General features: G+C 68.7%; 54 protein-coding genes (2 of these 54 running past the window's edge). 16 read left to right on the forward strand and 38 right to left on the reverse strand.

Annotation, left to right across the window (positions count from 1 at the left end):
* On the forward strand, positions 1-1,487 hold the 3' portion of the coding sequence (locus D7223_RS00210; protein WP_272948661.1) for a recombinase family protein. It extends 31 nt beyond the left edge of the window; the window shows 1,487 of its 1,518 coding nt (coding positions 32-1,518); its start codon lies beyond the left edge, outside the window; the stop codon is at positions 1,485-1,487.
* 821 nt (positions 1,488-2,308) lie between these two features.
* On the opposite strand, the gene D7223_RS32385 is transcribed toward D7223_RS00210, so the two are convergent.
* Positions 2,309-3,415, reverse strand: a complete 1,107-nt coding sequence (locus tag D7223_RS32385) for an RNA-binding domain-containing protein (protein WP_147252465.1) — start codon at positions 3,413-3,415, stop codon at positions 2,309-2,311.
* Complete coding sequence (locus D7223_RS00220) at positions 3,412-5,223, reverse strand: hypothetical protein (protein ID WP_147252464.1); 1,812 nt, start codon at positions 5,221-5,223, stop codon at positions 3,412-3,414. The genes D7223_RS32385 and D7223_RS00220 overlap by 4 nt, the downstream gene beginning before the upstream one ends.
* Before the next feature lie 717 nt (positions 5,224-5,940).
* Between D7223_RS00220 and D7223_RS32640 the strand changes: the two genes are divergently transcribed.
* Positions 5,941-6,078 carry a hypothetical protein gene (locus D7223_RS32640; protein WP_158610800.1) on the forward strand — a complete coding sequence of 46 codons (138 nt, stop codon included), beginning with the start codon at positions 5,941-5,943 and terminating at the stop codon, positions 6,076-6,078.
* Between the two features lie 226 nt (positions 6,079-6,304).
* Here D7223_RS32640 and D7223_RS00225 read toward each other — a convergent pair whose 3' ends face one another.
* From D7223_RS00225 to D7223_RS00265, 9 genes are all read right to left on the reverse strand, one after another.
* Positions 6,305-8,185: a UvrD-helicase domain-containing protein gene (locus D7223_RS00225; protein ID WP_120723540.1), complete on the reverse strand. Its 1,881-nt coding sequence runs from the start codon at positions 8,183-8,185 to the stop codon at positions 6,305-6,307.
* Complete coding sequence (locus D7223_RS00230) at positions 8,161-9,990, reverse strand: ATP-dependent nuclease (protein ID WP_120723542.1); 1,830 nt, start codon at positions 9,988-9,990, stop codon at positions 8,161-8,163. Before D7223_RS00230 ends, D7223_RS00225 begins: the two co-directional genes overlap by 25 nt.
* A 579-nt stretch (positions 9,991-10,569) precedes the next feature.
* The gene (locus tag D7223_RS00235; protein WP_120723544.1) at positions 10,570-11,349 is read right to left on the reverse strand and encodes a transposase family protein; all 780 of its coding nucleotides are present in this window, start codon (positions 11,347-11,349) and stop codon (positions 10,570-10,572) included.
* Positions 11,350-11,372: 23 nt separating this feature from the next.
* Complete coding sequence (locus D7223_RS00240) at positions 11,373-12,176, reverse strand: MFS transporter (RefSeq protein ID WP_120723546.1); 804 nt, start codon at positions 12,174-12,176, stop codon at positions 11,373-11,375.
* A 59-nt stretch (positions 12,177-12,235) separates the two neighbouring features.
* Positions 12,236-12,493: an SHOCT domain-containing protein gene (locus D7223_RS00245; protein WP_186832195.1), complete on the reverse strand. Its 258-nt coding sequence runs from the start codon at positions 12,491-12,493 to the stop codon at positions 12,236-12,238.
* A gap of 140 nt (positions 12,494-12,633) precedes the next feature.
* Positions 12,634-14,937, reverse strand: coding sequence for a heavy metal translocating P-type ATPase (locus D7223_RS00250; RefSeq protein ID WP_120723548.1), 2,304 nt, complete (start codon positions 14,935-14,937; stop codon positions 12,634-12,636).
* 152 nt (positions 14,938-15,089) lie between these two features.
* Positions 15,090-15,566, reverse strand: a complete 477-nt coding sequence (locus D7223_RS00255; protein WP_238161379.1) for a DUF2752 domain-containing protein — start codon at positions 15,564-15,566, stop codon at positions 15,090-15,092.
* Complete coding sequence (locus D7223_RS00260) at positions 15,563-15,790, reverse strand: heavy-metal-associated domain-containing protein (protein WP_120723552.1); 228 nt, start codon at positions 15,788-15,790, stop codon at positions 15,563-15,565. Before D7223_RS00260 ends, D7223_RS00255 begins: the two co-directional genes overlap by 4 nt.
* Before the next feature lie 22 nt (positions 15,791-15,812).
* Positions 15,813-17,009 carry a sulfite exporter TauE/SafE family protein gene (locus D7223_RS00265; protein ID WP_120723554.1) on the reverse strand — a complete coding sequence of 399 codons (1,197 nt, stop codon included), beginning with the start codon at positions 17,007-17,009 and terminating at the stop codon, positions 15,813-15,815.
* 207 nt (positions 17,010-17,216) lie between these two features.
* Between D7223_RS00265 and D7223_RS00270 the strand changes: the two genes are divergently transcribed.
* The 4 genes from D7223_RS00270 (at position 17,217) to D7223_RS00285 (ending at position 19,162) form a co-directional block, all read left to right on the forward strand.
* A complete protein-coding gene (locus tag D7223_RS00270) occupies positions 17,217-17,423 on the forward strand; it encodes a hypothetical protein (RefSeq protein WP_147252463.1) in 207 nt (68 codons plus the stop codon).
* A gap of 6 nt (positions 17,424-17,429) precedes the next feature.
* Entirely contained in the window at positions 17,430-17,630 is a 201-nt protein-coding gene (locus tag D7223_RS00275) for a hypothetical protein (protein WP_120723558.1), read from the forward strand.
* Positions 17,631-17,769: 139 nt separating this feature from the next.
* Positions 17,770-18,438, forward strand: coding sequence for a DUF3105 domain-containing protein (locus tag D7223_RS00280; RefSeq protein WP_238161381.1), 669 nt, complete (start codon positions 17,770-17,772; stop codon positions 18,436-18,438).
* Positions 18,439-18,526: 88 nt separating this feature from the next.
* Entirely contained in the window at positions 18,527-19,162 is a 636-nt protein-coding gene (locus D7223_RS00285) for a DUF305 domain-containing protein (RefSeq protein WP_120723562.1), read from the forward strand.
* Positions 19,163-19,283: 121 nt separating this feature from the next.
* Here D7223_RS00285 and D7223_RS00290 read toward each other — a convergent pair whose 3' ends face one another.
* From D7223_RS00290 to D7223_RS00315, 6 genes are all read right to left on the reverse strand, one after another.
* Positions 19,284-20,246: a M56 family metallopeptidase gene (locus tag D7223_RS00290; RefSeq protein WP_120723564.1), complete on the reverse strand. Its 963-nt coding sequence runs from the start codon at positions 20,244-20,246 to the stop codon at positions 19,284-19,286.
* A gap of 5 nt (positions 20,247-20,251) precedes the next feature.
* On the reverse strand, positions 20,252-20,620 hold the full coding sequence (locus D7223_RS00295) for a BlaI/MecI/CopY family transcriptional regulator (protein ID WP_238161382.1): 369 nt from the start codon (positions 20,618-20,620) through the stop codon (positions 20,252-20,254).
* Between the two features lie 318 nt (positions 20,621-20,938).
* The gene (locus D7223_RS00300) at positions 20,939-21,808 is read right to left on the reverse strand and encodes a sulfite exporter TauE/SafE family protein (RefSeq protein WP_120725529.1); all 870 of its coding nucleotides are present in this window, start codon (positions 21,806-21,808) and stop codon (positions 20,939-20,941) included.
* Between the two features lie 8 nt (positions 21,809-21,816).
* A complete protein-coding gene (locus tag D7223_RS00305) occupies positions 21,817-22,413 on the reverse strand; it encodes a rhodanese-like domain-containing protein (RefSeq protein ID WP_120723566.1) in 597 nt (198 codons plus the stop codon).
* A gap of 125 nt (positions 22,414-22,538) precedes the next feature.
* A complete protein-coding gene (locus D7223_RS00310; protein WP_120723568.1) occupies positions 22,539-23,939 on the reverse strand; it encodes an MBL fold metallo-hydrolase in 1,401 nt (466 codons plus the stop codon).
* Between the two features lie 129 nt (positions 23,940-24,068).
* Positions 24,069-24,338 carry a metal-sensitive transcriptional regulator gene (locus tag D7223_RS00315; protein ID WP_120723570.1) on the reverse strand — a complete coding sequence of 90 codons (270 nt, stop codon included), beginning with the start codon at positions 24,336-24,338 and terminating at the stop codon, positions 24,069-24,071.
* Between the two features lie 553 nt (positions 24,339-24,891).
* Here D7223_RS00315 and D7223_RS00320 point away from each other — a divergent pair.
* A complete protein-coding gene (locus D7223_RS00320) occupies positions 24,892-26,250 on the forward strand; it encodes a phenylacetate--CoA ligase family protein (protein ID WP_120723572.1) in 1,359 nt (452 codons plus the stop codon).
* Between the two features lie 241 nt (positions 26,251-26,491).
* Here D7223_RS00320 and D7223_RS00325 read toward each other — a convergent pair whose 3' ends face one another.
* The 5 genes from D7223_RS00325 to D7223_RS00345 all read right to left on the reverse strand — a co-directional run bounded on the left by D7223_RS00325 (position 26,492) and on the right by D7223_RS00345 (position 31,277).
* Positions 26,492-27,103, reverse strand: coding sequence for a cation efflux transmembrane domain-containing protein (locus D7223_RS00325; protein ID WP_120723574.1), 612 nt, complete (start codon positions 27,101-27,103; stop codon positions 26,492-26,494).
* Entirely contained in the window at positions 27,100-29,070 is a 1,971-nt protein-coding gene (locus D7223_RS00330) for a heavy metal translocating P-type ATPase (RefSeq protein WP_120723576.1), read from the reverse strand. Before D7223_RS00330 ends, D7223_RS00325 begins: the two co-directional genes overlap by 4 nt.
* Positions 29,071-29,168: 98 nt before the next feature.
* A complete protein-coding gene (locus D7223_RS00335; protein ID WP_120723579.1) occupies positions 29,169-30,380 on the reverse strand; it encodes a sodium:proton exchanger in 1,212 nt (403 codons plus the stop codon).
* The gene (locus tag D7223_RS00340; RefSeq protein WP_158610801.1) at positions 30,370-30,906 is read right to left on the reverse strand and encodes a signal peptidase II; all 537 of its coding nucleotides are present in this window, start codon (positions 30,904-30,906) and stop codon (positions 30,370-30,372) included. The genes D7223_RS00335 and D7223_RS00340 overlap by 11 nt, the downstream gene beginning before the upstream one ends.
* A 23-nt stretch (positions 30,907-30,929) precedes the next feature.
* Positions 30,930-31,277, reverse strand: a complete 348-nt coding sequence (locus D7223_RS00345) for an ArsR/SmtB family transcription factor (protein WP_120723583.1) — start codon at positions 31,275-31,277, stop codon at positions 30,930-30,932.
* Between the two features lie 193 nt (positions 31,278-31,470).
* On the opposite strand from D7223_RS00345, the gene D7223_RS00350 reads away from it, so the two are divergent.
* Genes D7223_RS00350 through D7223_RS00360 form a run of 3 tightly spaced genes read left to right on the forward strand, consistent with a single transcriptional unit; the run spans position 31,471 to position 34,904 of the window.
* Positions 31,471-33,051, forward strand: a complete 1,581-nt coding sequence (locus D7223_RS00350) for an MFS transporter (RefSeq protein WP_120723585.1) — start codon at positions 31,471-31,473, stop codon at positions 33,049-33,051.
* A 38-nt stretch (positions 33,052-33,089) separates the two neighbouring features.
* Positions 33,090-33,902, forward strand: a complete 813-nt coding sequence (locus D7223_RS00355) for an AraC family transcriptional regulator (protein WP_120723587.1) — start codon at positions 33,090-33,092, stop codon at positions 33,900-33,902.
* Between the two features lie 48 nt (positions 33,903-33,950).
* On the forward strand, positions 33,951-34,904 hold the full coding sequence (locus tag D7223_RS00360; protein WP_120723590.1) for a sterol desaturase family protein: 954 nt from the start codon (positions 33,951-33,953) through the stop codon (positions 34,902-34,904).
* Positions 34,905-34,978: 74 nt separating this feature from the next.
* On the opposite strand, the gene D7223_RS00365 is transcribed toward D7223_RS00360, so the two are convergent.
* From D7223_RS00365 to D7223_RS00405, 9 genes are all read right to left on the reverse strand, one after another.
* Entirely contained in the window at positions 34,979-35,758 is a 780-nt protein-coding gene (locus D7223_RS00365) for a hypothetical protein (RefSeq protein ID WP_147252462.1), read from the reverse strand.
* 127 nt (positions 35,759-35,885) lie between these two features.
* A complete protein-coding gene (ccsB, locus tag D7223_RS00370) occupies positions 35,886-36,881 on the reverse strand; it encodes a c-type cytochrome biogenesis protein CcsB (RefSeq protein ID WP_120723595.1) in 996 nt (331 codons plus the stop codon).
* Between the two features lie 92 nt (positions 36,882-36,973).
* Entirely contained in the window at positions 36,974-37,438 is a 465-nt protein-coding gene (locus D7223_RS00375; protein ID WP_120723598.1) for a DUF2752 domain-containing protein, read from the reverse strand.
* Positions 37,439-37,551: 113 nt separating this feature from the next.
* On the reverse strand, positions 37,552-38,343 hold the full coding sequence (locus tag D7223_RS00380; protein WP_120723599.1) for a cytochrome c biogenesis CcdA family protein: 792 nt from the start codon (positions 38,341-38,343) through the stop codon (positions 37,552-37,554).
* Entirely contained in the window at positions 38,336-38,920 is a 585-nt protein-coding gene (locus D7223_RS00385; RefSeq protein ID WP_120723602.1) for a TlpA family protein disulfide reductase, read from the reverse strand. The genes D7223_RS00380 and D7223_RS00385 overlap by 8 nt, the downstream gene beginning before the upstream one ends.
* 26 nt (positions 38,921-38,946) lie before the next feature.
* Positions 38,947-39,297, reverse strand: a complete 351-nt coding sequence (locus D7223_RS00390) for an ArsR/SmtB family transcription factor (protein ID WP_120723604.1) — start codon at positions 39,295-39,297, stop codon at positions 38,947-38,949.
* Positions 39,294-40,955 (reverse strand): cytochrome c biogenesis protein ResB, encoded by a 1,662-nt coding sequence (locus D7223_RS00395; RefSeq protein WP_120723606.1) that lies wholly within the window; start codon positions 40,953-40,955, stop codon positions 39,294-39,296. Before D7223_RS00395 ends, D7223_RS00390 begins: the two co-directional genes overlap by 4 nt.
* 205 nt (positions 40,956-41,160) lie before the next feature.
* A complete protein-coding gene (locus D7223_RS00400) occupies positions 41,161-42,693 on the reverse strand; it encodes a DHA2 family efflux MFS transporter permease subunit (protein ID WP_120723608.1) in 1,533 nt (510 codons plus the stop codon).
* A gap of 86 nt (positions 42,694-42,779) precedes the next feature.
* On the reverse strand, positions 42,780-43,700 hold the full coding sequence (locus D7223_RS00405; RefSeq protein WP_120723612.1) for a cation diffusion facilitator family transporter: 921 nt from the start codon (positions 43,698-43,700) through the stop codon (positions 42,780-42,782).
* A gap of 155 nt (positions 43,701-43,855) precedes the next feature.
* On the opposite strand from D7223_RS00405, the gene D7223_RS00410 reads away from it, so the two are divergent.
* Together D7223_RS00410 and D7223_RS00415 are read left to right on the forward strand one after the other, a co-directional pair.
* Positions 43,856-44,200 carry an ArsR/SmtB family transcription factor gene (locus D7223_RS00410; RefSeq protein ID WP_120723614.1) on the forward strand — a complete coding sequence of 115 codons (345 nt, stop codon included), beginning with the start codon at positions 43,856-43,858 and terminating at the stop codon, positions 44,198-44,200.
* Complete coding sequence (locus D7223_RS00415) at positions 44,200-44,916, forward strand: cation efflux transmembrane domain-containing protein (protein ID WP_120725531.1); 717 nt, start codon at positions 44,200-44,202, stop codon at positions 44,914-44,916. Before D7223_RS00410 ends, D7223_RS00415 begins: the two co-directional genes overlap by 1 nt.
* Positions 44,917-45,067: 151 nt before the next feature.
* Here the strand turns inward: D7223_RS00415 and D7223_RS00420 are convergent, their stop codons facing one another.
* Together D7223_RS00420 and D7223_RS00425 are read right to left on the reverse strand one after the other, a co-directional pair.
* On the reverse strand, positions 45,068-45,646 hold the full coding sequence (locus D7223_RS00420) for a hypothetical protein (protein WP_238161384.1): 579 nt from the start codon (positions 45,644-45,646) through the stop codon (positions 45,068-45,070).
* 343 nt (positions 45,647-45,989) lie between these two features.
* A complete protein-coding gene (locus D7223_RS00425) occupies positions 45,990-46,526 on the reverse strand; it encodes a TetR/AcrR family transcriptional regulator (RefSeq protein WP_238161386.1) in 537 nt (178 codons plus the stop codon).
* A gap of 145 nt (positions 46,527-46,671) precedes the next feature.
* Between D7223_RS00425 and D7223_RS00430 the strand changes: the two genes are divergently transcribed.
* Positions 46,672-48,063: an MFS transporter gene (locus tag D7223_RS00430; protein ID WP_120723618.1), complete on the forward strand. Its 1,392-nt coding sequence runs from the start codon at positions 46,672-46,674 to the stop codon at positions 48,061-48,063.
* Positions 48,064-48,385: 322 nt separating this feature from the next.
* On the forward strand, positions 48,386-48,595 hold the full coding sequence (locus tag D7223_RS00440; protein ID WP_120725533.1) for a heavy-metal-associated domain-containing protein: 210 nt from the start codon (positions 48,386-48,388) through the stop codon (positions 48,593-48,595).
* A gap of 616 nt (positions 48,596-49,211) precedes the next feature.
* Here D7223_RS00440 and D7223_RS00445 read toward each other — a convergent pair.
* Positions 49,212-49,775, reverse strand: coding sequence for a TetR/AcrR family transcriptional regulator (locus D7223_RS00445; protein WP_120723623.1), 564 nt, complete (start codon positions 49,773-49,775; stop codon positions 49,212-49,214).
* 203 nt (positions 49,776-49,978) lie between these two features.
* Positions 49,979-50,926 carry a hypothetical protein gene (locus tag D7223_RS32390; RefSeq protein WP_147252461.1) on the reverse strand — a complete coding sequence of 316 codons (948 nt, stop codon included), beginning with the start codon at positions 50,924-50,926 and terminating at the stop codon, positions 49,979-49,981.
* 293 nt (positions 50,927-51,219) lie between these two features.
* Between D7223_RS32390 and D7223_RS00455 the strand changes: the two genes are divergently transcribed.
* Both D7223_RS00455 and D7223_RS00460 read left to right on the forward strand, forming a co-directional pair.
* A complete protein-coding gene (locus D7223_RS00455; protein WP_120723627.1) occupies positions 51,220-51,495 on the forward strand; it encodes a hypothetical protein in 276 nt (91 codons plus the stop codon).
* A complete protein-coding gene (locus D7223_RS00460) occupies positions 51,492-51,839 on the forward strand; it encodes a hypothetical protein (protein WP_120723629.1) in 348 nt (115 codons plus the stop codon). The genes D7223_RS00455 and D7223_RS00460 overlap by 4 nt, the downstream gene beginning before the upstream one ends.
* 520 nt (positions 51,840-52,359) lie before the next feature.
* On the opposite strand, the gene D7223_RS00465 is transcribed toward D7223_RS00460, so the two are convergent.
* From D7223_RS00465 to D7223_RS00475, 3 genes are all read right to left on the reverse strand, one after another.
* On the reverse strand, positions 52,360-53,526 hold the full coding sequence (locus D7223_RS00465) for a hypothetical protein (RefSeq protein WP_202864557.1): 1,167 nt from the start codon (positions 53,524-53,526) through the stop codon (positions 52,360-52,362).
* Positions 53,527-54,126: 600 nt separating this feature from the next.
* Positions 54,127-56,556: a hypothetical protein gene (locus tag D7223_RS00470; protein ID WP_202864558.1), complete on the reverse strand. Its 2,430-nt coding sequence runs from the start codon at positions 56,554-56,556 to the stop codon at positions 54,127-54,129.
* A gap of 164 nt (positions 56,557-56,720) precedes the next feature.
* Positions 56,721-57,093, reverse strand: partial view of a DUF2510 domain-containing protein gene (locus D7223_RS00475; RefSeq protein WP_120723631.1) — the 3' portion only. It continues 2,225 nt past the right edge of the window; the window shows 373 of its 2,598 coding nt (coding positions 2,226-2,598); its start codon lies beyond the right edge, outside the window — the gene reads right to left on this strand; it ends in the stop codon at positions 56,721-56,723.

Genomic DNA, 57,093 nt, shown 5'->3' on the forward strand with positions numbered 1-57,093 from the left:
GGAGCACTCTTTCGTCCTGGGCCGCCGCGCAACGGAAGCTACGGCCAAAACGGTTCACTCCGGCTGCGGATGGGCTGCGGTTCGCGTTCTATGGACGGATGTCCACCGTCGGCTTTCAGGATCGGGCGTCGTCGTGCCGGTGGCAGCGCGACTACGCCCGCGACCTGGTCGCCGGTCATGGCCGAATCGTGGTGGAGTTCTTCGACGAGGGCGTCTCCCGCCGGGTGCCCTGGCCGGACCGGCCGCAGGCGTCACGGCTGCTCGACGCCGTGATGGACTCGGCACGTGGGTTCGACGCAGTCGTCGTCGGGGAATACGAACGCGCCTTCCACGGCCAACAGCTTGAACAGTTGACTCCCACCTTGCTCAGGCATGGCGTGCAGTTGTGGCTGCCGGAAACCTACGGGCCGGTGGACTTCGACAACCCCCGACAGCTGGCGCTGCTGGACCTGCTGGGTGTGCACTCCCAGCGGGAGGTGTCCTGGGCCCGGCATCGCACCACCGCGGCCATGCGCGCTCAGGCAGAGTTGCAGGGCCGACACCTTGGCGGCCGGCCACCCTACGGCTACCGGCTCGCCGACGCCGGGCCTCATCCGAACCGCGCCCACGCCGCCTGGGGACGACGCCTGCACCGCTTGGAGCCCGATTCTGCCACCGCACCCCACGTCCGCTGGATCTTCGAGCAGCGGCTCGCTGGCCGGAGCGTGGCCAGCATCGCTCGCGCCCTCAACGACAACGGCGTCCTGTGCCCGTCCGGCGCCGACCCAGCGCGTAACCCCCACCGCAGCGGCCGCCAATGGATGCTCACCACTGTCGCGGCGATCCTGGCCAACCCCCGTTACACCGGGCGGCAGGTCTGGAACCGTCAACGCACCGACCGTGATGCCCTCCCTGACGAGGGAACCTTCGATCGACACCACGAGATTCAACGGTGGAGCGCCTCCACCGACTGGGTCATCTCCCGCGAGATCGCGCATACTCCGCTGGTCAGCGAAGAACACTTCGTCGCCGTCCAGGCAATCCATACCGCGCCGACCCCAGCCGACGGCATCCCCCGCTGCTACGTGTTGGCCGGAGTGATCTGCTGCGGCGTGTGCAGCCGGATCATGGACTCCCACTGGGTCCACGACCGCGCCGGCTACCGATGCCGACACGCCAACACCAGCACCAGCCCCTCCTCATCGAGACGACAGAAGACCCTCTACGTCCGAGAGGACCATCTCCTGGACAGGATTCAACACGACAGCTGCCTGCGTAGGCATCACCCGGCGATGCGCGACCAGGATCCAGACAGCGTCGCCGGCTACCTGCGGCTCAACAACATGATCATCGTGTGTGACCACGAAGCCTGGACCATCGAAACCGACACGGCGGTCTTCCCGCTCACCGCCCCGACGAGCGTCCTGACCCGCACAGCAAAGATCCCCGCCCAACGGGACGGGGATCGCTCGAAACGCGAAGAGGAATCACGCTTCGGGGGGAAATAATGTGTCCGAGGGGGGAGCTGAACACATATTTAGAGCATCCACGCTTAGCGTGGGTGTTCATGCATTTAACTTACCAGCTCACGAGCCTGGACGCATAGGGCCAAAGCTTTCAGCCGGCTCGCTCCGTCATCGACTGAGCGAGCTGAACGTGCAGCCGAGTTGATCGCGCCCCTTATGGCCTGCTGAAATCTCACTCAGTTGCCGTTGACTACAAGCCGCATCTTTCGCGTTCTTCAGCGCTGACCGCACAGGTTCACCGCGTCCGACCGAAGCCTGCGCAGGGTAACCGCATACGTCCCAAATCATTATCGTGCCATCGTCGTAGGCAACGATGAGGGCGTCTTGCCATGACAGGCTGCGCACTATCCGGTCAGGTGTGGCGAGCACGCCGAGCGACTGTCCGTCTCAAGTGCGCCATATGTAGAGCAGGTGGTCGTCGCTGATGGTTGCCAGCTGGTGTCCGTCGGTTGCCCAGCTGAGGCGATGCACCTCGCCTTGATCGAACTTTCCCGCAAAGCGGACATCGTTTTACCACGAGAATGAACCAAGCTTTGTAAGCCCCCCTCCGGGTGCCCAAGTTGCGGCCGTCCGCGACGCGCCACAGTGCTGCCCCCCGTTCGTGCTCGGTGAAGGCGAGCGCTGCTCGCATTCAGCAGGGCATCTCCGCACACTTCCATGTCAGCGAGCACTAGTGGCAGGTTCGGGCACCCGAATCCGAACGCCTAAGGCGCGCACCAGCCCACACAACCTCGCTCGCTTACGAGAAAGGCCGTCGCCCCGACTTCGCGGAGAGCAATTGTCCCGCAATGCCGCTAAATGCATTAAGGGGAGGTTGGAGGAATCCAACCTCGACGCAGAAGCGCGCGCCCTGCGGCGAGAGTTCCGTGGATTTGCTGTGCGGTGATGGGTATGGAGTCCTCGCCGCTACGACGCACGATACTGATGTAGGCGCCCTCGATGCGGCCTTCGACTATAGCCCCGTGAACCAAAAAGGGTTTCAATTCCTCATGTTGAGGTGGAATCGAAATGACGACTAGTCCGCACCCATTACTTGTTTCCACGGTGTGGATGTTGAGGGCGACGGGGAACGGGAAGATGCGGTTCTCGATAGTTTGACGATAGCGTCGTGCCGTTGCTGTATCGATGGGCACGGGCTTAACGGACTTGACGATCTCGCCGCCTGGGATCCGTTTAGTGTCCATTCCTACGACGACAATTCCGCCGTCTTCGGCGTTTGCGAACCGGCTGACCGCTTCGGCTAGCGAAATCTTCCCCCGATCCGTTGTCAAGTCGTAGTGCTGTGACTTGACGTCAAGCCATGCCCCTTCAGGAAGACCAATCAGTAGGTCGGCTCGGCCACCGGTTATCAGGTCGACGATGGTTTCGCGAGTTACGCGCCCAGAGGTAGCTGCATCGAAAAGCCGCGTGACGCTTTCGGCAATTTTGTAAAGCTGATACAGAGTCTTGCCGCGGGTAGAGGTTGTGATAACAACTTCATGGCAGTAGGGGGCGGTGGACCGGTAGGCGTCCGCCCGTGTCTCGACCAGTTGGGCTCTCAGGCGTTGCATCAGTGGGGTGATCAGCGGCGCGACGATGTCGTGGAGCTGCCTGTCGTCATCGATGTATCTCTCGTCGAGGAGTGTGCACCTGACCGCGAGGCGGCTGTCGTCGAGCAGAGAGAAGGAGATCGCGTCGACGACAGCCTCTTTGGGGGAGTACTCGTCGTCGGGAGCAAGGTCGATGAGCACAGCATCGGGTTCGTCGCCGCGTTGGCGGGCCTTGCGCAGGGCCCGGGCAAGGTCTGTTGCGGTCGCCGCCCTGAGATCATGGCCCTTGATGATGAGGGAGTCGGCACCATTGAATGAACGACGGTGGTCGCCGAAGTACCACGTGTATCCCCGAGGATCACGTCGGACAGTGGGAGTCACGCGGGCAGGGTCGCACGAAAGCGCGTATCGCGGGAGTCGGGGCCGGCTATCGTGCGGTCGGGGTTGAGGCCGAAGCGTCGCAGTTGGTTTGCCTGTTCGACTTGCCCGTGGTCAGTCAGCAGGTTGGCTAGCCACTTGCCTGCACAGCGGTTGCCCGCGCAAAGCTCGTCCTTGAGTTCATCGAGGAGGCCGTGTGTGGCCAGTAATTCGGCGAGCTGCTCGGCAGGATCGATGTCTCCGCCGTTATCGTAGTTTTCTTCAATGTGTCGTTGCAGCTCGGCTAATGCGTCGTCAACGTGGCCGAGGTCGAGCAGCGCCGTAAGGATAATTCCCTCGTACGCCTCGCCGGCGGCAACGCGCACGCGAAGCTCATCTAGGTGGCCGCGCCGGGCGAGCAGTCGAAGCTCGGCATACTCATCCCCAGCGTCCGCTCGTCTTTGGAGTTCGTCTAGACGGTCGAGCAGTGCGAGGCACTCGACTACCCAGGCAGCGGCCCATGCGTTGGGTGGGGTGGCATCAGCCTGGGGGCGTACCAGGGCAAGGGCTTCTTCGGGGCGGCCGCGGCGTGCGAGCTGGAAGGCGAGCCTTCGGGCCGCGTACTCGTCGCCTGCCTCCGCCAGCTCCTTCAGCTCGTCAAGTCTGTCGTTGTTCGATAGCAGGGCAACGATTTCGAACCTGGAGCCCCAGTGGTTTCGGGTTCGCAATTCGGAGGCGGCGGCGTCGATATAGCCTCGGTTTTTCAGGGCCCAGATCAGGAAATCCGAAGCGTCCGGTTCGCCTTCGAGGTCCCATTCCCGCGCCTCAGCGATCGCGCCTTCGAGGTCGCCTCGATCTATTCGTATCTGGATCTCGGCACCACGGTTGCCGGCGTCCGCCAGCCGTTGAAGGATGGGCCGGGTGTAGCGGTACAGCATCCGGCCGTCGGCGTTGGCCTCTAGCTGTGCCAGCACATCGTGGTCATCGATGTGGTCCACCAGGGCCTGCCATGCAGAGGCGGGTGGGCAAAGGGTCCGTCGGGTGCGGCGACCGCGGTGCAGCAGGTAGTCGGCCGCGATGTATCCGCTGATCCCACCCATGGTGCCGTCGTCGACCGGCCTGAGGGCGGACGCGGCACCACGCAGCACTGTGGTGGCGTAGTCCAGGGCGTGATCCAGCCAATCATTCGCGGCGGTGGCCCGCTGGGCGGAGGTTAGATACCCCGGGACAGCATCAGCGAGAAGCTCACGCGTCAGCGGAGCGCCCACGCCCAGGCGCCGCGCATCCACTGCAGCTGAGATAACAGCCTGGCCGTAGGGATTCGCGGCTTGTTCCCACCAGCGAAGCAGCTCTGGTCCCGCAGCCAACACCTGGGTTACGCCGGCGTCAGTGTTGTCGAGAGCCTCCCCGATGCGCCCATCGATGTCAGCTAACTCCTGCGCCCGCCGGCGCTCCGCACCGCTGAACGCAGGTGCGACGTCAATGACATGAGCAAGATCAAGAAGTTCCCGACCGGAAGCGTGGTAGTCATCATCTCCAGGCCGGCACGGGGCGATGCGGGTGGCGTACTCATCGGGCCACATGGTGCCGACCACCACCGCTCCGGCTTGGAGCAGGGCGCGTGCCGTGCCGGCGGTTAGGCCAGTGTCGCGGGCAAGGTACCTCTGCATTTCGTCCAGCCAGACCACGGTACGGGCGGTGGGCGCCGCAGCAAGGGCCCGGATCTCCTCCGAGTCAGCCGGATGGACGAGCCACCACTCCGGAACGGTATTCCGGACGGCTTCATAGAGGGTCCGCGTCTTTCCCACCGATGATCCACCCACCAGCAGCACGAAACACCCCTGTTGGACGCCCGCGGCCAACGCCGCTCTCAGCTGGGGGTCGACATCGCGAGGGATATACATGGGTAGCTCGTCGGGAGCGACCTCGGCCCGGATCGCGGCGTGAACGCCGAGCCGCCGGGGTAACGCTTCCCGTGCCCGTATCGCACCGGCGGGTTGGGCGAGATCAGCGGTGCGCGCACGCTCCCACGCCGCCAGCCATTGAGCGAGGTCAGCCGGCGCGACTCGGCAGACTGCCAGGTAGGTCCGCAGCTTGTCCTTACTGGGCAAACGTTTGCCGTTGACGATCTCTCCAACGGTGCTTTTGCCCAGGACTTCCCAAAGCGATTCACCTGGGCGCGACCGCAGTTTCCTCGACTCGCGCTCGATGGCCTCGTACGACAGGTCCCTGCGGCGACGGAGCCCATCCAAGCAAGTAGCCAACTCGGCCAGGGTGTTTACCCGGGACGGATCAACTCCTGGTACGGAGCTTGATCGATCCACCCTAGTTTCCACCAATCCGCTTACTGTCCGACAGTTGGCACCGGCCTCCGACGGACAGAGTAGTAGCCGGTCGCTTACCGCTATGGCCGCCCAGGTCATCCGCCCGCGCCCGGCGGCGCCACCTCCGGGATCCTCCGACGCCATCGCCGGAGGGCTCACACCCCGGCTGCACTGGGACTCGTCCGCCAAGGAGCCGACTGGCCCTCACCACGTAAGGAGTTCCCCATGCAGCAGTGGCTCGACGTCATCCAGGCCACCAGCAATTTTCTCGCCTTCGCTGCCGCCCTCACGAACCTCACCATCGCGATCACTAGCCGCCGCACACCTTCCGGTCGACGGTCACCGAGCGGCGTCGAGAACTAGCTCCCTGTTGGCGCTGGTCCTGGCACCGCCTCGGGCGTCAGGGCCAGTCCGGGGCCTCTTATCAGCATGCTTGAAGCGTGCGGGCGCTCACCGGCAGGGGCAGTTTACCCTCGGCTGCCCACCTGATGCCGGCCGCTGTCACTGGGGGTAACAATGATCATCGCCTGGCGCGACTGAGCGTCGAGGACGAAATGATCTTGCGCCTGCGTACCCAAGCGGTGAGCCATCAGATGTCCAACGCGGTCACGACGACGGGCACGTTGCGGCTCGTTAGGTGTCGGGCGACCTCCGGAATGTGGGCGGCGGGAAGTCCGAGCGCAACAAGCCGTCGGGCGCGGGTGACGGCGACATAGAGGACCCGGAGCGCTTCTGCCGTATCAGGTGAAGTGCTGTTGGCAAGCGGTGGTAGCGCTCTGCCCTCGATCCACAAGGCGAGCATCCGGGTCGTCCGGTCCTCGTCAGGTACCAGCATGAGAACGGCGTCAGCTTCCTCGCCCTTGACCTGGTGCACGGTATCGGCCCGTGTTGCGGGAAGACCGCCGGGGGTCGCGGGAAGTTTGGCGACCGCGCTCGCGGGCCTGGTGCCTCTGCCCCGAGGAGAGGTGATGGCGATGCCGGCAGGCGTCGTTCGTCCAGGAGCCGGCGACAGTGTGTCGAAGGTGCGGCGGGCTGCGGCACACCAATCAGCGGCGGACAGGGACAGCTCGGGCAGTTCGTGTAGTGCGGTGGCGGCCAGGCGACGGAGATGGTGCGGGTCGATGCCATAGACAGCGTGTCGGTCGCTTGCTGCGGTGCTATCGGCGTCGGGCATCCAGTACCGCACCAGTGTGGCTTGGAGAGTCTGCTCGGCGAGGGTCCGGGTGCGTTGGTCTGAGGATGGTTGACGCAGAACGCCGACGGCCCAGATGAGTGATTCGACTGGGCTGGACGGTGGCCGCCGAGCACGACCGCCGAGCCCGGGAAGGGTCGCCGCACCGTGGGCCAGGATGAGCCGGTCGGCTGGGGCGATGTCGGCGTTGGTCGCGATGGTGTCGAACACTGCGAGCTCTTTGCCCTTGTCCAGCGCGATGAGGTGGACCGGCAGGTCGCTGTCGTGGTGGTCGGCCAGTGCGTTATCAGGCACGTGTCTGCGCGGGTCGGTGCGCATGGTTGCGGCGAGTTGGCAGATGGTGGTTGATGAGCGCCAGTTGCCGGTTAGCTCGATGGTTTCGGCGTGGTGGAGCAGTCGGGTGATCGCTGGCGTGCCCGGGTTGCGGAAGCCGTAGATGGCTTGGTCCGGGTCGCCGATGATGAGTGTGGGCAGTCCGAGCAGTTGGATGCCCCGCAAGATGTCGACGTCGACGTCGGAGCAGTCCTGCGCCTCGTCGATGATCAGCTCGGTAAACCGGGTGGGAAGGGTGTGCGCCAGAAGCTCTTTCCGCATTGCGAGATTGACGCCGGCCTGGCGGCGGACCTCCTCGCCGGTGAAGAGCCGGTGGGTGTTGGCTAGTTCGGTTCGCCGCTGCTCAGCTAATCGACAGACGGCGGCGATTTGGTCGTCGCTGAGGTGTCGGCGCCCACCCTCGAAGCGAGGAGCACCGCTCAGGGTTGCGATCGGTGCTGAGTTCCCGCCGGGATAGCGGAACTGGAAGTCGGCGAGGTCGAACTGCTGGCGGGTCTTGTCGGACCAGTATTCGATCTGCCGCAGTTGGCGGGGTGCGTCTCGCCAACTTTCGAGCCGTCGGAACGGGCGCTGGTTGGTCATGTCAGGTGGGGGTAGGAAGGGGCGGACGAGGAATCGCCAGAAGAACCCGTCCAGAGTCATGATGGCGTTCGGGTGTTGCAGCAGGTCGGGACGGTTGAGTTCGTGAGCCCGGGCACGGATCTGCGCTGCCGCCACCTTAGTGAAGGAGGTGATGGCTCGGCCGGTCGGTTGGTTGCGGGGCGTGGTGCAGTGTCGCTCCACGATGGTGCGGGTCTTACCGGCGCCCGGACAGGCGAGGACCGCGCGGGGTGCGGCAGTGGCCACGACGGTGTCCTGTTGGGCGATAGCTGACGCTCGACGCTGGTGCAAGTCGTCCGCGATGGCGGTGGCCGATGCGGTCATGACGGTATTGCCACCAGCCATGTCAGCGCCTCCCGGATGTAGGGCGGCACCTGCAACGGATGGTTGCCGCTCATGGTGCGGTCGAGGAAGTCCTGCGCGAAGTCGCCTTTGCGCAGCTTGGTCTTCTTCATGGCGGCGATCAGGATGCGGGCTCGTTCGTCGGCATCGGCAGCGGCGTCGACCTTGGCTTTGACCTTCCGGCCGGCTGTCGGGCGCTGCGCGGCCCAGGCGGGCCAGAAACCAGCGTTGCCCGCTTCGAGAAGTTCTGGTTCCAGCGTGCTGGGCGCGGCGAAAACGGTGGCGACGTCGGTGGCGTTGAGGCTTCCGATCAGGCGGTGGAGCTTTCCGAGGGGGTCATGGCGCTTGCCGGGGTCAGTGTCGGTGAGCACAACCACGCGCTCGGCGATGCGGCCCGACGGTGTCATGGTGAGCAGCATCCGCAGGTAGGGAGCGAAGTCCACACCGTCGATCGCGACGATTGTGGAGCCGACGAAGCGCGTCCAATCTCGTCCGCTGAACAGTGTTCTCGCCATCGCGGGCAGCAGGATAGCCTCGGCGATCCCTTCGACCAGGATGGTGCGGGGGCCGAACAGCATGCTGCTGCGGGTGGCGTCGAGATAGCGGTTCACGCGCGCTTCGTCGCTGGGCGGCAGGCCGAGCTCGGCGACGGCGACCGCCGACGCGGTGAACCTGACCGGCATGTTCCGGGCAGAGAGGTCGACGGGGCTAGACTCACCCGGGCTGACCGGGCGCCTTTGCAGCACCACGATGTCCGCCACGTCAGTGTGTGCCGCCAAGAGCGGCGCGTGGGTGGTGACCACAACCTGGATGCGGCCCAGCCAACCGTTGCCGGGCGCCTGCTGAGAGTTATGTGCGGTACGGGAGAGGTAGTCCAGCAGGACCGCCTGCAGCTGTGGATGCAGGTGTGCCTCTGGTTCCTCGAGGAGCAGCAGCGTCAGGTCCGCCTGGGCCGCCGCATGCAGGTGGGTCAGTACGGTCGCGATGTAGGCGAGGTTCGCATAGCCCATCCCGGACTCGGCCAGCTCACGAGGCACCACCCCCGCGTCCGCCATGCGTATCCGCAGCCCTTTCACCAGACTGGCAAGGTCCGCCCGCCCGTAGCCAAGATCGGTGACCTGCTCATGTGCGCCACTGGTTAGCTCAGCAAGGGGTTCATTAACCATCTGCGCCGCCCTCTGAAGGACCGGATTAGCCTCAATGTTCCGCAATTGGTCACCGACCGCGGTCTGGAAACGCTCACGATCGTGGCGATCTCCACGCTCATCAACGAAGGTTTCGTCGTCTAACAGGCGCGCTATGATCGCCCGGATTCGGGACGTGCCGGCCGATCCCAGTTCGCGGATGGCGTCGCGCAACGGTGGCAGGTAGACGTGGCGTAGCCGGTTTCGCGCGCCGGGATCAGGGTCGTCGGCCACCGCGCCGCTGCCGGCCGTCCAACTCGTCCTGCCCCGCGCCTCTGCGGCACCGGGTGGCTCGTAGGTGAGCGCGTAGCACGCTTCGGCCTCACCAGACATGGCCGCCGATGACGTGAACGCGTCGCTATAGGGGGCGAGTTCCGCCAGGGTGCCTCGCAGCTTCATTCGGAGCGTGAAGCCGGCGTGTTCCCCGGTACGGCACACATCGTCAGGGTCAGCCCAGAGCGAACGCCGGCCATCAAGAGGGTCCGTCACCAGCCGCAGTGCGTCCATTCCGCCCGACTTCCCCGCGCTGTTCTCCCCCAGCAACACGGTCACGCCGCGTCGTAATGGAACTCGGGCCTTGGTAAACGCACGGAATCCGACTAGCTCCAACTCCGCGAGGTACATCGCTTTCCCCTCCCATCACACCTGCAGGCCGGGAGGATAGCCGTGACAGCGGGGTGGTTTCGACGTACTCGCCCGTGACCATTGGCCAAGATGTTCTGGCGGTCTCGCAATTGACGGCGGAGGACGGCCGACTGGGACTCACCGGAGTAGCCATGGACTGCGGCGAGTTGTTCATCAGGCGAGGCCTGTTGGTCACGGTGCTCAAAAATCGAGGCAGGCACGGTGGTCGTTTGGCGAGAAGACCCGATTGCTCCCGATCGTTGGAGCGGCCGGGAGTGCGGGGAGCGGTGGCCGGTGTCGTATCGCTCTGGCGGCTTGTCGGTTTCCGTCGATGACGGGTGCGACGTGGTGGGCCGGTCGACGGCCACCTGCACGGTGGCGGAGGTCGGTGTGGCTGCGAACGGTTTTGGTGTCTCAGGTCTGGACGGTGAAAGGTCGTGGTGCGACGGTGTTCACTCGGGTGGTCATGCCGATGGCGGCGAGCGCGCAGCAGGTGGCGACCGCGGCGAGCAGCGGTGTGTATCCACTAAATGACGTCTCGTAACTCACTGAAGGCGTTGCCTCGCCCGGGCTGACGGCTCAGCCGGCGAGGATGATGTTGTGGAGATGGGCGATGCCGGAAGCAGCGTCGGTCAATGTGTGGGCGGCGCGACGGTAATCGCGCAGAATCTTGAAGCACTTCATCCTGGCCAGGGCGTGTTCCACCTGCGCTCGCACAGTGCGGTGTTGTTTGTTCAGGTCTGCCTTCCACTCGGGTAGCTCGCTGCCGTCGGCTGGCTTGCGGTACGGGATGATCACTTCAGGGTTGCCGCGGTAGGCGCCGTCGGCCATGACCGGCCGTCCGGCCAACTTCTGGTCGATGCCGCTGGTCCGGTAGACGATCGTGTCGTTGCGGTTGCCCGGTTGCGGGTCACCGAGGGCCACCACAAGGCGGGTGTGGGCGTCGATGGCGACCTGTAGGTTCGTTGAGTAGCGGTAGTTCTTGCTCGGGGCGGCCAGGCGGTGGTCCCGGGTCGGGATGAGGGTGCCGTCGACGATCGCGATCTGGTCGACCCGGCGCCGGCGAACCGGGGCCAAGGCCAGCAGCGGGCCGAGGGTGTCGATGACCCGGTGAGCGGCGGAGTGCGACACCCCGAACAACAGGCCGATCTGGCGCATCGTCAGGTTCGTCCGCCAGTACGCGGCCACCAGCAACACCCGGTCGGCCAAGTCGAGAGCCCACTGCCGGCCCGGCCGACCATCAGCGATCACGTCACCACCACGCTCGGCGACTAGCCGGACCAGCCGACGGAACTGGGCGGGCTGCAGCCCAGTGAACGGGAAGATCCACTCCGAGTGCCTCGCGGTGATCACCTGCACCCAGACATCCTCGATGATCGTCCTCAGCAGACAAACGCTGGGGTTACGAGACGTCCCTTAGTGGTGTGCAGGAGAACGGCGCCTGCAAGGGGTGCGGTGGCTTTGGCGATGGTGACGGGGGCGGCAAGGCGTCCGGCGACGCTCGCGTAGGCGGTGGTGCCGTAACGGTCCGCGAGCAGGGCTGGGGTGGCGAGGCTGGTGACGCCAAAGCCGAGCCTAAAGCCACCGTCGGTGATGACAGCGCCGGTGCGGCTGCCGGCGAGTAGGGGCATCGTGAGGATGGCGGCGGCTTGGGTGGCGAAGACGGCGGCCACGATCGTGGTGACGCGCAGCTGTCGGCGGGCGGCGGTGAGGACGAGCCGGCCGGTGACCGACAGGACGCCGAGCAGGCCTGTGGCGGTGGCGGGGTGGCTGCGGCTGATCAGGTAGCCGACGAGGTGGACGGTCATGGTGCTGGTTGCGGTGCCATGCGCGATGAACGTTGCGGTCAGGATCCAGAATCGGGCATTGCGCATCGCGGAATTGACGATCGCGCGACGCTGGGCGTGGGCCGGCGGGTTGGAGTCAGTAGGTGCTGGTGCCGCTGATGTGCGCGGTCGGCGGATGGTGAGTGCCTGCAGCGGCACGGTGACCAGACCATGGATGACGGCGAGGGCGAGGAGCGCGCCGCGCCAGCCGAGGTGCGCGGCCAGGAGACCGGCCAGGGGAATGAAGATAGTGCTGGCGAAGCCGAGACTCTTGCACCCAGATGGCCGTCGTTGCCGTCTGACCCAGGCTGCGGTCTGCCTCGTACCCCCGCCCGCCGAGGGGTACGAGGCTCGCAGCAGGTCTCAGTCACGCCTGATTTAGCCGACCGAGCCTCGGGAGGCGGCGTGCCTTCCTGCTGTCATGGCTGTGGGTTGCCTTTCCGGTCCGTCGTGTCGGCAGGGCCGGGTTCGGTGGGACGGCCGCGCAGCGTTGCTAGGCGCTGGCGGTACTCGTCGTCGCCAATTTCGCCGGCAGCATAGCGGCGGCGTAACACATCCTCCCCCTTTTCACCCTGCTCACTACGACCTGCGAAGGAACTGCGGCGGGCGAGCCAGATCACGCCAACGACCATGGCGGCCAGCACGGCCAGGGTTGCGAGGCCCATGAACGCCATCATCGGGCCCGTCCCGTTCCTACACATAACTACCTCCAGCAGCCGGATTTCCAGCCGGTTGAATGTCGCTGAGCAGCCCGTGCCACGCCTCGCCCGGGTCTGATCCGTACGGCAGCCCGCGCATGCCGCGCCCCTCGCCGCCGCTACCCCTGGGAAGCATGTGGCTGGAAGGTACGTAGCCGCAGGCTGTTGGAGACGACGAAGACTGAGCTGAAGGCCATGACGGCACCGGCGATCATGGGGTTGAGCAGGCCGGCGGCGGCTAGTGGCAGGGCGGCGATGTTGTAGGCGAACGCCCAGAACAGGTTGCCCTTGATGGTGCCCAGGGTGCGTCGGGACAGCCGGATCGCGTCGGCGGCAACTCGCAGGTCACCACGGACGAGCGTCAGGTCCGAGGCTTCTATCGCCGCGTCGGTGCCGGTGCCCATGGCGAGTCCGAGGTCGGCTTGGGCGAGGGCGGCGGCGTCGTTGACGCCGTCGCCGACCATCGCCACCACCTTGCCGTCGGCCTGCAACCGCTTGATCACCTCGACCTTGTCCGCCGGCAGCACCTCGGCGATCACCTGCCCGGCTCCTTCGCCGCCCGGCGCGTGCGCGGTGATGCCGACGTCGGCAGCCACGGTCCGGGCCACGGTCTCGTTGTCGCCGGTGAGCAGCACCGGGGTCAGGCCAAGCGCCCGCAGTTGCGCGATCGCCTCACGGCTGGTCGGTTTCACCTCGTCCGCGACGATCAGCACCGCGCGTACGACGCCGTCCCAGCCGGCCACCACGGCGGTCTTACCGGCGGCCTGCGCTGCATCGATGGCCTGCGCGAGGGTAGCCGGCAGTTCGTGGCCGTGGTCGGTGAGCAGCCGTGGCCGGCCCACGAGGACGGCCCGCTGGTCGACGATCCCGGATACGCCGAGCCCTTCCAGGTTGGTGAAGTCGGTGACGGCCGGCAGCTGGCCGACCCGGTCGATTGCCGCCGCGGCGATGGCCTTGGCGATGGGGTGCTCGGAGGCGTGCTCGAGCGCGCCCGCGATGCGCAGCGCCTCGGCCTCCTCGACACCGTCGTCGGTGACGAGGCCGGTGAGGGCCATCCGGCCGGTGGTGACGGTGCCGGTCTTGTCCAGCACGACGGTGTCGATCCGGCGGGTGGATTCCAGCACCTCGGGGCCCTTGATGAGGATGCCGAGCTGGGCGCCGCGGCCGGTGCCGACCAGCAGCGCGGTCGGCGTGGCCAGGCCGAGGGCGCAGGGGCAGGCGATGATGAGGACGGCGACCGCGGCGGTGAACGCCGCACCGGCCGGCTCTCCGGTGCCGAGCCAGAAGCCGAGAGTGCCAAGGGCCAGGACGATGACGACGGGTACGAAGACGCCGGAGACCCGGTCGGCGAGGCGCTGCACCTGCGCTTTGCCGTTCTGCGCGTCCTCGACCAGCTTGGCCATCTGAGCGAGCTGGGTGTCGGCGCCGATGCGGGTGGCCCGAACGATGAGCCGGCCGCCGGCGTTGACGGTGGCACCCACCACCACATCGCCGGGGCCGACCTCGACGGGTACGGACTCGCCGGTGAGCATGCTCTGGTCGACCGCGGAGGCGCCCTCGTCGACAACCCCGTCGGTGGCGATCTTTTCGCCGGGTCGGACCACGAACCGGTCCCCGACCGCGAGCTGGTCGGTGGGGATGCGCTCCTCCCGTCCGTTACGCAGCACGGCGACGTCCTTGGCGCCCAGTTCCAGCAGGGCCCGCAGTGCGGCGCCGGCGCGGCGTTTGGCGCGGGCCTCGAAGAAGCGGCCGGCGAGGATGGCCGCGGTGACCGCGGCGGCCACCTCCAGGTAGATGTTGTCGGTGCCGGAGCCGCGTTCGATGGTGAAGGTGAAGGGGTGCGTCATCCCAGGCTGGCCGGCGTCACCGAGGAACAGCGCGTACATCGACCAGGCGAATGCGGCCAGGGTGCCGACGGAGATGAGGGTGTCCATGGTGGCCGCGCCGTGACGCAGGTTCGTCCAGGCGGCCTTGTGGAACGGCCAGCCGCCGTAGACGACGACCGGTGCGGCCAGGATCGCCGAGAGCCACTGCCAGTTGGTGAACTGCCATGTCGGCACCATGGCCAACACCACCACAGGGACGGCGAGGGCGACGCTGACCCACAGCCGCTGTCGCAGCCGCCGAAGGTTGTCTTCTTCGGCGTCGGGGGCCGTAGCCGGGGTGGGCGAGGGTGGTTGCGGGACGTGCGCGGTGTAGCCGGTCTGCTCGACGGTGGCGATGAGGTCGGCCGGGCTAAGCTGTGGCGGGAACTGGACTCGTGCCTTCTCGGTGGCGTAGTTGACGGTGGCGCTGACGCCGTCGAGCTTGTTGAGTTTCTTCTCGATCCGGGCCGCGCAGGAGGCGCAGGTCATGCCACCGATCTGCAGCTCGATCAGGCCGGTGGCGGCCGGCAGTGCGGGCCCGGTGGTCTGCGACGTCATGTGTATCTCCTCGATCTGGGGTCAGCCCGCGGTGGCGGTGAATGAGGCGGCGCGCTTCACCCATCGATGGCTTGTCGGGTTGTTCCGGGCGGCGTCTGGGTCCATGGCTAGTCGATCTCGTCTGTTTGCTCGGGTGTGGGTGCCGAGGGTCGTCAGGCCGTCAGGTCCGGCACGTAGAACCAGGTGAACGGCGCCCAGGGCAGGTTGCGCAGTACCACCGAGTAGACGACGAACGCGATGGCGATGCCGATCGCGGTGCGCCGGCTGATGCGTGGCGTGGGTAGCTGCTTGCCGAACACCCAGCTGGCGATCCACCACAGCCACACGTAGGCGCCGACCGGGACCAGGGCGAGGGCGGCGAGGTGCATGCGGGCGGCGTCGATGATGTCGCCGTGTAGCAGGTACCAGGTCATTCGGGTGATGCCGCAGGTGGGCCCGTCGATGCCGAAGGCCATGTGCCACAGGCAGCGCCCGGACGGGTCGCCGACACGGTCGGTGGGGTTGAACGCGAGGACGTAGCCGAACCAGGCGGCCGGCACGGACAGCGCCCACAGCGGCGCGAACCGTACCCAGCCGCGCGGACGGTCCGGCGCCGCAGGCATCCCCGCCGCGCCCGCGAGGCTGCTCATTGCGGGGCCAGCCGGGCGGTGTAGCCGGCCTCGGCGATGGCGGCGATCACGTCGTCGGGGGTGCACCGGTCCGGGTCCAGGTCCACCCTCGCCTGGCCGGCGCGCAGGCTTGTCGCCGAGGAGGTGACGCCGTCGAGGTCTTCGAGGGCGTCGTCGATGAGCATGCCGCAGCTGGCGCAGTGCATGCCCTCGACGGTGAACGTGCGGGTGACTGTCTGTCCCATGGTGAGGCTCCTGTCCTTCCTGTCAGGGGGTGATGGTGAGTTGGCCGCTGTACATGCCCATGGAGCAGGTGTAGTGCAACGTGCCGGGTTGCAGAACGCCGAGGTCGATGGGGGTGTCACCGCTTTGCGGCAGGGCCAACTGCTTGTCCAGCGAGGGGATCACGAAATAGCTGGTGCACCCGACGACGCCGTCGGAGCGCATGACGAGCGTGGTGGGCACGCCGGCACGGACGGCGATGTTCTTCGGGCTGTAGGAGGTGTCGCGTACGGTCACGATGACTTCCTGCCGGCCGTCGGCGGCCAGGTGCACCACGGCCGGGTCGGTGACCGGCGGCGGGGCCTGGACGCCGACGGTCTGGGGCAGGTTGCGGGCGGCCAGCGGGGAGTCGGCGAGGGTCAGGCCACCGTTGAGCGTGTACAGGCCCATACCGAGCACGACCAGGCCGGTCAGGGCCGCGAGGCGGCCCTGCCAGGCGGCGGCTGCCCTGCGGGCGGCGTAGCCGAGGATCGCGAACAGTGGGCTGGTGCCGATGACGAACACGGCCATGGTGGCGGCGCCGGACAGCGCGGAGCCGGAGGTCAACGCGAGGGCTTCCACGGACAGGGTGATCCCGCACGGGACGAGAATGGTGAAGAAGCCGAGCAGGGCGGGGGCGACAGCGGCCTGGGACCGGGCCCGGCCGCGTACGAACCGCATCCAGGCCGCCGGGGGCTCGAGCGTGAACTTCCTGAACCCGGGGACACCGAGTTGGGCCAGCCCGAACGCGATGATCAGCGCCCCGGCGGCCAGCTGGGTCCACACCCGCACCGTCGGGGACAGTTGTGCCGCGCCGCCGACCGCGCCGAGCAGCGCACCCAGCAGGGTGTGGGAGACGAGCTTGCCGCCCAGGAACGCCCCGACGGGGGCGAAGTCGTCACCTGCCTGGGCCCGGAGCGTGCGCAGCCCGGCCACCGCGCGCAGGCCCAGCGGCTTCCGAGGTTCGATGGTGCGGGCACGCCACTGCTGCTGCGGTTTGCGAGCCGGCGGTGCGGTCCTGCCGGGCGCCTTCCCGGACGACTTTGCTGACGCGGGTCGCTGGGCGGCGCCCGCCCCGCGCTGAGCCGCCGGTGCGGCGTTGCGTTGGCGGGTGACCAGGCCGGTGAGCAGCCCGCCCTGTACGGCGGCGCAGGAGACGCCACCGGCGAACAGGCCGGTGACCAGTACAGCACCCAGATTCACAGGTGATCCCTTCGGTTGGTTAGATGCCGGTCCGCCCGGGGCCGACGGTGGCGCGGAGCGGCGACAGGCGGCGCGGTCGCGTGAGGTCTGCGGACCAACAGGCACCTCCTTCGGTGGACGCTCGCCACATTACCTCCTAATCTCCTAAGGAGTTTAGGAGGTCGGCTGCTGGGGGTATCCGCCGTGGGAGATCTGCTGGTCAGGCCGGTGTCAGCCACCTCCCTGCTTGCCGGGGTGGTGGTGGAGGAGATCGCCCTCGGCAGCGAACAGGGCAGCCTGCTCGCCACCCAAGCCGGGGTGCTGTTCGCTCCCGGCATCTCTCTCGACGGAGCGCCGTTCACCTTCGGCCGGCCTTCCGAACGGGCGCTGCGCCGCGCCCTCGACCGCCGCAACCTCACTCACGACAGGAAGTGACCCGCCATGGAGAAGCTCGTCTACCTGCTGCCCATTCTCGTCTGCCCGCTCATGATGAGCGCGATGATGTGGATGATGATGCGGGGCAACCACACCAGCGCTGCGCTGCAGCCCGGTAGCCAGGAGGAGATCGCCGCCCTGCGGGCTGAGGTCGCGACCCTGCGCGCCGGCCAGCAGGCATCCACAGGAACGGGCGCGACGGCATGACCGACCTGACGCTCGCCACCGCCGAGACGCCTCCGGTGTGTCCGTGCACACGGCACGAGAAGCCGCAGAACACGAGCAGCGAACAGTTGGCCCGGTTGCGCGGCGGGGCCACGCATGAGGGATGTGGGGTCAGGTAGCCATGGCGAAACCCAACCGATCAGGCGCCAGGCCGAAGCCGCGCCGCCCCGTGGCGAAAGCAGTGGCTGGGGGCCGTTCGCCAGCGCTGATCGCGACGTTCGTCGCGGTAGGCGTCCTCGCCGTCGCCATCATCGGCTACGCCATATACGCGGTCACCCGCGGCGATGGCGGGCAGCCGGCTGGGACGAACATCGCCGGGCTGACCAACTACCGGGCCAGCGACCCGAAGATGCTCACCCGCAACCACGTCAGGGGCGCCGTCGCCTACCCGGTGAGCCCGCCGGTGGGTGGCGATCACAACCCGATCTGGCAGGACTGCATCGGCGACGTGTACCCGGCAGCGATCGCGAACGAAAACGCGGTACACAGCCTCGAACACGGCGCCGTGTGGATCACCTACCGACCGGATCTGCCTGCCGACCAGATCGAGACCCTCGCCGGCAAGGTCCGCGGCACGCCTTACCTGTTCATGTCGCCCTTCCCCGGACTGGACCGGCCGATCTCCCTGCAGGCGTGGGGCTACCAGCTCAAGCTCGACACCGCCACCGACCCACGCGTCGACCAGTTCATCAAGGACTTCCGGATCAAGGCCGCACCGGAGCCGGGCGCGCCCTGCTCGAACGGGGTCACCGCCACCGGCACCACCCCGCACAACACGCCCGGAGGATGACCCAGCACTCTCATTCACCGGCGTGGCCACACACCCCGCTCAGACCCCCCGCACCTGAAAACGCCGAACAGGGAGAGCCACCACCGCCATGATCGACCCACCCACCGGCGGGCCCGCCGCCCGCACCGGCCGCCGTGCATACCTGCTCGGCGGGCTCGCCGCGGTGGTGGCCCTCGCGGTCGGCGTCGCCATCGGCCTACTCGTACCGTCCTCCCGACCCGGTGACGGGTCGGCCGAGGCCGGGTTCGCCCGCGACATGCAGACCCACCACGCCCAGGCCGTGGAGATGTCGATGATCGCCTACCGGCGCTCGGCCGACCCCGAGATCCAGACCATCGGCCTGGACGTGGCGTTGACCCAACAGGCGCAGATCGGCACGATGCGCGACTGGCTCGACCAGTGGCAACTGCCGCCGACCGGAAGCCGGCCGGCGATGGCCTGGATGCCCGGCCACACCCTGACCGCCGACGGGCGGATGCCCGGCATGGCCAGCCGGCAGGAGCTGGACCGGCTGCGGGCCGCCACCGGCCGTGACCTCGACATCCTCTACAGCCAGATGATGATCCGCCACCACCTCGGCGGGATCATGATGGCCGAGGAGGTCCTGCGCCGCAGCGACCGCGCCGAGGTTCGTTCCGTGGCGGAATCGATGAAGGCCAGTCAGCAGAACGAGATCACGGCGTTCATGGCCGTGCTGGCCCGCAACGGCGCCAAGCCGTCATAGGCAGCGGCCCCTGGGATGGCGGCACGCGCCGTGACCGGCGCGGCGCGCATTGCCGCCACCACAGCGACCACTACCACCAGCAGCCGCCGCATAGTAAGTCCGGAGGGCCGTCCTGGTCGGGTCAGGAGGGCAACGCCGGACACATGCCCAGCACCGGGAACACCTGGACCGCCAGCAGCGTCACAGCCGGGGCCAGCGCCAGCACGGTGATCCCCGCCACCAGCCCCGCCCGCTGCGCCCGGCCGAGTGGTGCAGGTGGAGTCAACAGCCGGTGCAGCCGCTCGGCGGCGTCTCCGCCAGTCGCCGCGACCACCCCAGCCAGGGCCGGCGTCCGGGAGCCGTGGTCGATGGCGTTGGCGGTCGCCATCGTTACCAGGGCCCGCGCCAGGCTGATCGGGGCGTGCCGGGCGATGGCCACCTCATCGGCACGCATCTCCACCAGCCGGCACAACTGAGTATGTGCCACCGCGAACAGCGCCATACGCGGGAACGCGTGGTGTAGCAGCCGCACCCCGTCCAACAGCAGATCGTGGCGGCCCGCGGCGTGAGCCCGCTCGTGCGCGAGCACCGCCGCCACCTCGTCGCCGGCAAGCTGCTGCAGCGCACCGGTGGTCACCACCACCCGGCGGCCGTGCCCGGCCACCACGTAGGCAGCCGGTTGTGCGTTCTCCACAACAGTGGCGCCCAGCTCTGGCGCCGTCCGTCCCGCCATCGCGAGAATCCGCACATGGGCGCGACGTCGCGCCGACGCGGCCCGCGCCAGCCGCACCCCAGTCAACAGCAGCCGGACGGTCAACCCCAACCCTGCCAGAAGTACCACAAATGCCGCACTCCGACCGAGCAGGCCGAAATCGCCACGAGCAGCCTGCACGCACCACCGCCACGCCATACAGGCCGGGGCGGTGGCGGCCTGCCACGGCGCCACCGCGGCCAGCACCGCCCCGGCCGCCGCCGTGAGCACCGCGCCAAGCACCGCATACCAGGCGGCGATGCCCAGCCTCGGCGACCGGTACACCCAGTCCGCCTTGGCAAGGCCCCGCGGCGCCAGCGTCGAAACGGCAATGGCGAACAGCAGCAGGTGCATTCCGGTCACTTGGCGTTGCTCCGCTCGTGCGCCTGCAAGGCCTGGCGCAGCGCCGCAGCCTCGTCGGCGCTCATCCGACCGACGAACCGCACGAGGGCCTCCGCCGGGTCGCCGGCCTCGTCCAGGGCGTCGCGCATCAGCAGCGCTCCGTACTCCTCTCGCGATCGGGTCGGCTCGTACCGGTGGGCCCGCCCTTCGCGTTCGCGGCGCAGCCACCCCTTCTTGTACAGGTTGTCCACGACCGTCAACACCGTGTTGTAGGCAATGTCCCGATCAGGCAGCAGATCCGAATGAAGCTCCCGCACCGTCGCCGGCGCATTGCGGACCCACAACCGGTCCATGATCGCCGCCTCAAGGTCGCCGAACCCTCGCACACCCACCTCCGATCGCGAACACCTAACCAGCATAGGAGTTTGAAGCGGGGCCGGCCAACCTCGGAGGTTTCACAACAGCGGAACCCGGGCGCTATTGCAGGTCAGCCAATCCAGCCTGCCGACCCGCGCGTCGATGATCAGCAGCCGTAGGCCACTCCTTATGCAACACCCGATCCCGGGGGGTGCCGGAGCAGAGTGGGCCGCACCCGCCACCCCGAGAGGACTGCACAGGAAGCGGAGACGCGGCTCTGCAGTCGACCAAAGAGACGCCTCGACGGGGCCGAGTCATCCCTCACCGCGTTTCAGCCGGCGCCGCCGTCATCGCCGAGCGCCAGCCGGCACCCGCGGCTCGCTGTGCCGTCGCCGCCGGCCATACCGTACGAGCGCCACGGCCACGACGGTGGCTGCGGCAGCGAGTGCCCACAGCAGCGGATTGCTTCGCAGGTCCGCCGGGAGTTGCTGGGCGAGCACGAACACGCCCATCACCACCACGAACCAGCCGAAGACCTTGCGCAGCACGTCGGCGGGGATCAGGCCGGCGAGTCGTCCGCCGGCCAGGCTGCCGGCGACGGCGGCAGCGGTAACCGCGACGGCCAGCCCCCAGTCGACGCTGACGCTGGAGAGATATCCAGCCAGTCCAGCGAAGGATTTCATCGCGATGACAACCAGGGAGGTGCCGACCGCGACCGGCATCGGCAGGCCACCGAGCAGCGCCAGGGCGGGGACGACGAGGAATCCACCGCCGGCACCGATCAGGCCGGTGACCAGGCCGACGACGACACCGTCGACGACGACCCGCGCCACCGGCAGCTCCCGAGGTGCTGGCCTGCCCTCAACGTCCCTTCGGCCACGGATCATCGCGACAGCCGTCGCTAGCATCATGAGCGCGAACCCGGTCAGCAGCACTCCGGCGGGGATGAACTCTGCAAGCCGTCCGCCGGCGTACGCGCCGGTCATCCCGGCGGCGCCGAAGATCAGCCCGGTGCGCCAGCGCACCCGGTTCGCGCGGGCGTGCGGCAGCACCGCGACGGCGCTTGTCACGCCGACGACCAGCAGTGAGGTGGCGATGGCCTCTTTGGCGGGCAGGTCGGCGACGTAGACCAGCAGCGGCACGGCGAGGATTGACCCGCCACCGCCGAGCAGGCCGAGAGCGATCCCGATCAGCACGGCTCCCGCGATGGTCAGCATCAGGCCGGTCACGACCGGCTCGCCGTAGATGTACCGCGCAGCTGCCCGACGATGGTGTCGATGTCACAGCTCGCCCCCCGGTTGTAGGGCAGCTTGCTCAGAAGCATGCCCATCGCACACGTGTTGGTGACGGCGGCGAAAGTCAGCCCTGCGCCGATGAACGCGGCCACCCACTTCGCGCCCGGCACAACGACCGAGGCGAGGATGCTGAGCAGCACGATCGACCCCGCGACGAGGCGGACCTGCCGCTCCAGTTCCCACCGCGGCCGGCCCGTGTTCACGGGCGCGCCCGCGCCCTGCCAGGCGACGATCCCGCCGGTGAGAACCTTGAGGTGAGGCAGCCCCGTCTGGGCGAGAGTCTGCTCGGCCTGGGTGGCGCGGACGCCGGAGCGGCAGACCAGCACCACGTCCTCGTCGAGGTGGTCACGCAGTTCGGCGCGGTGTTCCTTGAGCAGGTCCAGGGGCACGTTGTAGGAGCCGGGGATGTGGGCGGTCTCGAACTCGGCCGGGGTGCGGACGTCCAGCACTCGGGGTGCCTGGCCGGAGTCGATCAGCTCGCGCAGGGTCGCCGCGTCGAGCGTCGCAGGGGTCGGGGAGTTGGTCATGTCTGTCCTCGTTCAGTGTGGGTCCTGTCCGCAGGGCGGGCAGGGTCGGTCAGGCGGCCGGCCAGGGTGCGGCGGTCACCGTGTGGGAAAGAGCGGTTGTGAGCGGGTGTCGAGGCGACCAGCGGTCAGGCGGCGGGTGCCATGGTCACGCCGGCCTGGGCGGCCCGGTCGAACATGTCGTCGATCAGCACGACCTGCCGGCCGGCGTTGACCAGCAGCGACGCGGCGGCGGTGGCCCGGTAGCCGGAGCCGCAGTGCACCCACACCACGCCCGCGGGCACGTCAGCCAAGCGCTTGGGCAGATCGGGCAGTGGGACGTGCACCGCCCCGTCGATGTGGCCGGCGTTCCACTCGTTGGTCATCCGCACGTCCAGCACCAGGTCGGGTGCCGGCAGGCGGTCGGGTGTGTGCCCGGCCTTGGCGGCGGCCAGTGACGGAAAGTCGGCGATGGTCAGCGCGCGCAGGTCGTCCGGGTCGGAAGCCCACTGCTCGGGCTGGCCGGTGGTCTGGGCGGCGGGTCGGTCGATGCCGATGCGGACCAGTTCCCGCTGGGCGGCGGCGACCTGCTCCGGGGTTTCGGCGAGCAGGGTGATCGGGACCCCCCAGTCGATGAGCCAGCCCAGCCAGGTCGACATCGGCCCGTCGAGGCCGAGGCTGACGGTGCCGGCCAGGTGTGAGGCGGCGTACGCCTTGCGGTGTCGCAGGTCGACCACCCACTGGCCGGCGGCGATCCGCTCGCGCAGCTCGGCGGCGTCGGCTCTGGTCACCGGGCTGAGGTCGACCGGCGTAGGGCCGGTGGCGTTGGCCGCACCCATGTGGGCGTAGTAGGCCGGGTAGGCGTCGAGCCCGGCCAGGGTCTCGGTGACGAATTCGTCCGCGGCGAGCCGCATCACGGGGTTGGCCTGCTTCTCCCGTCCGATGGTCGACTCGGGCGCGTCGGCCTGGCTCGCGGAGCAGAAACTGCCAAACCCGTGGGTCGGCCACACCTGCGCCCCGTCGGGCAGCAGGTCGGCCAGGCGCCGCGCCGAGGCGTGCTGGTGGTGGGCCAACTCGTGGGCGTGCCGCTGGCCGAGCAGGTCGGTACGGCCGGTGGTGCCGAACAGCAGGGAGCCGCCGGTGAAGACGCCGACCGGCTGCCAGCCGCTGCCAGCGGCCTCGTCGAGCACGTACGACAGGTGGTGGAACGTGTGCCCGGGCGTGCCGACCACTCGCAGGCGCAGGGTGTCCGAGACGGGCACCTCGTCACCATCAGCTACCGGCATTCGATCAAAGCCCACCTCGTCGGCCGCCGCCACCAGGTAACGCGCGCCGGTGATGCGGGCCAGTTCCAGCCCGCCGGAGACGTAGTCGTTGTGGATGTGTGTCTCCACCACGTGAGTGATCCGCACGCCCCTCTCACCCGCGAGGTACAGGACACGATCGATGTCGCGCTGCGGGTCAACCACGATCCCCACCTGGCCGTCGGAGGCCAGGTAGCTGCGGTCGCCGAGCGACGACGTCGCGATGACGGTCACCTCGATTGCCACTGCTTCTCCCTTCACGCACACATACCCCCAGGGGTATGCAGGAAACAGACTTCTGCCTTGTTTTGGCACATAGTTCACCCGCTCACGTCGCCGTTGTCCGGCGACTGAGCAGGCGCTCTCAGCTGTGGATCAGGCGAGGGCCAGGAAGAGCTTCTCCAGCTCCTCCTCGGTCATCTCCGTGGCCTCGCCGCGCTCACGGGCGGCGTTGCATTGCCGCATACCCGAGGCGATGATCTTGTATCCCGCCCGGTCGATCGCCTTCGACACGGCGGCGAGCTGGGTCAGCGCCTCCCGGCAGTCCTGCCCGCTCTCCATCATCTCGATGACCGCATTCAACTGCCCCCGCGCTCGCTTGAGCCGGGTCAACGCCTCGCTGGTCATCTCGGGTCGAAGCTTCACTGGACACCTCCCGCAATCAACATACCCCCGGGGGTACCGTGTCCGCCACCAAGCCCCCAACAGTCATCGGTTAGGTCGACCACGCATCCGCAACCGATGCGATTGCCAGCCATCCGCCTCAACCACCGGGGGAGACACCGGCGCAACCGGCGTGATCAGCACGCCCTACAGGGCGAGACAACCGGCGCTAATGCCGTCAAATGGAGACTCGAACGCCCAGAAGGTCAGCGAGCAGAGACTGGCCTGTGAAGGTTGAGGCGGTTCACCCGATGAGACCACGCCCGTCCGCATCGGCCGCGGGCCAGCATCCCGCCAGTGGAGAATGCCGAGTAACGACCGCGCCTTCTCAATACCCCGTGGCACCACAACGAGACGTCCCGATGGTGGAACCCGCCGGTCGCCTGCGATCCAAGATCGGCTGGCGGCGACAGCCCCGGCTGGCCCCTGAGTCATCGGCCGCCTCGTCCGGCTGTCCGGGATCTGCGCAGCCATCCACCCCGATGCGAAGGCCGTAGACGTAATGGGGCGGCCTGCCGCAGGGAAGGAGTAGTGGATGGGTAGGGGCATGGTCGGGCTGCTGCGCGACACCCGCAGAGCCAGGCGGCAGGGACCGGATGCAGTGCAGTGGCGGCAACGGGACCGCCTCGCCGAGATCGTGGCCGTCGCGCGTGCCGGTTCGCCGTACTACCGCCACCTCTACCGGGATCTCCCGGCGCGGGTCGAAGATCCCACGCTGCTACCCGTGAGCAGCAAGCAGGAACTGATGGCACGCTTCGACGAGTGGTCCACCGACCGGGAGGTGACACTCGAAACGTGCCTCGCGTTTGTCGATGACCCTGGCCTGGTTGGTCAGCGTTTCCTGGGCAGGTACACGCTCGCCACGACCTCGGGAACCACGGGCACCCGGGGCATCTTCCTCGTCGACGCCCGCAGCCTCGCCGTAGCCGCCGCCTTGGCCGTCCGCATGATGACCGCCTGGCTCAACGCCAGGGACGTCATCAGGATCGTCGCCGGTGGCGGGCGCATGGCGATGGTGACCGCGACGGGCGGCCACTTCGCCTCCACTGTCGCCGCGGCCCGCCTACGTCGGCGCGGCGACAGGGTCGCGGTCATCCCGGTGGGGACGCCCCTGCCAGAGATGGTGGCGAGACTGAACCGTTTCCGCCCGCTCGTCCTCGCCCCCTACGCCAGCATCGGCGCGCTGCTGGCCGGCGAGCAGGACGTCGGCCGCCTGCACATCAACCCGGTGCTCGTGGTGCTCTCGGCCGAAGGACTTCCACTGCGGGAGTACGACCGGATCGCCCAGGCGCTGCACACCAAGGTCCGGCACAGCTATGCCGCCACGGAATGCCCGTTCCTCAGCTACAGCTGCGAGCACGGCTGGCTGCACATCAACAGCGACTGGGTCATCTGCGAGCCCGTCGACGCCGACGGCCGGCCCACTTCGCCGGGCGAGCGGTCGCACACCGTGCTGATCAGCAACCTGGCCAACAGGGTGCAGCCCATCCTGCGCTACGACCTGGGCGACAGCGTCCTGCAGCGGCCCGACCCGTGTCCCTGCGGCAACACGCTGCCGGCGGTCCGCGTGCAGGGCCGCACCGCCGACCTGCTCACCTTTCCCACTGGCGATGGCGGGCACGTCACGATCCCCCCGCTGGCCTTCGACACGCTGCTGGACCGCATCCGACACATCGACCTGTTCCAGATCGTGCAAACCGAACCAGCAACCCTGCGCGTCCGCCTACAGTCTGCGGCCGGCGCCGACCCTGAGGCTGCGTGGGAGGCGGCGCAGAGGCAACTCATTGGTCTCCTCACCGAACACAACCTTCGGCATGTCACGCTCGAGCGCGCTGAGGAGCGACCACAACAGTCCGCGGCCGGCAAGTACCGCCCCGTCATCCCGCTCAGCTGATCGACAGCCCGTGACGCTAGTGGCGCCCGCATGGCGCGCCTCAAGTCAGGCCGGGCAGGTCGCGCTTCACGGGACCGCCCGGTGGCCGGGGGTAGGGAGCAGCCACGTCGGGGCGCCAGCCGAGGAATGCGGACCAGCGCGACGGCCGGAAGCCAGCGTCGAACCGGGGGTGACTAGGACCCCGTGCCGCAGCGCGTCACCGGATGGATAGCCCAGGAGGTGTTGCCCCCGGGACGCTCGATCATCGCCGCTGCTCTCGCTGGTATTCGCGAGATTCGCGCCACGCGTCGATGCCCGCCTTTGCGGCTACGCCGGCGACTACCAGCGCGGCGACCGGGTCGGCCCACCACCAGCCGAGAGCGGCATTGAGCCCCAGCCCGACCAACAGGCTGACCGACAGGTAGTTCGACACCCACGTCTCCTGGGACTGGGCGAACACAGCCTGGTTGTCCAGCGCTCTCGCGGTGCGGCGTTGGGCGACGGCGACCGGGATCATGACAGCGAGGGCCACAACGTTGAGGGCGATGCCGACGAGCGACGCATCGGGGCGCTCCCCGTCGATCAGGTCCGAGATGGACTTGTAGGTGACGTAGCCGGACAGGGCGAGGAAGCTGCCGGCGATGAGGCGCAGCGCCGATGCTTGGCGGGCACGGGCCCCGCCGCGCAACTGCCAGACGATGACGGCGGCGGCGAAGACCTCGATGGTGGAGTCGATGCCGAAGCCGACCAGGGCGATGGAGCCGGCGATGAGGCCGGCGGTGACCGCGACGGCTCCCTCGATAACGTCCCAGCCGATGATGAGCCAGGCGAGGCGCTGCGCCCTCCGGCGCAGCGCCTCGTCCCGGCCGGTCACCCGACGCTGACCTTCGCCGGCGCCGCCGCGGTGTCTCCCGCCACCGGAGTGGTGGCCGACGGCGGTAGGGCGTGGGCGCGGCCGGCCCGTACACCGTTGGCGATGATGACGACCTCGGCGATCTCGTGGACGGCGACGACCGCCGCCAGACCAAGCACACCGAACAGCGACAGCGGCATGAGACCGACGATGATCGCCAGCGACAGGCCGACGTTCTGCAGCATGATCCGGCGGGCACGACGGGCGTGATCGAGGGCCTGGGGCAGGTGGCGAAGGTCCTCACCCATCAACGCCACGTCGGCGGTTTCGATCGCCACATCGGTGCCCATGGCGCCCATGGCCACGCCGAGGTCGGCCGTGGCCAGGGCCGGGGCATCGTTGACGCCGTCACCGACCATTGCCGTGGGTCGCTGGGCGCGCAGCTGCTCGACGATGCGGGCCTTGTCCTCCGGGCGCAGGTCGGCGTGCACGTCGGTGATGCCGGCCTGGGCAGCGAGGGCGGTCGCGGTGGCGTGGTTGTCGCCGGTGAGCATCGACACCTGGTAGCCGCCGCGGCGAAGCCGCTCGACCACCTCGCCCGCCTCCGGTCGCAGCTCGTCACGGACCGCGATCGCGCCGACGAGTTGGCCGTCGTCCTCGATGAGCACGGCGGTGGCGCCGGCGTGCTGCATGCGCTCGACGGTGTCGGCGAGCTCACCGGGGTGCAGCCAGCCGGGGCGGCCCAGCCGCACGGTGCGCCCGTCGACGACACCGACCAGCCCGGCGCCGGTGATCGCCTCGACGTCGGCGGCCGGCCGCGGCGTGTCCACGGCGGCGAGGATCGCCCGAGCCAGGGGATGTTCGCTGCGCGCCTCCAGCGCGGCGGCCAGCTCCAGCACCCGCTCGCGGCTGGCACCGCCGGTCGCGGCGACCTCGATGACGGTGGGCCGGTTGCGGGTCAGGGTGCCCGTCTTGTCTAGCGCCACCCCGCGGATGGTGCCCAACGCTTCCAGCGCGGCGCCGCCCTTGACGAGCACGCCGAGCTTGCTGGCGGCGCCGACCGCGGCGACCACGGTGACCGGCACGGAGATCGCCAGCGCACACGGCGAGGCGGCGACCAGGACGACCAGGGCCCGTTCGATCCAGGTGGCGGGGTCGCCGAGCAGGCTGCCGAGCACGGCGATGAACGCGGCGGCGATCATCACCCCGGGAACGAGGGGTTTCGCGATGCGGTCGGCGAGGCGCTGGCTGGCGCCCTTGCGGGCCTGTTCGGCCTCGACGATCCGCACGATCCGCGCCAGGGAGTTGTCCTCGGCGGTGGTGGTCACCTCCACCTCGAGTACGCCGGTGCCGTTGATCGACCCGGCGTAGACCTCGCTGCCGGTGTCTGCCTCGACCGGTACGGATTCGCCGGTGATGGCGGAGACGTCCAGGGCGCTGCGGCCGGCGCGGATGATGCCGTCGGTGGCGATCCGCTCGCCGGGCCGCACCAACATCACCTCGCCGATGCGCAGATCGGCCGGGGCGACGGTCTGTTCCCGGCCGTCGCGCAGCACGGTGGCCTGGGCGGGCACCAGCGCGAGCAGGGCGCGCAGACCGCGCCGGGTCCGCGCGAGGGAGTACTCCTCCAGGCCTTCGGAGATGGAGTAGAGGAACGCGAGCATCGCGGCCTCGCCGACCTCGCCGAGTAGCACGGCGCCGACCGCGGCGATGGTCATGAGCGTGCCGACGCCGATCTTGCCGCGGGCGAGGCGGCGCAGCGTGGAGGGCACGAACGTCCACGCGCCGACGGCGAGCGCGAGCGCCTGCAGGGTGAGCTCGACTGGTCGCGGGGCGCCGGACCAGCCGGCGATCAGTCCGGCCAGCAGCAGGACGCCGGCCACGGCGGCGGCGCGCAGTTCGGAGACCTCCCAGATCCGCTCGGGCTCGCGCTCCTCGGCTTCGTCGGTGCTGGGCTTGTCGTCGCCGCAGCCGCAGGCGTCGCTCATCGGGCACCTGCCCGGTAGGGAGCCGGACGGTTGCGCGCTGCCGCGGGCTGAGGGCGGCGTGGGGGGTTGGCGTGCATGGGTGCATTCTCCGATCGGTGCTACAGGGACTTGATCAGCTCGGGGACGTGACGGCGCTGCCGGATGAGCAGCACGATGGCCAGCACGGTGTAGGCGACGGCGATGACGTAGCGGATGTTCGGTGCTGGCAGCACGAACTGCACGGCGAACAGGCCGAACAGCAGGGCGGCTTCACCGCGGGTCAGTCGCAGGTCGGTCAGGACGGCCACGCCGAGCAGCGTCTGGGCGGTGGTGAGCACCAGCTCCTCGGTCTGCCGGGCGTCCAGCGGCAACCCGGCGAACTCCCCGCCGCCGAGGTAGAACGCGACCGGCAGGCACGCGATCAGCAGAGTCCACTGGTTCAGCTTCGCGGCCAGCAGCGCACCCATCCCGTCGTCGGCGCGCCCACGCAGCGCGAACGTGATCGCGACGATGACCTCCGGGGCTTCGGAGGCGACCGGGGCCAGCCACTGCACGAGCAGAAACTCGTCGATGCCCAGGTCGGCGCCCGCGCCAACGAGGGCGCCACCGAAGGGTTCCGCGGCGGCCAGGATGATCGCCCCGGCGGCGATAAATAGGGCGGCGACCAGGCCACGCCGGCGGCCGGCCGGCTGAGCGGCGACGGTGGCGGCCACTCCGGCGAGTTCTTCCTCGCCTTCCTCCTTTCCGCGGATCCGCCACAGGTAGGCGGCGAACAGTCCGCCGAGCACCAGCGAGTCGTACCAGGCCAGCCGGCCGGTCAGCGGGATGACCAGGGCGTAGATGGTGGCGATGGCGAGGAACACGATCTCGGTGCGGCGGTGTGACTGCAAGGTCACGGCGTTGCGTTCGCCGCGGACGCCGCGGCGGCGTACCGCGTAGATGGCGAAGATGACCAGCAGCGGCCAGGCCACGCCGATCAGCAGGCGGTTCGCGCCGGTCATGTTCGCCGTGGCGTAGGCGGCGTACTCGGGCTGGTGCCCCGCGGTGTAGGCGAAGTAGATGTCCACCGCATACTCGGGCAGGATCGCCACCAGCGCCAGGATGGCCAGCGCGAGGCTGCCGGAGATGTCCACCCGGGCGGCCTCCGAGGCCCACATCAGCAGCGCCACCGAGGCGAGCACGGCGGCGCCGAAAACGGCCACCGCCGCCACCGGCGCCAACTCCACCCCGGCCAGCCGAATGATCACCGCCGGGGCGGCGACCGCCACCGCGAGGGCGATACGAGCCCCGGCGCCCCGGCCGGTGACGGTGGTTTCGATCTCAGCGCCCATCGCGGCCGCCCGTGATGTCGGCGAGGTGGACCGCGTCGCCTTCCGTGGACGGGGCGGCCGTGATCGGCACGTTGCGCATGCTCAGCAGCACCGCTACGGCGACGCCGCAGATCAGAAAGCTGTCGGCGAGGTTGAACGTGGGCCACCAGTCCAGGTAGAGGAAGTCAACCACGTGGCCGTGGCCCACGCTGGGTGCGCGGAACAGCCGGTCGACCAGGTTCCCGGCGGCGCCACCGGCGATCAGACCGAGGGCGGCAGCCCAGCCGCGGTGGGTGACGTTGCGGGCGTACCACACGATGCCGGCGATGACCGCGACCGCGACGATCGTGAATACCGGTGTGAAGTCGGTGCCGATGGAGAACGCCGCTCCCGGGTTGCGAGTCAGCCGCAGGTGCAGGCCACCGAGCAGCTCCACCGGTCGGCCGGGCAGCCACGCCGCCGCGGCGCTCTTCGACGCCACGTCGATGGCGAGAGCGAGCAGGGCCGCGCCCGCCAACCACCAGCGCCGACGCTGTGTAGCGCCCACGCTGGCGGGGGTGTGCGGGGCGTTCACTGGTCAGCCTCGCCGTAGCTCGGGCACAACGCTACCCGCTCACCGGTGACCTCGAGGAGGTTCTCGGCGGCAGCGAGTAGGTCCATCAGCTCCATGCGGGTCAGGAAGTAGAACGACTGCCGACCCACCGCCCGGAAATCCACCAGCCCGCACTCGCGCAGGCAACTCAGGTGCGCCGACACCGTGGACTGCGCCCAGCCCAGCTCCTTGACCAGGTCCACCACCCGCGCCTCCCCGACCGCGAGCCGGCGCAGGATCGCCAACCGGGTCGGATCTGCCAGCCCGCGGAAGAGCGCGGCTGCCGGGGTTAGAGCCTCACGCGCCGCATCTTGCGTAATCGCCATGTGGCGATGATAACGTACGCCTCAGGCGGGATCGCTTGATCCCGATCACATCCGGATCCGGCGATGCTGTGGCCGTTCCACACCAGCAGGGTGTCATGCGGTGCAGCGCACTGTAGGCCGAACCGTGCACGACTCCGGATGGTCTGGTTCGCCTAGGCGATGGTCGCCGGGCGGTGCAGGTAGGGAGACCCCCGTGACGCACCCGGCAAACCCACGGCGGTGGGGTGCCCTCGCGGCGCTCGTGCTCGCCGCGCTCACCCTCGGCTTCGACATCACCATCCTCAACGTGGCCCTGCCCACCATGGCCGGCGACCTGTCCGCCGGCACCTCCGCGCTGCAATGGATCGTCAACGCCTACATCCTCGTGTTGGCCGGCCTGATCCTGACCTGCGGCGCCCTGGGCGACCGGTATGGCCGCAAACGCCTGCTCATCGTCGGCCTGGCCCTGTTCGCCGCCGCCTCTGCAGCGGCGACCTGGACCACCTCTGTCGAGGTGCTCATCGCCGCCCGCGCCGTGATGGGCCTCGGTGGGGCGATGATCATGCCCGTCGCGTTCGCCGTCCTCCCGGCCCTGTTCCCACCGGCGGAGCGGGGCAAAGCCGTCGCCCTGGTCGTGCTGGGCACTGGCCTGGGCATCCCGCTCGGCCCGCTGATCGGCGGCTACCTCCTGGAAAACTTCTGGTGGGGCTCGATCTTCCTGATCAACCTGCCCATGGCCGCCATCGCGATCCTCGCCATCGCTGTCCTCATGCCGGAGAACCGCGACCCGCACCCCGCGCGACCCGACCTGCCCGGCGCGCTGCTGTCCACCGCCGGGCTGGTCGCCTTGGTCTACGGCATCATCGAAGCACCCGGCCGCGGCTGGAGCGACCCCCTGGTACTCGGCGCCCTCGCGGTCGCCGCGGTGCTGCTCGCCGCCTTCGTCACGTTCGAGTTGCGCACCGCCGAGCCCATGATCGAACTGCGGCTGTTCGGTCGCGCCCAGTTCCTGTGGGCCAGCGTCGCTGGCGTGCTGGTCACCTTCGGCCTGCTCGGCATGCTGTTCGTCATGCCCCAATACCTGCAGTTGGTGAAAGGGCACGACGCGTTCGGCACGGGCCTGCGGCTGCTACCGCTGATCGGCGGCCTCGTCGTCGGCGCCCCCGCCGGGGAACGTCTCGCCGCCCGCACCCGCTACCGGATCCCGGTCACCGCCGGGCTGCTCATCCTCGCCGGCGGACTCGCGCTCGGCGCCACCACCGACGTCGACACCGGCTACGGGTTCATCGCCGGCTGGATGGCCGCCGTCGGCCTGGGCATCGGCCTGGCGCTGTCACCGGCCATGGACGCCGTGCTCGGCGCTCTACCACCCGAACGGGCCGGCGCCGGCACCGCCATCACGATGACCCTGCGCCAGGTCGGCGGCGCGCTGGGCGTCGCGCTGCTGGGCAGCCTCCTCGCCAAGGGCTACACCGATCGCGTGGACGTGACCGGCCTGCCCGCGCCGGCCGCCGACGCGGCTTGCGAATCCCTCGCCGCGGCCCTCGCCGCCGCCGCCCGCCTCGGCGAGCCCGCCCTGGCCGCCAGCGCACAGAGCGCCTACCTGCACGGCATGACCATCGTCCTGTACACCACCGCCGCCATCGCGGTCCTCAGCGCTCTCCTCACCGCGGCGCTGCTCCCCGGCCGGCCCCACTCGGCCGAGGACACCACACCCGAACACGCCGACCAGCCGCTCGTCGCACCCGGCGGCACGGCGACCCCGGCAGGCGAAACCACCACCCCGATTGGGTAAGACGCCTAGCCGGACCCTGGCCAGCCTGAGGTGCTTCCGTGACCGTGTCCGCGCACACCCCCGACGACCGTCCGGGTCCGGTGCCGCGTCAGCCGTGGCGGGGCCAGGCGCTGCTGCGACCCGGGCACCTCATCTACCGCGGCATGGTAGGCCCCACCGGCAGCCACGCCCACCACGCGGTACAGATCCTCGCCGCGGCGACGCCGCTCAACCTCACCGACGCCGCCGACCACACCGTGAACACGACCGCCGCAGTCATCCCCGCCAACACTCGCCATCGCATCACCGGCAACACCGCCCTGGCGGTGATGGTCTACCTCGACCCGTCGACCACCGCCGCCCACCTGACAGGCCGGCTCGACGGCGACCCCGCAGACGCTCGACGGTGGGCCAGCGCCGGTGTGCACCTGGCAGGGGCAGCCGGCACCCTCACGGATCTCCCAATCGCCGAGGTGCTGCCGCGACTGCTGCACCTTCTCATCCCGTCAGGCGGGCACCACCGAAGCTCAACACCGCCAGCCCATCCCGCCGTGACACGTGCGCTCGCCGACATCGAACGCCGACTGCCCAACGGGACCGTACGCCTCGGCGACGTGGCCACCGCCGTCGGTCTGTCACCGGACCGGCTCGCACATCTCCTCACCGCCGCACTGGGACTGCCGTTTCGCCCCTACGTGCGCTGGCGGCGCTTGCAGATCGCCATCGCTCACGTCGCCGCGGGAACCACCCTGACCTCCGCCGCCCACGCCGCCGGTTTCGCCGACAGCGCCCACCTGACCCGCACCAGCCACCGCACCTTCGGCCTCGCCCCGTCCACGCTGACCGGCGTGCACTTCCTCACCGACCGGTAGCCAGTTCGTTCAAGCCTCCCGTGCGCCGCGGCGGCGACGCTGGCGTTCATGAAGACCGGCACCTGCACCCATCCCGCCGTCGCGTCGGCCCTGCGCTACGGCTACGCGCCGGTGATGCTGCTCGGCGTCAACGGCGCAGGTATCGCTGTCGCCGCAGCGGGCGCGCCCAAGCTGTGGCTGCTCGTCCTGCTCGCCGCGGCGGTCGCGCTGTCGTTCGCTGTCGAGCGGCTCATCCCCTACACCCCCGACTGGAACACCGGCCACGACGACGCCGGCCGGGACCGAATCCATGCCATGGTCAACGAGACCCTCATCCTCGCCAGCGTCGCGGCGATCCCGCTGCTGGCGGCCACCGTGCCCACCGCCGCGCTGTGGCCGACGCGGTGGCCGTTCCTGCTGCAGGTCCTCGCCGCGATCCTCGTCGCGGACCTGGGGATCACCCTGGTCCACTACGCCAGTCACCACATCGGCGCGCTGTGGCGTTTCCACGCCGTGCACCACAGCCTCCGCCGCATGTACGGCCTCAACGGCCTGATGAAACACCCCCTGCACCAGACGATCGAAATGACCGCCGGGGTCGCCCCGCTCATCCTCCTCGGACTACCCGTGAACGTCGCTTCCGCGCTCGCCCTGGCCGTCGCGGTCCAGTTGCTGCTGCAGCACTCCAACGCCGACTACCGCGTCGGCCGGCTCACCTATCTGCTGGCGCTCAACGAGGGCCACCGTTTCCACCACCTCAAGTGGGCCGGCGTCGGTGACGTCAACTTCGGACTGTTCACCCTCCTCTGGGACCACGCCCTGGGCACCTTCTCCTACGACCCGGCGCGGCGCTTCACCACCGACGACCTCGGCATGGCCGCCAAACCCCACTACCCGCACCGCTACTGGGCCCAGCTCATCGAGCCGTTCAAGCGCTCCGGGGCCTGCCACAGCCAACCCTCGCCTACAGCGCTGGGGCACTCCGACAACCGTCCGCCGCAGCCGGTCGCACCGGCCCGCTGACCGCCACCGCCCCCGCCTTGGGCCCGCGCCTTGCCGGGCGACATCAGCGGGGGCGGCATGTCCTCGCTCGGCGTCTACGGGCAGGAGGTGGTGGACACGACGGAGACCGTATCGCCGTCGCCGCGCACGGAAACGGTTGTGGAACCGCGCTGGTAGGCGTAGAAGGCAGGCTGATCAACAATCACCGAGGCGTCGGCGGTCAGCGGGCGCAACGCGTCGGCCAGCAGAGCCGGAGCGGCCGTACGGCTGCGGGCGGTCACCGTGCGGATGGCGCCACCGCCTGGACACGGTGCCTGCGCCACGGCCGGCTGCGCCGGTGCGGCGCCGAGCGCCGCCAGAACCGGTGCCACGGCGGCCGGGTCCCGTCCATCCGGCACCGCAGCGGCGGGCAGCGGCGCCGCCGGTCGGCATCCGCTGTCGAGGGTGAGGGTTACCTCGCCGGGCTCGTTCAGGGTGCCCCGGACGGCGACGAAGCCACCCGCGTCAGCGTGCAGTTCCGGCGCCCCGCCCGGGGCATCCGGGCCGATCGTGGGCCGGTACCGGGGTGGTAGGCGCCGAGCGATCGCCCGCAGCGCCTCGGCGGCCTGCGGCTCCGGCGCGGCGAGGACGAGGGTGCGTCGCAGGAGCGCCCCTTCGCGCAGAGGACTGATTCGGCAGCCTTGGGTGACCGTGTCGGCGGAGATCGAGAGGACTGGTAGCGGGGTGGCGGCGGCTGCCAACTCGCCCACGGCACGGTCCACCACGACATCGGCGTGCGCGAGGTCGCGCTGCTCGCGCACGGTCGGCGGGCTGCGGTGGGCCGAGATCATGGCGGCGGCGAGCAGCGACAGCGCCCACACCACGGTGACGGCCAAGAGCCACCGCCGTCGGCCCGGCCGCGCTGCGCCGCCTGAACGCAGGGACACCACCTCCGGCAGGGTGTTGCTCCCGGGAGGGGCCGTCCGGTGCTCGTTGGCCAAGTCGCCGCCCATGCTCACCCCGTCAGTTGGTGCCGGCGTAGGAGTGCAGGCCGGCGATGACGAGGTTGACGGCGAAGAGGTTGAACATCATGGTCACCCAGCCCAGGACGGCGAGCCACGCCACGACCGGCCGTTTGACACTGGGGGTGGCGCGGGCATGCAGATAGCCGGCGTAGGCCACCCAGGAGATGAAAGCCCACGTCTCCTTGGGGTCCCAGCCCCAGTAGCGGCCCCAGGCGGCTTCGGCCCAGATCGCTCCGGCGACGACGGCGAAGGTCCAGATCGGGAAGGCGAGCACGTGCATCTGGAACGTCACCCGCTCCAGCGTCTCCACAGCGGGCAGGTAGCGGCCGAGGGACGACACGAAACCGGGCGCCCGGCCCGCCTCGGCGGCGCGGTCGTGGCGCAGTCGAATCAGGTACGCGGTGGCGGCGATGAACCCGAGCAGGAAGACTCCGGAGGCGGTCGCGGCGGCGCTGACGTGGATCTTCAGCCAGTACGAGTTGAGCGCGGGGACGAGGGGTCCGGCTGGCGTGTGCAGCCGCATGCCGGCCAGGCCGAGCAGGGTGACCGTGGCCAGTGTCACGTACAGGCCGACGGGGCGGACCGCGGGGCGGCGGGTGAGCAGACCGAGCCAGGCCAGGACACCGACGAGGGTGACCGCGAGAACGAACTCGTACATGTTGCCCCACGGCACTCGTCCCGCAGCCAGGCCGCGGGTGAGCAGGCACGCCGTGTGGGTGACCGCGCCCAGTGCGGTCGCCGCCACGGCAAACCACCCGGCCAACCGCAGGCGCCCGACGGATGCCGCCGGGGGCAGCTCGTTGTCGCCGTCGGTTCGGGGTGCTGGAAGGTCCGCGGCCGGTGCGGCGACCGCCGCGGCCATCGCCGGCACGCGCCTGACGGCGTTCACGACCGCACGGGGACGGCGAAGGGCGTGTTCGACGGCGTAGCCGACCATTGCTGCCAGGTAGATCAGCAGTGTGGCGATGAGCAACTGGTCGGACAGCACTGCCATGGCGAATCATTCCTCGTTCTGTCGCTTCTCGGGAACTGGCCGGACAGACCCGGCCCCGTGTCGCGGGCGGGCGTGGCGCAGCGTGTTGGGAATTACTGAATGTCGGTCAGGTGCAGCCAGGTGAACGGCGGCCAGGGCAGGTTCCGCACGACGGCGAAGACCATCCAGGACGCGCCGTAGGCGATCATCAGCCAGCGGGGCAGCGGCGCGGCGGGCAGCTGCCGGCCGGCCGCGTGGGCCGCCCAACGCGCCCACGCGTAGATCACGAACGGCACCGCGAGCAGGGCAGGCAGGTGATGGCGGGCGGCTTGCGCCAGGTTGCCGTGCATCAAATGCCACACCATCCGGGTACCGCCGCAGGTCGGCCCCTGGGTGCCGGTCAGTGCCGTCCACAGACAGCCGCCGCTGGGATCGGGGATCGCATCGGTCGGGTTGTGGGTGAGCACCCAGGCGAGAGCTGCGGCGAGCAGCGCCGCCGAACCGAAAGGCCCTGCCAGCGCCCACCGACCTCGCGGACCTGGTCGGTGACCGTCGGCCACGGGCGGTACGGCAGTCATGGACCCTCCATCAGGTTGTCGATCTTCTGAGGGTGGGTGCCTCAGATGCCGGGGCGGCGCTGTCCCTGACGCTTCCAGCAGCGCCGCTGAGGGTCGGCGTGCCACGTTGACACTCATATGCCCACCTGCCCGGGGCCGACCGTGACGCGCAACCAGATGGTGAACGTCGACCACCAGCCGGCCATCAACGCGACCCCGACCACGATGAGCAGCAGCCCGCCCACACGGGTGATCGCCCGGCTGTGCCGGCGGGCCATCGCCAGGGCGCCCAGCACCCGGCGCAGGCCCAGCCCGAACAGGACGAACGGTGCGCCGAGACCGACGCAGTAGGCCACTGCAAGGGCAACCGCCCGGCCAGTGGTCGCGTCCACGGCGGCCAACGCCAGGACCGCTCCGAGGGTGGGACTGACGCACGGCACCCAGCCCACACCGAACACCACGCCGAGCAGCGGCGCCCCAGCCAACCCGGGCGCGGGCAGACGCCGCAACCGCCGCTCGTACTGACCCGCCGGGACCAACCCGAGGAAACTCAGCCCCAGCACCACGGTCAGCCCGCCCGCCACCATCTCGACGGTGCGGGCGTGAACGAGCAGCAGCCGTCCCGCGCCGGCCACAGCAACGGCGGTCAGAATGAACACGACGGTGAACCCCGCGACGAACAGCACCGTGCCGGCCAACATCCGGCCCCGAACCCGGGCAGTGGCGACGGCGGGCGTTGTGGGTGGCCCGCCGCCGGCCGGGCGGGCCAGGTCATCACCGGCCATACCGGTGATGTAGGAGACGTAGCCGGGCACCAGTGGCAGCACGCACGGCGACAGGAAACTCGCCAGCCCGGCCAGCGCCGCCACCCCGAGGGCGAGCAGCAGCGGACCGGAGGTGGCCACCCCGGCGAAGACCTCACCCACCGCTGGAGCGCTCCCCCGCGATTTGGCGGATCAACGGCTCCAGCTCCCGCTGCGTGACCGCTTTGCGCAGCACCACCGCCACCCGCCCCTTTCGGTCGACGATCAGGGTGGCCGGGATGGTATTGGGCGACACGTCGGTAAAGCCCAACGCGATGCGCCCGGCCGAGTCGAACAGGCTCGGATACAGCTCCCGGCCCTCGACGAACGCTTTGGCCTGGTCCCGTCCGTCGCGGATGTTGATCCCCACGAACCGCACCCCGAGGTCCTTGGTCGCGGTGTAGGCGCCGTTGAGTTCGTCGGCCTCCGCCCGGCACGGCGCGCACCACGACGCCCAGAAATTGACCACGACGACCATGCCGTCGAGGGAGGCCGGGTCGAACCGGCTGCCGTCGAGGACTTCACCTTCCAACGTCGGAGCCTCACCGCGTTCGGCTGCCGGGTAGACCACGCTGGCGCCTGGGGCAACCCGTCCAGCATCCCCGCCCTGCAGCACCTCGGTGCCGGACTGCCCACCGTCACGAGGCGGCCCGCCGGCGCAGCCGGCCATCGACACGGTGACCGCCGCCAGCACGGCCATCGTGCGTAGCCATCGCGAAGACGTCCTCACGACTGCTCGCCGCCCTGCTCGGCGCACAACGTCACCGGGTGCCCGCTGTCAGCCAGCAACTCCTCGGCGGCGCGCAACAGCGTCTGCAGACTCGGCGCGGCCAACCGGTACAGCACCGACCGGCCCGGGCCCGGACGGCTGACCACCAAACCACAGTCGCGCAGGCACGCCAGATGCCCCGACACGCCTGACTGCTTGCCGCCCACCGCCTGCACCAGCTCGTTGACCGTGCGTTCACCGTCGAGCAGCGCGGTCAACAGCGCCAACCGGGTCGGCTCGGCCAGCCCTCGGAACAGCCGCGCGGCGACCTGGGCGTCCGCCTGCGACGCCACCGCCAGTATCGTCATGGGCGGACATTATCAGCCGAAGCTGATACCGGATCGGTGACCGCCTCATCGTCGGCGGCCCGGGGCGGCGGACTGACCGTGGGCTCCGCCTTCGCAGCGGCCACCACCGCGGCGAACTCGGCGGCGAACCCGGGATAGTCGCTGCGGGCAAGACCGCCCGCCGTGATCGCGCAGGCGTCGCCCGTCGGAGTGAGCCGGAACCACACCCTGCGGCGGCGCACCGACAACGTCGCCACCAGGCCCCCCATCATGACGATCACGCCCGCCAGCACGATCGGCTCACCCGGGTCGTTGCGTACGGTCACCGTGACCCACCGGCGGGTGCCGATGAACTCCAGAGTCGTGCCGTCGTCCAGGGTCCACCGCTCACCCGGCCGCAGCATCTTCGCCTGCCCCGGCAGTTGCGTGAGCCGGCCGCTGTCCAGGGCCCGGCGCGGCACCTCGTACACCGACTGCGGCACCCCCGTCTCCAGGCCGAGGTTGCCGCGGTAGGCGGTCAACAGCAGCCCTGGCGCGCGCTCCGCCGGATGCGCCGACAGCGACGGTGGGCCGGACGTGGGCACGGTCGGCACATACACCCCGGAGAACGCCACCTGCGCGTCGGCTGACCGTCTCCCGGAGCGCGTGTCGGCGTTGGCGTCGGGAAAGATCGCCGCGCCCTCACTGGTGGTCATTTCGTCGATCGGCAAGAACGGTGACACGGACGTCTGGGAGCGGCCCTGACGGTCGGTGTAACGCAGCACCGGTGCGTACCCGTGCCCGAGCAGGTACAAGTTCGCTCCGTCCAGCCGCAGCGGCGTGTTGACCTCCAGAAGATGCCGCCCCCCCTCCCGCTGCGGGGTGGACCAGCTGACGTCCGCGCGGAACACCGTCGGCTGGCCGTTGTCGAGGAACTCCGCCTGGAACCGGTTCAGTTCCACGCAGAACGCGGGCAGGTCACCGGGCTGCAGCCGGGGCCCCAGGCCGTACTCGTCGAACTGCTGCAGGTTCGTGCAGAACCCGGTGTCCGGTCCAGCCACCAGGATGCGGTTGCCGTACCAGCCCCACCCGTAGCCGATCGCCACCCCACCCAACACGGCCAGCAGGGAGAGATGGAACAGCAGATTTCCGGTCTCCCTGAGGTATCCCTTCTCCGCCGCCACCGTTACCTGGCCGTCATCACCGGCGCGAACCGCGACTCGGTAACGCCGTGACCGGAGCAGCGACCGCAGCCGCTCGGCAGCCTCCGACGCTGCGGACATCGACACGCCGACCTCGGCGTGGGCCGGCAGCCGGCCGAAGTTCCGTGGCGCGGACGGTGGACGCCGCCGCAACGCCGCCACGTGCTCACGCAATCGCGGCAGCACACACCCCACCAGTGAAGTGAACAACAGCAGGTAGATCGCCCCGAACCACGGCGACGAGTACACATCGAAGAACCCGAGGCGATCCAACCACCGGCTCAACTCCGGATTCTCGAGGCGGTAGGCGTCAACCTTCTCCACACCCAGGTTGCGCTGCGGCAGCACCGAACCCGGCGCCGCCGCCACAGCCAGGAGGAACAACAGCACGAGCGCGGTGCGCATACTCGTCAACTGCCGCCACCAGCCACGACCCAGCCGTGTCACCCGCGTCCAACCTCGTCGTTTCACCACACCCTCACTAACTTGGCGATTCATCGCCGCCGGCCGACGATAGCAACCAAACCTGATGCCCCTCACTTCGGTCGACGGCGAGGCCGACGCCGCCCGGATGGATTGCGCAACGCTTTGGACAACGGCCCGCCACGGCAGCAGTCTGTTCCGGTCCTCGCCGCATCCCGCCGAGCTCGGCTGTGACTTGATGGCCCCCTGCCGGCACTACCGCCAGCCGTCAGGCTTTGCTTCATGCCGTCGCGGTCGGATCCGCGGCGACGGAGTCGATGGTCGGGCGATCGCTTACTCGGCCGGGCATGAACAGCAGGGCCGCGGCAGCGCCGAGGGCGGCGACGGTGGCGCAGGCGATGAGGACCCAGACCATGGCGTCGACATAGGCGCGGTCCGCGGCGTCGGCTAGCGCCGGCAGGCCCAGACGGTGCGCGACGGCTAACGTCCCGGCGATCGATTGTGTCGCGGCGTCGATGGCTGGCGCGGGTAGGCCGGTGGTGTCGATGCGGTCGCGGTAGGTGGCGGACAGCAGGCTGCCGAGGAGGGCAACGCCGAGAGCTCCGCCGGTTTGGCGCATGGTCATGGTGATGGCGATACCGGCGCCGGAGCGTTCGGGTGGCAGGACCGCTAGCACCGCGTCCATGGCTGGGGCGAGTGTGGCGCCAATGCCGAGTCCCACGATGGTGTACCAGGTCGCGATGAACCCGTAGTTGCTGGCGGCGTTTGTCAGGGCGCCGAGGAGCAGTCCGGCGGTGGTGACGACGAGCCCGCCGACGATCGGCGCGCGGTGGCCGACGCGGGCGGCGAGGCGAGTGGCGATGCCGGCGCCCACGACAAGGCCGACGATGAGTGGCAGCAGCCGCAGCCCAGTGTCGAGGGCGTCGAAGCCCAGAACGAACTGGAGATGCTGAGGTGCGATGAACAGCAGTCCGAACAAGGCAAAGCTGGCGAGGGTGGCGGTGATGGAGCCCCACCGGAACTGTCGATCCCGGAACAACCGTAGGTCGATCATGGGCTCCCGGTGGTGCAGCTCCCACCACGTGAATCCGGTGAGCAACATCGCGGCGGTGAGCAGCGTGACGATGACGGTGGGTGCGGTCCAGCCTTGTTCGGGGGCTTCGATGACGGCGTAGACGAACGCGACCAACCCGGCGGTGGACAAGACGGCGCCGGCTGGGTCGAGGCGCGACGGGTGGGGGTCGCGGGACTCGGGCAGGAACACGGCGACGCTGATGGCGGCCAGAGCGACGATGGGCAGGTTGACCAGGAAGATGGTGCCCCACCAGAAGTGCTCGAGGAGGTAGCCCCCGATGATGGGGCCCAGCGGTATGCCGACGCCCATGCCGGACACGAGCACGGACACCGCGCGGGCGCGGTCAGCGCCGGTGAACAGGGCCGTGAGGGACGCGAGGGTGGTCGGCATGATGAGCGCGGCGCCGACCCCGAGCCCGGCGCGGGCGGCGATGACCTGGGTGGCGGTGTCAGCCCAGGCGGCGGCGACAGACGCGGCGGCGAAGACGGCTAGGCCGAGGAGTAGGCCGCGGCGGCGGCCGTAGCGGTCGGCGAGGGCGCCGAAGGGCAGCAGCAGGCCGGCGAAGAGCAGGACGTAGGCGTTGACCATCCATTGCAGTGCGCTGGTGTCGGCGGTGAGGTCGGTGGCGATGGTGGGTAGGGCGACGTTGAGGATGGTGATGTCGAATCCGATGGCGACGACGGCGACGGTCAGTCCGGCCAGGGCCCAGCGGTGTTGTCGCCCCTTTGTTGCGGTCATGAGTGGCTGCCCTTCGATCAGGGGTGGTTGAGGGCGTGCGGGTTCTGCCGGCCGCTGTCGGAGCGGTCGGCGCTGCGGTGATGCTGTTAGAGGTGGGTGGGGTGTTCGTGGTCGGCGTGGCCGGCCGGTTCGAGTTGGAAGGTGCTGTGTTCGACGTCGAAGTGCCCGGCAAGGCAGGTTTGCAGGGCGTCGAGGAGTTGTGGGGCGTGGCCGTCGTGGAAGCAGGAATCGTCGACCACGACGTGCGCGGTCAGGACGGGCAGTCCTGAGGTGACGGTATGCACGTGCAGGTCGTGCACGCCGAGGACGTGGTCGACGTCGGTGATGTGCTGGCGGATCTGTTCGAGGTCGGCCTCGGCGGGGGCGGCTTCGAGCAGGATGTTGACCGCGTCGCGGAGCAGCCGCAGCGCCCGTGGGGCGATGACGAGGCCGATTAGCAGGGACACCATCGCGTCGGCGCGGGTGAAGCCCGTCAGCGCGATGACCCCGGCCGCCGCGAGGACACCGACCGAGGTGCCAGTATCGGTGGCGACCTCCAAAAACGCGCCGCGCATATTCAGGCTCGCGGCGCGGGCCCGGTAGAGCAACGCCACCCCGACGAGGTTGCCGACCAGACCGATCGCGGCGAAGACGGCCATGCCACCGGGTTGCACGTCGACCGGTTCGAACAGCCGCCGGACGCCTTCGATGAAGACGTAGACGCCCATCCCGGCCAGGATCAGGCCGTTCACGGCGGCGGCGAGGATCTCGGCACGTGCCCAGCCGAAGGTGCGCCGCCCGGTCGCCGGGCGGGCGGCGAGCATGGCCGCGCCGAGAGCGAGGGCGACACCGCCGGCGTCGGCCAGCACATGCCCGGCGTCGGCCAGGAGCGCGAGGCTGCCGGTGATGACCGCGCCGACGACTTCGACAGCGAAGATCACCACCGACACCATGAGCACGCCGGCCAAGGCTCGGCGGTGCTGCCCGGTCGCCGTCACCTGATGGCTGTGGCCGTGGTCGTGGCCCATCAGTGGGTCTCCTTCACCGTGTTCGTCGCGCCGTCGGTGTCGTGCTGGCCAACCAGACCAGGAATCATGCTCACATGCGCATACTAAGATGAATCGATCGGGCTTCGTCAAGACTTGCGCAGAAATAGTTCAGCATTCTGTTTATTCATCCGCTGATGTATCGTCAGGTGGTGGAGACTCTGACACACGGGCAGGTTCTGGCCCGCTTCGGTCACGCCCTGTCCGACCCGGTCCGCGCCCGACTGCTCCTCGCCCTGCGCGAGGGGCCCGGCTATCCGGCCGACCTCGCCGACCTGCTGGGCACGAGCCGGCAGAACCTGTCCAACCACCTGGCGTGCCTACGCGGCTGCGGCCTGGTCGTCGCCGTACCCGAGGGCCGCCGCAACCGCTACGAACTGGCCGACGCACGCCTCGCGCACGCCCTCGGGGACCTGCTCGGCCTGGTCCTGGCCGTCGATCCGGCCGCCTGCCCGGCCGCCGAAGCCGAGGGGTGCTGCTGATGGGCGCGCCCCTGCCGCTCGTGTCGCTCGGCCCGTCACCGGCCCGACAGTCGGTCCTGGTTCGGCGGGTGCGCCTGTTCGTCGCCGCGACCATCACTTACAACGTCGTCGAGGCGGTCATCGCCATCAGCGCCGGAAGGATGGCGTCCTCGACCGCGCTGATCGGGTTCGGGCTCGACTCGATCATCGAGGTGGCCTCGGCCGCCGCGGTCGCCTGGCAGTTCTCCGGCCCCGATTACGAACGCCGCGAACGCGCCGCGCTGCGCGTCATCGCGTTGTCCTTCTTCGCCCTGGCCGCCTACGTGTCCGTCGAATCGGTGCGCGCGCTCGTCGGCGCCGACCGCGCCGAGCACTCCACGATCGGCCTGATCCTCGCTGCGGTGTCGCTGGCGGTGATGCCAGTCCTTTCCGCCGCGCAACGCCGTGCGGGACGCGAACTGGGGTCGGCCTCGGCCGTCGCGGACTCCAAGCAGACCCTGCTGTGCACGTACCTCTCGGCAGTGCTCCTGGCCGGTTTGGCGGTCAACTCGCTGTTCGGCTGGTGGTGGGCCGACCCCGCCGCCGCTCTGATCATCGCCGCGGTCGCGGTCAAGGAAGGCCGCGAAGCCTGGCGCGGCGACAGTTGCTGCGCCCCCGGCGCCGCCTTGCGCTCCCCCGCCGACCGCAGCGACGCCAGTGGGTGCGACGACGGGTGCTGCACCACCGACAACGCTTGATCCGACGCGGGCCACCACGGTCACCACGTGAGAGGTGGGTGACGTTGTCCCCGCTGGCGGTGCGGCCACTTCCTGAGACGTGGCAAGAGCGGTGCCTTTGCTGGGTGCCGCGGGTCTCGTCTACACCCCTGCGGGTCCATTGGCGTTGACGTCAGGCTGCTGGTGCTCGGAGCAACCCAGGCGAGTCAGCGAATCTTCGGAAGCTCCTCCGGCCACCGCTGGCGGGCGACACTGCGTTCCACTGGGCCACCGGATCCGAACCGCCGCCACGGGCTGCGGCGGGGTCGACGACCGGGTGATCAGCCCCGCCGACCAGCTGGTGCGTCCCACGTCCCTGCTCGGTCTTCGCCGCCAGCACATAGGTAGTTCCGGTGCGCAGGAGCGGCTCGCCCTCCACTTGCCAACTGTCCTTGCCGAGCGTTCCGCCCAGTTGCACGACGCGCAGCGTCTTGACCGGCTGACCCTTCAGGGTCTGACCAACGGTCACGTCGAACACCGTGTAGGGCGTGCCATCCCGCTCCTGCACGTCCGCGATGCGGTCGACTGTGCCGACGACGACGTAGTCCGAGTACCCCGCCACCTTCGTATCGTCGCCAACGTCGAAGGCGTAGGAGGAGTGCACCGAATGCTCTTCACCCGCGCGCAGCGAGGCGTAGGCCAGCCAGCCGCCGGAAGCCACCGCGACGGCGGCGACACCTGCGACCAGCGGTCGCACGAGGCGGCGGTGCATGCTCAGTTCCCCACACATTGTCAGACGAGTTGATGTCCCATGCCTGCAGGTCGTTGTTCATCTCGAGGTTGCAGCAGACGCAACAGGTGTCAATGACCACGATCTCGGGCCCGCGATCGAGCTTCAGCGGTTGAACTCGTGGGTCACCACAGAGTGCTTCTGGGACTCGTTGTCCGTGTCCATGCAGTGCTCTTCAGCTTGATGTCGGCACCGCCGGCGCCGCATTCGAACGAACCAACCCGAACGGCTGTCGCTAGAGGACGTGTCCTCGAAACAACCACGTCAGCCTACGTCGTCTTGAAGAATTGTGAGTGGAGCCGGGGCCCCCGCTGGCGCAACCGCGTTATGTATCGCCCCGCGTGTAAGCGGCCAGGACGGTCTCGGAGATGAGGCGTGGCGCGTCTGCCTGTTCTAGGAGCCCGTTGGCCACATCCAACGCCGCGCCCTTCAGCAGGTGGTGCAGGACGCTGGTCAGCCAGGTCGCCGGGAGGTCGTCTCGAAAGGCTCCTTCGGTTTGACCGCGACGGATCAACTCGTCGACGCGTTGAGCGGGTTCGGCGTGCAGTTGGTGTATCCGTCCGGGAGGAAGTGCCGTCTGCGCCGCTACAAGCACGGCGCTCGCCCGGGCGATCAGTAGCCAACTCGACTCGATCAGGACGCGCAATGCCCGCCGAGGGTCGCCTGCGAGATCCAGACTCTCCAGTACCGCCTCCCCCTCGGAGATGACTCGTACCAGCGCAGCCTCGATGAGGGCGTCCCGAGTCGGGAAGTGCCCGTAGAGCGTCACTCGACCCACTCCCGCGGCCTGGGCGATCTCACTCACGCTCGCGTCGGCGTTCCGACTGAGGCAGGTGATCGCGGCGTCCAGGATCTTCTCCACATTCTGCCGAGCGTCGGCTCTGCGGTCCTGGCTGGTTGCCGAGCGGGACATGCAACTCCCTCAAGTCGAACAGTGCTGTATGAGTTATGGTAGCCGCTACAACTCGAACACTACTGTTCAACTTACTTAGAGGAGGCGGATAGTCATGGCCGAAACCATGGCCCCGACGAGTCCGACGCGCGGTCCCAACCCGCACCGCTGGAAGATCCTGGGACTCGTCGGCGTCGCCCAATTGATGTTGATCCTGGATGTCACCGTCGTCGCGATCGCCCTTCCCCACGTGGGTGCGGACCTCGGCCTCGAGCGGGAGACCCTCACCTGGGTGGTGAGCGGTTACACCCTCGCCTTTGGTGGCCTGCTGCTACTCGGGGGCCGCGCCGCCGACCTGTTCGGAGCCCGACGCCTTGTCATGGTGGGGCTTCTGCTGTTCACCGCCGCGTCCCTGCTCGCAGGACTGGCAACCAACGGTCCCATGCTGTTGGGCGGTCGCATCGCCCAAGGCGTTGCTGCGGCGATCCTGTCCCCCGCCGCGCTCTCTCTGGTCGTCACGATCTTCGACGGCGACGAACGCAACAAGGCCCTCGGGATCTGGTCCGCGCTGGGCGGCAGCGGGGCGGCCCTGGGGGTCCTCCTCGGTGGCCTGCTGACCGCCGGACCGGGCTGGCCGTGGGTGTTCTTCATCAACGTCCCGGTGGGACTCGTCCTGCTGCTCATCCTGCGAGTACAACTCCCGTCGCAGCAGAGCACTGGCGCGTCGGGTCGGCTTGACGTACCGGGAGCGGCGCTGGTGACCGCTGCCACCGGAACCCTGATCTACGCCCTGATTAGGGCCGGAGACCAGGGCTGGGCTACTCCAACGACCGCGGCGCTTCTTGCAACGGCGGTGGTTCTCTACGGTGGTTTCGTCGTCCGTCAGCGCCTCGCGGCGAGCCCGCTCATGAATTTGCGACTGCTGTCGCGCCGACCGGTGGCGACCGGAACTCTGCTGATCCTGGTGGCCACCGCCCTGATGATCACCGTCTTCTTCCTCGGGTCGTTCTACCTTCAAGACCACCGCGGCTACGGCGCCCTGCAGACCGGGTTGCTCTTTCTCCCGGTAGCGCTGGCGACCATGCTCGGGGCCAACGCAGCGGGCCGCGTCATTGGCCGTACGGGCCCGCGCACCCTCGCCGTGTTGGGACTTCTCCTCGCCGCGGCGGGCTTCGTGATCCCTGCGCTATGGGGCGGGACCGCGGCCATGGTTTCCGGCGTCAGCCTTGCCGCCGCCGGCACCGGAGCCGTCTTCGTCGTCGCATCCGCCACTGCTCTAGCGCAGATCGATCCACGAGAGGCCGGGCTGGCGTCTGGAATTGTTAGCACGTTCCACGAGTTCGGGGCATCTCTCGGCGCCGCTGTCGTGTCGAGCATGGCCGCGGCGAGTATCGCCGGGACCAGCACTGAAGGGTTCTCCCGTGGTTTCACCACCGGCGCCATCATCGCGGTCGCCGCCGCTGGCCTGGCCTTCATAATCACGCCCAGACCACGCTCCAGTAACTGACTCCTGAACGTGTCGCCGATGGGGTCGGACTCCACCGGCGACACGTTCGGCAAGATTGGCGCTGGATTGCGCCGGCCGGCAAGCAGCCTCCGCCAGGCAAGCGACATCGCCGCATCGGGGCGCCTCTGTGACGGGCCCCGTTGTGTGCGCCGGAAGGCTCTGAGGCACCCGAGCCAGGACCTGGCTGGGGTGCGTGAGCCGACGAAGCATGCGGTGCAGGAGTAAATACCCGTAGGGGGTGGGGGTTGTCCGGTGCCACTTCTGTGACGTAGGGTCCGAGCAAGTGCATACCCTGTAGGGGTATAGGAGAAGGGGGATGGTCGTGGGTGCCAAGACCTACAAGGTCAACGGAATGACCTGTAACGGCTGCGCGAACAAGGTGAAGGCCGGAGTCGGTGCGGTAGAGGGCATCGCCAGCGTCGAGGCAGACTCTGCCACCGGTCAGGTGACGGTGACGTCAGACGTGAACATCGACGACGCCACCATCGTGACGGCGATCCAGGAAGCCGGTTACGAGGCGGTCCCCGCCTGACGAAAGCGCGACAGTCCAGGCCGGGCCTTCTGCGCCCCGCTGTCCCACCTCGGCAGCTCGGCCCAGCCTGGACCGGAGGCTGAAATGCGGTCGCTACCCGTTCGCCAAAACGGCCGCGCACTACTAGGGCGACCCTCCACTCCGCCGTTATCAAACGAATGGCGGTAACCGACTCCGCCTAGCCGCAGTGTGGGGAGTCGGGATCGGCTTCGCCGCGATCCCCCGGGTAGGCGACCGTCGCACCGGCCTCCTCCGACAGTCGCCGAGCCAGCTTCCGGCCTTGGCCGATCCACTCCCGGTACTGCTCGTCGGTGTCTACCCGACCACCGCCGTACTCGCTGTGCAGGCCTTTCCAGTCCGACTACGCCCGCAGCCTGGTGCCCAGGCGTGCCGAGAGGCCCAGCCCTTCCGGGCGTGCCATGCCCACAACTCCGCGGCAGGAACGGCCACCAGGAGCGGGGATCGCACCCCAAGCCCACAGAGAAAGGCACCGTAGTCGAAGTGACGTCCAAGCGTCACGCACCAGGCGGGCGGCCTCGCGGGCAGCACAGGGGCATGCCGCCGGCCATGCCGCCATCCACCACCGCCTCGGCTTCAACCGGTTTCGATGCAGATCCTAGGGGCGTAGCCCCGCGACCGTGACGGCGACAAGCCCGTTGACAGCAGCTTCGGTCGATAGCTCGGTCGCGGCGTCTAAGGCATGCAGGCAGTAGTTCGCGAGTTCGCTCGGTGCGATGTCGTCGCGGACGTGTCCGTCTGCCGCAGCCTCGGAGAGCAGTTCGGCGAAGAAGTCGCGCAGGTGGCGACGTGCCTGGAGCAGATGAGGGCCTCGATGCAGCAGCGACGCGAGCGGATGGTTCCGGTGCCCATGCTGAATGGTCGCGTAGGCATTCAGCACGGCGTGGAGCCGTTGCTCCGGACCGCCACCCTTCGAGCCGATGGCGGCGAGGTGGTCGAGATGGTGCCCGATTTGCCGTTCATGCCACGTGATCATGATGGCTTCGACGTCGGGGAAGTACTTGTAGAGCGTCGCCCGCCCGATCCCGGTGGCTTTGGCGATCTGCGACATCGTCACCGACGTCAGTCCGTGCTGTGCTACGAGGTCGGCGGTCGCGTCGAGGACGGCGGCCTGCACGGTCCGGCGGTGTTCCTCGATCGTGGTCGTCCAGAGCCTGGGCACGAAGTAATCATACGTCGCGGCCCCCTGGCGTCACCATGACTCATGGTGCGACACTCTGTCTCGAAAAACCGATAGGCGCTTGAGAGGCAGATGCTCCATGGACGATCAAACGGTGAACAGCGACGGTCAGAGTTCGACCACTCGTCTGGTGAAGGCCTCGTCCGATGCTCGCGCGACGGCGACTGGTCGGGCCCCGCGCTGGTTCAAGGTGCTGGCGGTGGTCGGGGCAGCGCTGCTGTTGCTGGTGATCGCGATTCTGCTCGCCGGTCACGGGCCCGGCCGGCACATGCACGGTGCGGCCCCCGCAGCCGCGCTGCGAGCCGTTCGTCTCGCTCCACGCCGTTGGGCCACACGGTCATGCCGACAACTTGGCGGGCAAGGTCCAGTCGGCGTTTTCCGAACGTCCGGACGGTCTTCTCGACGATGGTCATGACTGCGTCGTGGATGTGCTGGCCGTCGTGGCTGTCCCAGCCTCTTGCGCGGCACAGCGGCATGGCCACTTCGATGATGCTGCTCGCGGCGATGTCGTCGCGGTGGGACACCGGGATGAAGGTCAGCATCGGCATGAATCGCACTACCAGCTGTACGAGGGGATCGGTGTCGGACAGGTGCTCGGGTCGAGCCGGCGGTTGACCGGTCGGCATGGCGGATGTCCGCTTGTGCTGCGACACCATGAGAAACTGTCGGGCGAGTTTCTTCGCCCAGACGAGCAGCAGTTCGGGGTTGGGCTGCTTGGCCTCGCATACACCCGCTAGTTCCGCGGATTGCCCCGGTCCTTTGGTCAGGCCGGCGTTGGTGAGGTGCAGGGCACGGATGGGGCGGCCGGATGCGGCTACCGCGATCCATCGGTCGAACAGGTGGGTGAGTCCGCCGTCGTCGCAGAGGTCGGCGATGGACCATGTTCCGCGGTTGCGGCTTCGATGTTTGACTGATGCGAGATCAACTTGGCCGTTGGCGAAGAGCACCATGAAGTCTTCGTGGTGCTCGCAGACGACCGCGATCGGCCCATCGGGCTCGAACAAGCCATAGCACCACCGGGCGATGACTTCGCACTGGAAGCGGAAGTTGGCCTGGGCTTCGGCGCCATCGTCTTCTGGGGCATCGGGCAGTTCCAAGACAAGCGGCAGAGCCTCTTGTTGCTGCCCTGTCATGGCCACCTCCAAGACGACACAGCGCAACGTAGTCTTTCGACTTCGCAGCGCTGCATTCTTCGTACCGGAAGGTGAGCACGGCGTAAAGACCTAGATCGGCCCGTTCACGTCAACGGCTTGGTGCCTGTCTATCGCCCTGATAGCCATAGTCCGGCTTTTCACGGCGCAGATCGCAGGACGCCCTAGGGCAGCTTCGTCGTGATCATCAGGCGAACGGCCCCCTTGCGCGACCCCGAACCTTGTTCAAAGTCGCACGTCTAGCTGCTAGAATACGCCTGTATTACACTCGCCTGGTGCCGTACGAGTGGGAAGAGTGGGCGTTGCAGGCCCTGGCGGGCATCCAGCCCTATGAAGTCCGCCAGGTCTTGGAGGCCAAGCAGCGGTGGCCGCGTCCCGGTGCTGACGCCACCGGGTTGCGGGTGCTGACCGTGTGGGCTCGCACCCGCAACGGTCGGCCTTTGATCGTGGCCGTGCACCACGTCGACGGCTTCACCTGGAAGATCATCGGCGCACGAGACATGAGCGACACCGAACGTGCCGACTTCACCCGATGGGAGCAGACGCGTTGAGCGACAACCAGCACCTGCCACGCACCCCGGAAGAGGCCGCCGCGCTGATGAAGGACCTCACCTTCGACCCGGCACCGACGACCGCGGAGCAGGAAGCGGAACTGCTCGCCTCCCTCCCGCCAGAAGGCGCCGAGGTCATGGTCGTGCGGTCGCTGCGCATGCCGACCGATCTCGATGACGCGGTCACCACCGCCGCCAAGGACGCCGGCGTCACCAAAACCGCCTGGATCCGCCAGGCGATCGAAATTGTGCTGACCATGCAGTCCGACGACGATCAGCCGATCTCCCGCGCCGACGCCCTGCGCGCGCTCACTTTGCTCCGCCCGGTCCGCCGCGCCGCGTGAGCACGTAGACCACCGCCGGGTGTTGCGGAGCGACTTGGCGGCGGGCCCCAGGATCAGCTGTACTTTCGGCGAGCCGACCAGCTTATTGATGAACTGAATGGAACGGCTGGTGAGGTTCCCGAGCTGGCCGTCGCGCAGGATGCGGAGGCTGGTCAAGAACCTGGTACAGCGTCAGGGACCGAATCTTGAACGCGGAGAGTCGGTGGCGCCAGATCCGTCCGCGCTGGCGATGCATGTGTGCGGAATTCAGCATCGCCTGGCATACCGTGAGCAGCGCACTGCGGCCTGGGTTGGACGAACCGTCAAAGACCGTCGGGTAGTAGCGCTCCGAGCGGACGTCCTCCACGTGGGAGTTGAACTTATGGGCGTCCAAGTGGCTCACAAACGTCAGGCCAGGACGCCACGCTGGCCGCCTAGTGTGGCGACGGAGTGACCGTACTCCTGGTAAATCGCCTGGATGTCGGCTCAGTCGCAGTGTACTCAGCAACGCATACGCGGCGACCGCTGATCAGGTGCACGCTCATCGGCAAGACCGGGCGTCAGCATGGGCGAATCCCAGAGCCTCGTCACGCAGCCCTTCCAGCACTTCGACGTTATGCAGCATGACGCCGGGGTTGTAGCTATGGGTCACCTTCAGCCTCGACATCCGATCGAGCACCTCCTCGTCGGTCAGCTGGGCCAGCCACGCTGCGATCTGCTGGTTGCTTGGGGATCCGTCCACCTGGCCGATCAGACCGACCAGGTCTGTCCGGACGACTGCCGCGCCCAGGCGCTGAATTTGGCGATCTGCGGCCGACGTCGTCGAACCCATCGACATCGCGTGGCGTTCGTCCTGGTGACCAACGGCGATCTCATAGCGCGTCCGAAGCGCCGGCTCGGGCGGCTCCGTGCCCGTGACGAGGCGCGGCACCGCCTGGGTACGGACCCAATGGGAGATCTCATCGAGCTCCTGCATCAGCACCGGCCACCGGCTCGTGCCCGGTCGATTGATCCCGATCGTCGGAAACAGGGTGACGGGGATGGTGGTGCCGATCGGGGTCTCCGCGATGACGTCGCCGACGCGTAGCGGCTCTTCGGGCCGCGGTGGCAGGTCGCGTACCGAGCGGGGCATCTGGTTGTCCTGGTACATGGCAGCCAAGCGGACCGCGGTGATCGCGGGCGTCCTGTGCTTCGCATGGTTCGTGTGGAGCACCAGTCGAGCCAGAGGGTGCGTCTGAGGATCGCTCTGACGGTGGAAGGGCTGCAGGCGATCGATCCGCCGCACGAGTTCGCTGCCAGCTCGGAGCGATGGCGGACGGTTACGGAGCTGCTTTTTCGTCCACTCCTCGAACTTTTCGTATGTGTCCGACGCGGGTATCTCGACGAGCCTAGCCGCCTTCTCGTCGAGCGGCGCACCGTCCAAGAACTCGACCTCGGCGAACAGCGTGTGCTCAAGCGCGGCCCGCAGTGCCACTAACGCGTCGGCGACGAGGAGTGGCACCTTGCGTGGGATCGGAGCCACGCTGCCCACGACGGTCCGGCTGAACGACCCCGCCGGAACCTCACGCAAGCCGAGCACGCCTTGGGCCTGTGTCTGGTAGGCGAAGAGCAGATCGCCGACCTGTCCGATCAGCTCATCCGCGTGCGACAGCGTCGCAGCGACGCCGAGATGGCGCTCGGGGAGCCAATGGGGCATCGAGTCCGTCACGCCGCGATTTTACGTGGGTCTCGAAGTCGCGCACCCCTCGTGCAACTCCCCCACCGACGAGTCGCCCCAGGCTTTACCCGAGTCCTGGTCGCTTGCGGCTGAGTGCGGGCGGCGAGTTTCCTCGAACCGCATTCCAGTGGCCGGGGCGTCAGCACCATCGCCATCGGCCGGTTGCTGGGCAATGCAGCAGAGTCCACAAACCGTTAAACCTGCCTGCCATCCGTAGGAAGGACGGCGCGACTCTCTGAGTCGCGCCGCTTCGTTGGTCGGGATCACACTGAAGTCGTCGGACCGCAGTAACGGATACGCTTTGCCCCTGAGCTGCCGGTATGCGGTTCGAATTCTGCCAGGTATGGTCCACCGATAGTCCCTGACCTGGGGAAACGCCAGGCGGTGGTTGGGCAGTGCGACGAACCGCCTCTGCCAGATATGCGGTGGGCTGGAAAAACGTCGCGGTCGCAGAGCCGATCACCGATGCACCGATAATGTCGCCGGCACCCGTTGCTCCTGTAGCAGGAACGGCAGGTTGGTCGTCTCTGTCGATCGGCAGGTCCCGGGCGGCACTCGCCCCCAGGGTCACCGGTTCGCCGGGCGTAGTAGTCAGCGCTGCGTCGGCACTGGCCGAATCGTCCGAAGCGCCTCGATGCCCATCAGTCCCATGTTGGTGACCACGGCGTCCAGTTGAGGGTCGGGACCGGGCAAGCGGTTGTCGTAGGCGGTGGCGACCAGCGCACCGGTGTCGCCGTCGTAGAGCAGCCCGAAGGACCGGTCGAGCTGCCACTGGTGCTTCTTCGCGCTGGCGTACCGCGCCAGCTCCGCGCGAGCGGCTGCGGGGGCGACGTAGGGCGGATGCGTCATCCACACGAGCACGAAGCTGTCGCCACGTCGTGTTCCGCCGGGCATGGCGGCGCTGTGTGGACGCCCGTCCGCGCGGGTCTGGCCGGCGAGACGCTCACCCAGACCGGCCCACCGTCGTTGCGTAGGGGTGTCTCCGCCCAGAAGAGTGGCGGACATCGCCAGCCATCCCGGTTCTGCCCGAGCGGCGAGGTTGTCAACGAGCTGCAACAGGCCCCGATCCGCCATCAGGCGGGGCTTGTCAGCCGGGGTCCGGCGGTATCCGAGCCGGTGCATGTACCAGGCGTCGAGAGCGTCCGTCCGGCTCGTCAGGAGCTCCAGCTGCTGTTTGCGGTACTTGCGCCGGTCCCTGACCCGGGGCGCGCCAAGCTGTGGGAGCTCGCGATGTACGGCATCGGGATCGGGTTCGGCGTACAGCTTCGCGGCGAGGAAGTACAGATAGAAGTCGAGTTCGTCGACAGCATGGAACCGTCGTGTGATGTCCGGCTCGGTGCGCCGGCGTAGGTACAACAGCAACTCCGCGGGCCGGTCGATGAGTTCGCTGATGATGCGCAGGTCATGCAGCGAGACAGTCCACGGCAGGGCACTGTCGGTCAGTAGGCCGGCGGCGACGAGGTCGCTCGTCACGGTGGCGATGCCGGACAGGTCCTCGAGACTGACCGCGAAGGCGTGCACTTCGCACACACCGCTGAGATCCAGCCAACTGTTGTCGCGCAGGCGTAGCCCGCCGTCGTCGAGTATGCGCCGGCGGAGCCGCTCGCTCTGGTTCCCGGCGTCGGTGACGATGCGACGGAGGTCCTGCCGCAGCCGCAGCGGATCCCCGGTCCGCGACCGCGCGCGCAGGGCCACAGCCTTGCCTTCGATGATGATCGCGACGTCGTCGCAGATGAGCAGGCCGTCGCCCTCGACTACCTTGGTGTAGCGTGCCGGTTCGGTTTCGGCGCCTGTGGCCGGGACGAAATACTCCAGGCCCAGATGCGTGACGCACCCGGGCAGATGCGCCGCGATGAGATCAGCTGCTGCCTGCTCGACGTACTGGCCGCGGTGCTTGCTGTAGACGTCCCAGGCGCGCTGATCCAAACGCAGCGCCTCCTCCACCCGCTCGCGAATCGCCGGAATCAGCAGCCCGCCGTGCACGACGACGAAGCTACCGTCGGGATCTCGCAAGATTGGGCGTACCCGCAGCGGAGACCGGCCCTGAAAGAACTCCAGCGCCACCTCGGCCGACGGCCGCTGCACCAGCGGCGTTGTATACAGGTCGAGCACGGTGCGGACAGTCTCCACATCGACGCCGGCACTGCGGGCGATGACCTCTTCGGTGAAGGTCGAGCAGGCAGCGGGATTGTCCCAGACCTGAGCCCACAGGTGCCGAGCCTGCGCGACCACCTCCGGTGGCAGGTCACCAGCCGTCGCAGTGTCAGAGTCGGCCAACTGCCTGAACTCGCGCAACGCACCGAAGCGGCCGTGCCAGGCCTCGTCGTGCAGGGCCTGCAAGGCCGAGAACACGTCCCTGATCTGCCTCACCGTGCAGCCCATGACCCTGCGGCAGGCGTCTTGCACGGCTGGCTGGTCGAACAGCGCCGTCAAGGTGTCCTCAACCATGTGGCCGTATGCGACGTTACGCACCGCCACCTCACGCAGCCGTGCGCCGAAGCTCAGGCGTCGCAACGGATCAGCGTCCAGCGCGGAACCGAACATGATCAGCATGGAGCCCGCGTCAAAGGCCTCCCTGGCGGCGATCTGAATGTCCTCGACAATCTGCTCCGGCCTCATCACCGGCTGGTCCCCGTCGCCTCCTGCGGAGGCAGCACGGCTACCGCGCGCCGCCATGATCAGCGCCACGAGCTCGATCACTGCGGCACTACCTTCGTGTTCGGTCTCTTGGAAGGTCTCCGGGTTAGCCATCGCGTTGTGAAGCCGGACGTACTCGAGAACGTCGAAGGCATCGCACTGCGCGGTCAGCCGCGCGATGCGCTGTACCGCATCAGTGAGCCGCGCACCGGCAAGCGCTGCTGCGGCGTCCAGATCGCCCAGCTCGGCGTACTGCCCGAACCGTTCAAGCCCCTCCAAGGCAAGTCGAATCGGGCGAGGAAGGTCGCGACCTGATGCCCCGACCTGCTTCGCGCGACGAAGCCTACGGCGCTTCTCCGCCTTCCTGCGCTTCACGCCTGACACACCAAGATCGTACGTCCGGTTGCGCTCGCTGCTGGCCCCCCGAGCCGGCAACGAGCCCTCAATTTGACGCCACGAATACTCCTGGTGACCTTGCAGCACGGGATCCTGCCGGCCTGCCAACCGGCGTAGTCGATCCCACCCTGTCACACATTGGCGGACAGTCGTTACGGCCTGTGGATGTGCTCCGCCCATGCTGCGCCGTCCCACCAGCGCAGCTGCCCCGGCACCTGAGGGTCCGGGTACCAGCCGGCGCCCGGGGCGGCCGCGGCAGAAACCTGCCGGCGGCCGAGCAGCCGCCCCAGCACGCCTGAGCGTCGGTCGGGAGCCGCAGTGTCGGCGGCCGACGGGGCCGCAGGTGGCGGTGCGGACGGTTGCCTCGATGGGTCTGGGGCAGGCTGCGCCACAGGAGCCACAGGAGCCGCAGGCGCCGGGGCTAGCCGTTGCTCCGGGGCGGGTCGGGGCGGTGCTGCCTGGCCGCTGGACGCCTGGAGCCTCCCGAGCGGAGCTGTCTGCGCGGGCGGCGAAGCCAACGCCGGT

Origin of the sequence: Micromonospora endolithica (assembly GCF_003626595.1) — a bacterium.
GTDB classification, from domain to species: domain Bacteria; phylum Actinomycetota; class Actinomycetes; order Mycobacteriales; family Micromonosporaceae; genus Micromonospora; species Micromonospora endolithica.

Excerpts from the sequence above, each read along its gene's own strand:
- D7223_RS32640 (WP_158610800.1), top strand. The coding sequence starts at position 5,941 with ATGCAGCAGTGGCTCGACGTCATCCAGGCCACCAGCAATTTTCTCGCC.
- D7223_RS00225 (WP_120723540.1), bottom strand. The coding sequence starts at position 8,185 with ATGGCTGGTGGCAATACCGTCATGACCGCATCGGCCACCGCCATCGCG.
- D7223_RS00230 (WP_120723542.1), bottom strand. The coding sequence starts at position 9,990 with ATGTACCTCGCGGAGTTGGAGCTAGTCGGATTCCGTGCGTTTACCAAG.
- D7223_RS00245 (WP_186832195.1), bottom strand. The coding sequence starts at position 12,493 with ATGATGGCGTTCATGGGCCTCGCAACCCTGGCCGTGCTGGCCGCCATG.
- D7223_RS00250 (WP_120723548.1), bottom strand. The coding sequence starts at position 14,937 with ATGACGTCGCAGACCACCGGGCCCGCACTGCCGGCCGCCACCGGCCTG.
- D7223_RS00255 (WP_238161379.1), bottom strand. The coding sequence starts at position 15,566 with ATGAGCAGCCTCGCGGGCGCGGCGGGGATGCCTGCGGCGCCGGACCGT.
- D7223_RS00260 (WP_120723552.1), bottom strand. The coding sequence starts at position 15,790 with ATGGGACAGACAGTCACCCGCACGTTCACCGTCGAGGGCATGCACTGC.
- D7223_RS00275 (WP_120723558.1), top strand. The coding sequence starts at position 17,430 with ATGGAGAAGCTCGTCTACCTGCTGCCCATTCTCGTCTGCCCGCTCATG.
- D7223_RS00280 (WP_238161381.1), top strand. The coding sequence starts at position 17,770 with ATGGCGAAACCCAACCGATCAGGCGCCAGGCCGAAGCCGCGCCGCCCC.
- D7223_RS00285 (WP_120723562.1), top strand. The coding sequence starts at position 18,527 with ATGATCGACCCACCCACCGGCGGGCCCGCCGCCCGCACCGGCCGCCGT.
- D7223_RS00290 (WP_120723564.1), bottom strand. The coding sequence starts at position 20,246 with ATGCACCTGCTGCTGTTCGCCATTGCCGTTTCGACGCTGGCGCCGCGG.
- D7223_RS00300 (WP_120725529.1), bottom strand. The coding sequence starts at position 21,808 with ATGCTGACCATCGCGGGAGCCGTGCTGATCGGGATCGCTCTCGGCCTG.
- D7223_RS00305 (WP_120723566.1), bottom strand. The coding sequence starts at position 22,413 with ATGACCAACTCCCCGACCCCTGCGACGCTCGACGCGGCGACCCTGCGC.
- D7223_RS00320 (WP_120723572.1), top strand. The coding sequence starts at position 24,892 with ATGGGTAGGGGCATGGTCGGGCTGCTGCGCGACACCCGCAGAGCCAGG.
- D7223_RS00330 (WP_120723576.1), bottom strand. The coding sequence starts at position 29,070 with ATGAGCGACGCCTGCGGCTGCGGCGACGACAAGCCCAGCACCGACGAA.
- D7223_RS00335 (WP_120723579.1), bottom strand. The coding sequence starts at position 30,380 with ATGGGCGCTGAGATCGAAACCACCGTCACCGGCCGGGGCGCCGGGGCT.
- D7223_RS00345 (WP_120723583.1), bottom strand. The coding sequence starts at position 31,277 with ATGGCGATTACGCAAGATGCGGCGCGTGAGGCTCTAACCCCGGCAGCC.
- D7223_RS00360 (WP_120723590.1), top strand. The coding sequence starts at position 33,951 with ATGAAGACCGGCACCTGCACCCATCCCGCCGTCGCGTCGGCCCTGCGC.
- ccsB (WP_120723595.1), bottom strand. The coding sequence starts at position 36,881 with ATGGCAGTGCTGTCCGACCAGTTGCTCATCGCCACACTGCTGATCTAC.
- D7223_RS00375 (WP_120723598.1), bottom strand. The coding sequence starts at position 37,438 with ATGACTGCCGTACCGCCCGTGGCCGACGGTCACCGACCAGGTCCGCGA.
- D7223_RS00385 (WP_120723602.1), bottom strand. The coding sequence starts at position 38,920 with ATGGCCGTGCTGGCGGCGGTCACCGTGTCGATGGCCGGCTGCGCCGGC.
- D7223_RS00390 (WP_120723604.1), bottom strand. The coding sequence starts at position 39,297 with ATGACGATACTGGCGGTGGCGTCGCAGGCGGACGCCCAGGTCGCCGCG.
- D7223_RS00395 (WP_120723606.1), bottom strand. The coding sequence starts at position 40,955 with ATGAATCGCCAAGTTAGTGAGGGTGTGGTGAAACGACGAGGTTGGACG.
- D7223_RS00400 (WP_120723608.1), bottom strand. The coding sequence starts at position 42,693 with ATGACCGCAACAAAGGGGCGACAACACCGCTGGGCCCTGGCCGGACTG.
- D7223_RS00405 (WP_120723612.1), bottom strand. The coding sequence starts at position 43,700 with ATGGGCCACGACCACGGCCACAGCCATCAGGTGACGGCGACCGGGCAG.
- D7223_RS00410 (WP_120723614.1), top strand. The coding sequence starts at position 43,856 with ATGTATCGTCAGGTGGTGGAGACTCTGACACACGGGCAGGTTCTGGCC.
- D7223_RS00415 (WP_120725531.1), top strand. The coding sequence starts at position 44,200 with ATGGGCGCGCCCCTGCCGCTCGTGTCGCTCGGCCCGTCACCGGCCCGA.
- D7223_RS00420 (WP_238161384.1), bottom strand. The coding sequence starts at position 45,646 with ATGCACCGCCGCCTCGTGCGACCGCTGGTCGCAGGTGTCGCCGCCGTC.
- D7223_RS00430 (WP_120723618.1), top strand. The coding sequence starts at position 46,672 with ATGGCCGAAACCATGGCCCCGACGAGTCCGACGCGCGGTCCCAACCCG.
- D7223_RS32390 (WP_147252461.1), bottom strand. The coding sequence starts at position 50,926 with ATGACAGGGCAGCAACAAGAGGCTCTGCCGCTTGTCTTGGAACTGCCC.